Here is a 42,555-nt window from a genome sequence, read left to right on the forward strand (position 1 = left end):
AAATATGTGGCTTTATGTCAAATTTCAGGGTAAATCATAGAAAAATAGTATTTGGGGATCAAGGTATGTTTTTTTCAAGAGAATTATTTATCAAATTAAATGGATTTGCTGAAATTCCAATAATGGAGGACTATGATATTTCGATTAGAGCCAATAAATTCGAAGCTGTAACAAAACTGGATGATAGAATTATTACTTCATCAAGAAAATATTATAAGGGGTATGGTAGATTTAACCACGGAAAGCTGAGCTTTATAGGAATATTATTGAATATGTGGTATATGCAGGTCTATCAGCATAAATTTAGAGCCGGAAGCTCACTGGAAGATATAAATAAAATGTATTATAAAAATAAATAATGCTTATTCAAACAAATATAAAAGAAAGTGCTGAGGTGTATTATGAGTATAGCAAATGTAAGAGCATATTTTAAACAATATAACAAAGAAAATGATGTAATTGAATTCGAAACTAGTAGTGCTACTGTGGAGTTGGCGGCAAGAGCTGTAGGGACTGAAGAAGCTAGGATAGCGAAAACTCTTAGCTTTATGACTCCAGAGGGTCCAATTCTAATAGTTACTGCAGGCGATACAAAAATAGACAATAAATCATATAAAGCACAATTCTCTTGCAAGGCAAAGATGCTAACAATGGAGGAGGTTGAGAAGCTGGTCGGACATAAAGTAGGTGGAGTTTGTCCGTTTGCAATCAAAGATGGTGTAGATGTATATCTTGACAATTCCATGAAAAGATTCGACTCTGTATTTCCAGCCGCCGGTAGCTCGAATTCAGCTATCGAATTAAATTGCGAAGAGCTTGAAAAATTCTCTCAAAGCTTTAAAGGCTGGATTGATGTTTGTGTAGTTAGATAATATTTCTGCAGCATAAGTAGAATTCATTTTAGGAAAACAATATGCTAAAGATACGGTACTAGTGTTTAGTAAAACTAAACAAATAAAAAAATTTTAAAAACATGAGTTCATTTATACTAAGAAAATATATTATATTAATAAATTTTAAGTTTTTTTATAATTAAAAATTCATTGATATTAAGCCAAATATTCAAAATTTATTTCGCGATACAAAAAAACCTTAAAAATGATGTTAAAAACTTATCTAAAAAAATGCCAATTTTAAAACAGGAAAACACTGTTGAAAATTGGTTTTTTTTTATGTATAATAGCTATATCAGTTAAGCTTAACAATTAAATAGTTTATAAAACAAGGGCGCTCCAGAATAAATGATTTGGTGATTGACGGTGTACCAAATCGCAAAGAAAAGGAAGGTAATTTTTATGGACAAACGGTGTATGATTAAAAAGCTATTACAAATAGTTGTTGGAACTTTAATATTATCGTTTGGTATTTACAATTTTTATTATCAAAATGGAATAACAGAAGGTGGAGTTCTGGGTTTATTGTTAATATTTAAAAATGTGTTTAACGTAGATGTTTCGTTATCAAATGTTTTTATAGATGGGTTTTTAATCCTATTGGGATTTAGATTTTTCGGAAAAAAATTCTTTGGTTATACGATTTTCTCAACAGTTGTATTTTCAATTGTTTATGGTATTTTCGAAAAATTTGGTTTCTTAGTTACAGTAGACAACAATATTATTGCGGCTATACTAGGTGGTGTTTGCGTAGGAGCTGGTTGTGGAATTATTATTAATGCCGGTGGTGCAGCCGGTGGAGATGATATAGTAGCACTTATATTATCAAAAATATCAAATGTAAGTATTGGTAAAGTATATTTAATAACTGATGTGATAGTTCTAGTATTAGCTTTATCGTATCTACCTGCTAGTAAGATAATATATTCTATTACAGCTGTTGTTGTTAGTGGACAAGTTATAAATATTATGTATAAGTTTAATGATTCAATAGAATTAGTATCGGATTTGACACCTGTAGTCGATAAAGAATTGGCAGCATAGTCATAAAAAATATTAAATAATATTATTCAGTATTTTTAGTATTAAAGCTTATACTATTAAAAATATCCTATTTTGTGATAAAAAATAGGATATTTTTATGTATATAATTTAATATAAGCATTACCTTTAAACCAATAAGCCTTATTAATAATTTAAAATTTCAAGTTGATATTTAACATTCATTTTATGTACTTTTTATAATATATTATTTTTATATTCATATTTATTTCATAGCTAATTTTTCAATTGATTTATTATCTTTGCTTAATAACGATTTTTCAACAAAATAACATCAAAATTTTTCTAAATTTATTCCTATTTTTTATTAAAAAAATTTACATTAAATTTACATTATTTCTATTGTAATATAACAAAAACATGTTATAATGTATAAATATTCAAAAAAAAAAAAATAAGATAATCAAATCATATAAATTGGTATAATTTTATAGAGCTTATTTTCTAGATATCTCTATAGTTATATATATATTATTTTAAAGGAGATAAAAAATGAAAAGTATTAAAAAATTTATTTCGCTGCTACTTGTAGCAATAATATTTGTCTCTACTGTACCTATTAACAATGTTAAAGCGGAAGGAAATTATAGTGGTACTATAACAAGAGTAGGTCAGTGGACAAATGAATCAAGAACACTTAGAGATGATACTATCAATGTGTCGAGTGGCTCTGATAAACTTGGTACACCTATTATGAATGGAGGGCTACTTAGAGGTCTTGCAAAAACTTTTTTGGGATGGTCAGACAAGGAGCCTGTAGGAAATGGAGAAATTGCCGATGGTGCAAGATTGTTTTCTCCAGAAGATACAGTATCAAAAGCATTTCCAAATGGTATTGATACAAATTCCAAAATTTATGCCGTTTATTTTAGTTTAAATGCGCCTAAAACAGCTTTGCCTGATTCAAATATTGCATTTGGACTAGCTCTTTTAAGTGGTGTTGGTAATATAAAAATTGATGGCAAAAAAATTGATATTAACAGTGATACTAACAATGAAGATATTTTACCACATACTAAAAACGTGTCTTCAGAGAATATTGATAATAATATATCAATAATTGATCGTTACAAGGCTGCAGATGATAATAATTCAGTTCACGAAATTATTTTGAGAGCAGAGTTTGAAATGGCAGACAATATACATATGGTAACATATAAAAATCCTGGTGGATATGCTCCTGTACTTTCTTACAATTATAGCAATTTGAAAAATACAGAGTTTAGCAAGAAAGCAAGAGAAGATATGAGCTATCAAGAAGAGTATACTTTTGTAGATTTAACTATTGAGTTGGATGAAAAGATGAATGTTCCCGATATTCTTTATATGGATTTTAAGAGTTATCCATGGCGACCATTATATGTATTGGACGAGCAAGGTAATTCTATGAACATTATTAGCCCTGCTGACGGAACGGATTTTGGAAATGGTATGAATGCTTTTAATACACTTGTGAGTAATACAAATCCAAGCACTACTTTCGGATTTAAAACAACTGGAAAGAAAAAATTTACCATAAGAACTATTTTAAGAGATGGTAGCAATGAAAAAATTCCTGAGAATAAAGTTGTTCCTACTGGTGACAATACCATAGCCGAAGAAATAATAGAAAATATGACATTGAGATTTCTTTCGAGTGATGAGATTATGGCGTTAACTGGAAAATCAAAAGAAGATAGTTATAAATCTGTTGTAACTATAAAAGATTCAGTTGCTAAAAGCATTGCTGATATAGCAGGTAGCCAGAAATTAAAAGCAATAGGCTCTGTCAAAGGATTAGCAGTGGCAAATGCAGGAAGAGTTAGCTTTTTCGAACTAAGATCATCAAAGGATATCAACACTCCTAGTAATGGAACTCTTAATATAGGTTATGTAATTAATCCTGTGGTTACATTTGTTAAAAACTATGGAGATGAAAATGCTCCTGACTACAAAATATCTGAAGTAGAAGTTGATAAGGAACAATCTATTAATGGTGATACACTTGTCAATCAAAGTATTCCATCAAGCCCTACTAGAAGTGGATATAAATTTATTGGGTGGAGTACAGATAAAGCTGCGAATACTTCAAATATAGCAAATACAAAATTTGATGGAGATACTATAGTCTCTGATAATCTAACTGTATATGCCATTTGGGAGAAAAATTCAACTGGTGGTGGGGGGAGCAATCCGATGCCAACACCAGATAAAGATAAAGATAGAGTAAGTGGAGCGGATAGAGTAGAAACAGCAGTGAAAATATCTGAAAAATATTACGACAAATCGAAAACTGTAATAGTTGTCAGAAGTGATTTGTTCCCCGATTCTATGACAGCAGCAGTCCTTTCTAAGCAATTAAATGCTCCAATACTTCTAACTGAAACAAATGCTTTGGATCAAAAAGTAAAAAACGAAATAAGAAGATTAGATGCTGAGGAAATTATTATAGTTGGAGGACCTCATTCAGTTTCTGAAAAAGTCAGAAATGAACTTAAAGAGTTAGATATTGACAAAAATGTTGAAAGAATTTCAGGGGAAGATAGGTATGGAACATCTGATATGGTCGCTAGGAGAGTAGTAGGCATAACTGGTAAATTGAACAAGGCTGTAGTAGCAAGCGGAGAAGTATTCCCAGATGCTCTTTCAATAAGCTCATTTGCGGCACAGAAGGGATATCCAATATTATTGGTAACTAAAGAAAATATTCCATCTCGTATCAAACGTTCTATATCTGACTTAGATATAAAGAATACATATGTTGTTGGAGGAAAAAATACAATATCTGAACAGAATGCATCAAATCTTCCAGGAGCTTTGGAAAGAATAGGTGGAATTGATAGATATCAAACCTCTGTAGAGATTGCAAAATCAAAATTTAAAACATCAAGTACAGCATTTTTAGCAAGTGGAGAAGTATTCTCAGATGCTCTTGTAATTGGTCCTGTTGCAGGTAAATATGCATCTCCAATACTATTAACACCATCTGAAAAGGCATCTAAATATGTAGTTGATTATGTAGCAAATTCAAATATTAGAAAGATAACAGTAGTTGGTGGACAAAGGTATATTCCTGATTCTATTGTAAATCAAATAATTAAATAATATTTTATTATTAAAAATGGGTTAGGTATTCAAATAAATATTTAATCCATTTTTTTTAAATTAATGCATACATACTTTTATTATCATTTTCTATAAATATATAGAGTAAGTGAATTGATTTACAACAGTTACACCCAAATATATTATATGATTATTTAAAGGCTCATAATATTTATATGTTGACATTTAGTACAAAGAACTATATTATATAGTATATAAAAAATCGTTATTACATCATTATAAGAATATTTTAAAGGAGGGATATTTATGATTAGGTTCGAAAATGATTATTTAGAAGGATGTATTCCGGAAATTCTAGAAAAGATAGTCAATACTAATTATGAGCAGATACCGGGATATCGTCTTGACGATTACTGCGAAATAGCTTCGCATAAAATCAAAGAGAGCTGCAATGCGGATTATTTAGATGTGCATTATCTTGTCGGTGGTACTCAGGCTAATATGACTGTTCTCGATGCTATTCTTAGACCTCATCAAGGGGTAGTATCAACAATCCTGGGACATATAAACGTTCATGAAGTAGGTGCTATTGAAGGGCGTGGACATAAGGTTTTAGCATTATATAATACTGATTATATGAATGAAGATAATATTGAATTAGCTCAGCAATTAGATGAAGAATCTAAATTATCTCCTCAAACACTAAAAAATTATCTTGAGGATTATTTTAAAAAAGATGATTGGCATACTGTTCAACCTGGAGCGGTCTATATATCACATCCGACAGAGCGTGGAGCTTTATATACTAAAGACGAACTAATTCAATTAAAGGAGATATGTGACGAGTACGAAATGCCACTTTATCTTGATGGTGCAAGGCTTGCTTATGCATTGGCAGCTGAAGAAAATGATATAGAGCTGGAGGATCTTGCAAAATATTGTGATATTTTCTATATTGGAGGAACGAAATGTGGAGCATTGTTCGGAGAAGCAGTTTGTTTTTCCAACAAAAAATATAACAAGGACTTTAGAAATATCACAAAGCACAATGGAGCAATAATCGCCAAAGGAAGACTTTTAGGTATACAGTTTGATGTCCTTTTTACGAATAATACATATATTGACAAATGTAGGGATGCGTACATTTTTGCAATGAGGATAAAGCGAGCATTTGAAGATAAAAATATCGATTTTATAGCAAATTCTTTTACTAATCAGCAATTTCCAATACTTAGCAAAAAACAGCAAAGTTATATAAAATCAAGTGGTATAAATTTTAATTATGAGGCAAAAATTGATGACAATTATGATGCCGTTAGATTTTGTACTGATTGGGCAACAAAAAAAGAAGCTATTGAGTATCTAGAAAAGGTAATATCAAAATTATAATATGCTATTATACAGAGATGATAGACAATTTAGATTACTGTAAAATAATGAAAATATTATTTAAGCTAAATACTATTTTATAATATAATTAAATTAAAAATAAAGCTAACTATGGTCTGGAGGGAAAAATGGGTATAAAATTAGTAGTAGATTCTTCTTCTGAAATCACTCAGGAGGAATCAAAAAAAATGGGAGTTTATTGTCTACCTCTTACAGTCTCGTTTGAGGAAGATATGTTTAGAGATGGTGTTGATTTGAGCTATGATGAATTTTACGACAAACTTGGTGAATATGAAAGCTTACCAAAAACTAGTCAAGTAACGCCATACCTATATGAAGAAGCGTTTAAAGAAATTCTTTCAAATGGAGACATACCAGTAGCTATTACATTGTCGTCTGTAATTTCTGGTACATATAATAGTGCTATATTGGCTTCAAATCAATTTGATGAGGAAATTCATGTCATCGATAGCCTTACAACATCATGTGCTTTAAAGCTGATTATTAAGTATGCATTGAGTATTGTTGATAAATATAATGATCCAGTGGAATTTGTAAATGAAATTGAAAGAGTAAAGAAAAAAGCTAAGATATTCTATTTGTTGGATACACTTGAGTATTTATACAAGGGTGGACGCCTTTCTAAGCTTTCAGCATTGGCTGGTTCAATATTATCGATCAAACCGATTATATCCTTTGATGAGAATGGTAAAGTAGTTATGGTATCAAAATCTAGAGGCTGGAAAAAAGGTATTTCTCTATTAATTGATCTTGTTAAAGAATCAGGAGAAATTGACGAAGAGCTAGGTGTAATTTTATCATATTCCGGAAAGGATTCGTCAATAGTAGATTCACTTAAACAAAAATCTGAAGCTATTTTCGACTTTGATGTAAATGATATTCCAGTCACACAGATTGGCTGCACAATAGGTACACATGCCGGACCAGGAGCAATTGGAATTTCTTATTTTACAAAATAAAAAAGCATTAAAGCACCCAATGAGGTGCTTTTTATTGTAAAGCAAACTATGATGACTTTATGAATTATTTTTATCCTCAACAGATATATAATTATTAGCATATATAACTATTCCTTAAATATACATTTAAAGAATAGTTATATGTTACACCTTCAAAACTCGATTTTTAATTTTAGTAATAAATATATTTATTTTTTCAATACCAATAATCCAGTTATCAAAAAAGGCGATCTAAATAATAGATCCACCCTCTTTACTAATTAATACAGCTTTGGCTGATAACGATTTTATCATACAGCCCAACATTATAACCAATACAATAGAATGTAAATTTTAGGAAAAAAAGAATTCTATCATTAGTGATATTACCATTGTAAATATTGCAAATGACAAAGATACTGTAAGAAACGAAATTGTCGTTATTACAATTTTTAGGTATTCTATCATAAATATATTTCCCATATTTAAAAATATAAGGTTTATCAAAAACACCAATAAAAAAAATAATAGAAATCCGGATTTACTGTTTCTCAAATCCTCGACACTCAAGTCCATATGAGTTGTTATTGAATAAATAATATAAACAACCACAATATAAGCGATTATATTGCTAGCTTTGAATGGATTCAGCACTGAAAGTATAGCAAAAACAAGGTTAACATATATGTTAAATGAATCAATGATATTGTTTATATTAGACATATACACCATGTTTTTGTTAAATGTCGCCTTTACGATTTCAAATTCTGATGGCATCAGTATCCACATACTTATAATCATTGTTAATGTTCCAAATATTATAGGTGAAATACCAATAAAGAAATTTCCAATTCTTTGGTATGGATTATTTATATTGCATCTGTGATTGACATATCCCATGATTCCATCGTATTTGCTTTTTATTGGTCTAAATAACGAAAAATCTACAATCTGATGACCAAATATAACGCAGAACAACATATGACTAAATTCGTGTACAACAGTGCCAATTATTCCGGTAATTATCAATCCGGTTCTACCAAAAGCATTGTTTATTGCTCTCGAATTGATACGCTCAATTACACTGAAAAATACACCAAAAAAGAACAGAAGTAAAATTAAAACGACTGTATATATAAGGCTGTTTTTTAAATTAATCATCTGGACATCAATATTTGCCAATTTGCTGAAGAATCCAATCATAAAGTATAAGCCTCCAACCTGTATATAGGCATTCCTAATTCCATGAATTTTTCTTCATATTCAGTTGTCACATTTTCCTTTGAAAAATCACTTTTAACAAGATTAAAGGAAATATTTCTAAATATCCATCTATTTTCGCTCATTTCATTCAAGCTAAATTCAAATAATTCTTGATTATCGGTTTTAAAATGAATTCCAGAGGATGGTTTTGAATTTAATTTTTTTCTATACAGCTCCAAAAATTTTTCGGAAGTCAGCCTTCTTTTAGAATTTCTCTTTTTAGGCCATGGATCGCAGAAATTTATATATATTCTGTCGAGCTCACTATCTGAGAAATAGTGTTCAAAAAATTCAGCTTCCCCCCAAAGGAATTTTATATTTGAAATATTTTTGTCCGATACTTTCTCTACTCCACGTATCAAAACCTCCTCTTTTATTTCCAAAGCAATATAGTTAATATCAGGATTTTTTAAAGCCAATGTAGTGATAAACTTACCTCTTCCACTTCCGACTTCAACATGTATTGGATTATGATTTCCGAATATCCTACTCCATTGCCCTCTGTAATTATTTACGATATTATCATATGCTCTGTCATTTACGACTTCCCTATTGTCAAAATTTGTGCGATTGGAAATCTGTGTATTAGAATCTGGAGGAACCTGATTTAATTTACCATTTACAACATAATTTTCGTATGAAAGTAGTTTTTCATCTGAGCCCTTTCTTTTTCTTCTTCTCATAATAACACCTCAATTTCAAAAAAGTGTAGTATGGATTAAAATCCACCCTACACTTTTTAATTTTTAATATTATTTCTCTATTAGTGGCAGCCTGAACAGCTTCCGCAACCACTCTGCATATCTTTAAGCTTTTCTGGAATAACTCTAAATCCACCACCTAAGTCCTGAATCAACATATCACCAAATTGTTCATATTCTTGAGCATCCATAATAAATTCTATATCTTCAACTGAACAAGAAACATCACTTGGTTTCTTTTCATCTAGAGCCAAACCAAAGGATGGTCCTGAACAAGCAGCACCTGCAAAGTACATTCTAACAGATGTTGGTTGATCAGTCTGTTCTGATATTATTTCTCTCAATACTTCTAAAGCCGTATTAGCTGCATCTACTTTCATATTATTAACCTCACTAAAATATTTATTGTCTGTCACATCCGACAATTGTATTATATCATATATATTTAATTTGTAAAAGTATCACTTATTTAGTTAATGTCAAAGGTAATAGTCGTACCAGTTTCAAGGCTTTTTAATACATCAATAACTCTTTGATTATTCGAACCTCTATATTTTAGTTTTATATCCCTATTTTCCAATTCAAATTTGCCATCAACTATGACATCACAATATTTGATAATCTCGAATTTTTTTTCATTTAAGATGGCATCTTCAAATGTATCTCCAGTCCATAACCAGATACTTTTATCTGGAAATTTTGTTTTTAGCTTTTCTAGCAAATTGACCAAAGAATCGTCCATAGTCTGTTGTAGAGGTTCGCCACCTAATATATTTACACCAACAACAACTGGATTTTCCACAAATGAGATAAATTCTTTTTCAGCCTTCAAATCCCATTCAGTACCATAATCGAAGCTTTGAAGCTCTTCATTGAAGCAGCCTTTGCAGCTATGGGTACAACCAGATACAAAAATCGTACTGCGTATTCCAGGACCATTTGTAACATCAAATTTTCTCATTAAACTATATTTCATAATGTTTTACATCTCCCTGGATATTATAAATGAAGAACTCTATCCCCTATTTCTTGAGTACGTCCCTTGTTCCAAAAATTGGTACCAATATATCCACAAGTACGTCTCATAACTTGCATTTCATCTCTATCCCTGTTTCCACAAGAAGGACAATACCATTCAAGCCCTTCATCTAATTGTATTTCTCCTGTATAGCCACATTTATAGCATACATCTGGCTTTGTATTGATTTCTGCATATTGAATATTGTGATAAATGAAGTTAATCAATTGTTCGACAGCTTCAATATTTTTCGTCATATCGGGCACCTCTACATAAGAAATACAACCACCTGTAGACAAATCATGGAATGGAGCTTCGAATTTTAGCTTTGCAAAAGCATCTATCTCTTCACATACATTTACATGGTAAGAATTTGTGTAGTATAGCTTATCTGTAACTCCTTCTATTTCACCAAAACGCACCTTGTCCATTCTACAAAATCTGTAAACTAATGATTCTGCTGGCGTTCCATAAAGACTGAATCCCAATCCAGTATCATTTCTCCATCTATCGCAAGAGTCTTTCATATGCTTCATAACATCCATTGCAAATCTATGCCCCTCTGGAGCTGTGTGACTCACGCCAAGCATTGCATACACCATCTCGAAAATTCCGACATAACCTAAAGACAACGTAGAATAGCCATCACGAAGAAGCTTGTCTATTGTTTCACCCTTTTCCAATCTTGCAATTGCACCATGCTGCCAGTGAATTGGAGATACATCTGACAATGTTCCCAAAAGCATCTTGTGTCTACAAAGTAAAGCGTCTCTACAAAGCTCTAATCTCTGGTCTAAAATATTCCAAAACTGTCCCATTTTACCTTCAGATAAAATTGCAATCTGAGGAAGATTCAAAGATACAACGCCTTGATTAAATCTACCATACCATTTATACTCATCATTTTCATCCTTCCAAGGTGATAAGTGAGATCTACAGCCCATTGGAGGGAATGCATTACCTTTGTAGTTTCTTTTCATTATTTTAGAGCTCTGGTAATCAGGTACCAATCTCTTTGCAGTACATTCTGCTGATAATCTTGTGATATAGTCATATTTTCCACCCTCTAAACAATTATGTTCATCAAGCAAGTAAACTAGCTTAGGAAAGGCTTCACCAATATTTTGTCCCCTGTAATTTTTCATACCTTCTAATCTCTGTCTTATCATTTCTTCACAGATTAGAGCCATTTCTTTTTCGTATTCGCTGTTTGTATCTATTTCAAGATAAATTGTGGCAAAAGGAGCTTGTCCATTTGTAGTCATTAGAGTTGAAAGCTGATATCTTATGGTTTGAACTCCATCTTTCAAATCCTTTAGCATCATATCCTCTGAAATTTCTTCAGCAAGCTCTTCATTTGAATATTTGTCCATATAGAACTTGTAAAATTTATCCTTAGTTTTTCTTAAATAAGGAGCTAAATGCTTGATTGTGATACTCTGCCCACCGTACTGATTGCTGGCAACCTGTGCCATAATTTGTGTCGTAACTGTACAAGCAGTTGAAAATGATTTTGGAGATTCAACCATCTTCTCGTTGATTACAGTTCCGTTGTCCAGCATATCTTCAATATTTATTAGACAACAATTGAATATAGGCTGTAAGGTATAATCCATATCATGCCAGTGTATAGCACCTTCATCATGAGCCTGTACGATATGAGGAGGTATCAGCTTTCTTCTGGCTATATCTTTTGAAACCTCACCAGCAATCAAATCTCTTTGAGTAGAACAAATGACAGCGTTCTTATTTGAATTTTCATCCATAAGATCTACATTTGCCTTTCTCATTAATTCAAGAATAGAGTCATCTGTAGTATTAACCTGTCTTTTAAACTGCTGAACTGCTCTGTAGCCTTCATACGCACGAGCCGTTTCACTGTGATTATAGTGAATTAATCTATCGTAAACTATACCCTCTATTTTGTAAATGGTAGGTTTTTCGTCAGTTTTCAAAAAGTGATTTTCGCAATCTCTGGCAACCGCTTCAGCTATATCAGGGTGGTAAATACCACTCCCATTCTTCATAGCTTTTTCAACCGCAATTCTTATCTTAGAACGATCAAAAGGAACCTCTGTCCCATCTCTTTTTATAATAAGCATAAATATCTCCTCTTTCTTTATCTTAAATCTAATCATATATCCTATATATACCCAATTTTTTAAGTGATAAATAAAAATAATTACATATAAAGCATGGATTATAATCCAAAAATCAAAAAAATATTCACTCTAAAAATTTTAAAATATATGATAAACATAACCATTACAGCAGTTTCTTCAATTATTTAAAAAATTAAATCTCAATACAATATATAGGGGCTTGAATTAAATTTCAATACAACATATTGTATCTTCGTTATTTAGTATAAGGTATTTTGAGAAATAAAACAAGAGTATTTTTTTTGTAAAAAAACGTGATACTTTATGAAATAATGTAGCTATCGGTTTCAATAATATCATAACATATAGCTTTATATTTATTACACTTATGACAATTGTAATTATTTAATAAAAGTCGCAAAATTTTTTCAAAAACTTATTTTATTTTAGAGATTAAAAAGTAACTATAAATAAAAATTAAATTAAAATATGTAATTTTTAATTTTTAAATATCTTAAAAAATAGATTTTTCAAGGATTACGTGATATAATTTACATATGCAAAGGCTTGAAGCAATTTCTTGTAGCATAGGGAGGAAAATAGTATGGAAATATTAGAAAATGAAAAGAAAGTATATGATAAACTAGATGAGCTAGGTATTGAATACAGTGTTTTGGAACATGAACCACTATATACCGCAGAGCAACTAAGCCAGATAAAGGACAAGACTGAAGGACTTCACTGTAAAAATCTTTTTTTGAGAAATGCAAAAGGTGACAAATACTATTTGATTACAACAAAGGATGATGCCGAAGTCGATTTAAAGCTTATCAAGGAAAAAATTGGATCATCAAGACTGTCATTTGCATCACCAGAAAGATTGATGAAGGTGCTTGGATTAGTGCCAGGCTCAGTTAATCCATTTTCTCTGATAAATGATAACGAAAAGGATGTAACATTTTTCTTGGACAAAAATGTAATGACTGGGGATTTGCTTAACTTTCATCCGAATGTAAACTATAAAATGGTGACAATTTCACTTGATGACCTAAAAAAATACCTTGATTCTATAGGTGTTGTAATTAATCCAGTTGAGATATAAAGCTAAGTGTAATAAAAAATGATAGTAGTATTTACTTCAGATTTAGATAAAGTAAACACTACTATCATTTTTATATTACACTATATCACTTTTTCTAAATATTTTTAAAAAATTAATATTGATGATAAATCAATATTCCAATTATTTGATACTTCACTGATATACATTTCTTTAAAACAATCAAAATTCTTATAATATTTTAGTTCCTTAATATAACTTTCGACAAGATTTTCCATCAAATGTCCACCACGATTTTTTCGAGCATTAGAGTCCAAACCTGTTTCTACACCTGTAACATAATCAAATAAATTGCTTATATTTTTCTCTTGAATCAATTTAAACAATCCAGTTTTTCTCATAAAAACAATATATTCTTCAATTGGTAAATTCAATTTGGAAAAATTAAATATCTTATCTTGGTTATCATCCAGTATGCTAATTTCATTACTTCTTACTGCTAGTAATATAGGAATACATTTGAGCGTTTCAGGATATTTTCTTACAATTTCTTTAAATTCATATTCAATATTATCAGAACCAATAAGCGAATTTAATATATTTAGTTCGATCTTAATATTTTCGACATTAGCATAGACCTTATTAAAATCGACATAATAGTCATATGTTGATATACTACTTTTAAAGCTTGATAACCACACATTAAAATCTCTTTTCATTTTACCTCCAACAACTAATAGTTACAAATAATTATTTCTTCTCCTTTTCTATTTCTCGAATCAGAATTAATGAATCTTCTTACTTTGACAACTTCTAGCTTATATCCCTTGTTAGAGTACAAGCTGTTGATTAAATCTGTATTATGATTTGTTAACATACAAAAGCAACCCCTATCGGTCAATTCATCAAATAATTCAGCCAATCTAATATGCTCGTCAATTTCAAAACCTTCCTTTGTATAAGAATCAAATGACGATGGATTTAATGGTGCATATGGACTATCAAAGAAAATATCCCCTTTTGTAGCAGTAACACAACAATCTTCAAAATCACCATTCATAATTGTTATTTTTTCAAATACTTTGAGATTTCAATAATATTATCTTTATTAACTGATGGATTTATGCTTTTGTTATATGGCACATTGAATAATCCTTTTGAGTTAACCCTATATAATCCATTAAAACAGTGTTTGTTTAAAAAAACAAACATAGCTGCTAACTCAGTATCAAAATTTTTTTCGGAAAGTTTGCTATTATACAAATCTCTTATATAGTAATAGTATTCTTTATTACCATCAATTATTTTTGTATCTAAATTATCAATATATTCTAAAAATAAATCTATATTATCTCTTATTTGCGTATAAGCATTTATTAGAGATAAATTTATGTCATTAATGATTGCTCCAGCTTTTTTCAATTCAAATAACAAAGCACCACCTCCAACAAATGGCTCATAATAAGCTTCAAATCTTTCTGGTAATAGTTCTTTTATTTTTGGTAAAAGTTGCCTTTTTCCACCCGCCCATTTTACAAATGGAGTAACAGTATCATTTTTCATATTTTTTTAATCCTCTTTATGTTCTATAAATATTTATAGGAATATTTCAAAAAAATAATCCTATAAATTAAAAACATCTTATTTTTATAGTACACCCATTCTCTGCAGTGCCTTCAAGCTGCCCATCTTAGAGTGGTCATATGTTAATCCACCTTGGAAATACACATTATACGGCTCTCTGATAGGTGCATCTGCTGATAATTCAATTGAAGAGCCTTGTACAAATGCTCCTGCAGCCATAATTACCTGATCTCCATACCCTGGCATATCCCATGGCACTGGTCGCACGAATGAATCTACCGGTGCTGCTTCCTGAACTCCTTCACAGAATTTAACCACTTCATCAGCATTTTTTAGCTGAACTATCTGTATAATATCGCTCCTTTGATCATCGTATCTTGGATTAACCTTATAGCCTAGCTTTTCAAACAATCTAGAGCAATATACTGCCCCCATCACTGCCTGAGAGACGACATAAGGTGCTAAAAATAGACCTTGAATAATAGTTCTAGTCGTACCAAACATCAGTCCACATTCTTTACCAATTCCAGGTGCAGTCAATCTATATGAAATCAATTCGATAATATCTTTTTTTCCGACTATATAACCACCTGCAAGTGCCAGACCTCCACCGGGATTTTTGATCAAGGAGCCAGCTATTACATCAGCGCCAACATCTGTCGGCTCCAATTCTTCCAAAAACTCACCATAACAGTTATCAACCATTACGATTATATCCTTTTTTACTGATTTCACAGCCTCTATCGCTTCTTTGATATCATTTATACTCAAGGATTTTCTCCAAGCATATCCTTTAGATCTCTGAATCATTATCAGCTTCGTTTTTTCACTGATAGCTTTCTTGGCTCCATCTATATCAATATTTCCATCCGGCAGAAAATCAACCTGCTTGTATGTTACACCAAATTCTTTTAAACTTCCTTTTTCTTCTCTTATTCCAATTACCCCCTGCAAAGTATCATAAGGAGCATTTGTTATAGAAAGAATTTCGTCACCAGGTCTTACTATACCCTGAATTGTTAGAGACAAGGCATGAGTTCCATTAACTATTTGAGGTCTGACTAATGCGTCTTCAGTATTGAATACTCTTGCATATATTTCTTCAACCTTTTCTCTACCTATATCGTTGTATCCATATCCAGTAGTCCAGTTAAAATGATTATCGCTCAAATGAGATTCCTGCATTGCATTTAGAACCTTCAATTGATTAAATTCCCTTATTTCTCTAATTCTATCAAATTGACCACTTATTTCTTTATTAATTGATTTTGACAGCTCTAAAATATTACCATCGATGCCATACATTTTGCTCAGTATATCTTCTGTTGATTTTAACATAATTCCTCCATTCTTATAAAAATATATACATCTTTATCAATCGATTTAATCTGTAAACCTATACGTATTTATCAACCAGTTTGTTTTGAAAAGTAAACATATCCATCGATATACCTGATTTGAAAAATTTATATATATTTATCAATCAAGTTATTTCGGAAAATTTATACATACTCATCAATCAGCTTAATCTGATCTATTGCTTCACTATATTTGTCCAGATCCAACCACAGTGCATCGTCATATTTTTTAAACCAAGTTATCTGCCTTTTTGCGTAATTTCTTGATTTTTGTTTTATTAGATTTTTGGCAGATTCCATATCTGTTAATCCATCAAATACGTCGAGTATTTCCTTGTATCCAATTCCCTTCATAGATACTAGCTCCTTGGAATATCCCATATTACGTAATCGCTCCACTTCCTCAACTAAACCAATATCAAACATAAGATCGACCCTCAGGTTTATCCTGTTGTATAAAACGTTTCTATCTCTGTTTAATACCACGATTTTTACATCAAAGCTATCATTAGGCTTCAAGTCATTTGAAAAGTCGCCGAAATCTCCTCCCAATTTGAACACCTCTATAGCTCTAATCACACGCTTTGTATTATTTGGATGTATTCGTGATGCTACATCTGAAGAATATGACTTTAATATATCATGCAAATATTCAATTCCATTTTTGTTCAAGATATCCCTTAGCTCATCTCTAATATATTCATCTGAAAAAGTATTTCCAAAGTCCATGTCATAAATAAGTGAATTTAAATAAAGTCCAGTACCACCAGTTACTATTGATAGCTTTCCCCTACTATGAATTTTTTTTATTTTTTCAATAGCCAAAGCTCTAAACTCCGAAACTGAAAAATTCACATCTGGTTCAACAATATCGATCATATGGTGTGGAATATTCTCCATTTCTTCAGTAGTGACCTTTGCACTTCCGATATCCATATATTTATAAATTTGCATTGAATCTGCTGAAACAATCTCTGCATCATACTTTTTTGCCAATTCAATTGATAGCTTTGTTTTTCCAACAGCAGTTGGACCAGTTAATATCAATATTGGTATCTTACTCATACTTACCATACCTCTTTTTCTGTAAAACTGTTTTTTACAATATTATTCTATAATATTATTCTATGCATTTTTTCTTTTAAACATCTTTTCTATTTCATACTTTGTTACTTTCGTCATTATAGGTCTACCATGAGGACAAGTATATGGATTTTCACATTTTTCGAGCTGTGATACCAATTCTCTTGCTTCATTGTAGCTTATTTTATCGTTTGCCTTTATTGCAGATTTACAAGCTATTTCAGCAATATCATCATATTTTGAGTCATATGGATTCTCTATTTTTTCGATATTATCGATTATCTCAAAGATAAATTTTTCACTTTCAGGAATACCAAATGTATTTGGCACTCCCAAAATTCTAATATTTCTCAGACCATATTCTTCAACAATAAAGCCAAATTTTTGAAAACTATCTATATTTGTTCTAACTATGTCTATGTCATTTACCGATAATTCCATTATTATTGGATCAATCAGTAATTGAGTATTGACGCTACTTTCCCTGAAAGCTTTCATATACATTTCAAATCTAACTCTTTCATGAGCAGCGTGCTGATCCATCAATATCATTTCGCCTCCACGTTGAAAAATTATATAAGTGTCAAAAATTATACCTATAATATTTAAATTCTTGAAATCATTTAGTCTGGAATCCTGTTCTTCATCATCAAAAAAAGACTTATTTTCTACTGTTGTATCTGCTACAGCTTTATTTGCCACACCACTGCTAAAATAATCCACTTCATTATGCGAGCTGCTGCCGACTATAGATACATCTTTCTTAAGAGAAACGTTGTTAGTTGAATATATGTCATTTTTAGGAATATTGTTGTCAATTGAACCTATGTCTTTTTTAGGAATATTGCAATCAACTTTATCAGCAATTTTTTTATTTATATCATAGCTGGCTGGAAATTCTGCTCTATTATCAATTTTACAACTTGCTTTATCATCTACCTTATAATTTACTTCATCATCTACCTTATAATTTACTTCATCATTCATTTTATTTTCCAGTTTATCATCCAAAATATTTCTTTTCGTAGCAAAACTAGAATTATTTTCGTATGTAAATGAGCTGAAATGCTTCATACTGCTATCTTCATCATAAAGCTTTTTGTTTGGTGTATATCTTCCAATCAAGCTTTTTTTTATTAACATCCCACGAATATAATCGCCTATTTCATTTAGTATAGCTGTCTCTTCATCAAACTTTACCTCGAGCTTGCTCGGATGAATATTAACATCTATTTTTGATGGATTAATTTCAAAGTTTAAAAAATATACCGGATATTTATTAATAGGTATAATTGCCTTATATGATTCATTAATTATATTCATAAGGTTGGAGCTTTTTATATATCTTCCGTTTGTATAAATATATTCAAAATTTCTATTCGATCTGTACACATTGTTGTTTGCTATATATCCCGAAACAGAAAAATATGGTGATTTGTATGAGATTTCTATTAGGTTATCAACGATATCTCTTCCCTGAATAACTCTTATCGCATTAATAGTGCTTCCGTCACCAGTTGTTTCAAATATTGTTTTTTTATTATTGATATACTTGAACCTAACACTTGGATTTCCAATTGCCAGCTTGTTTATTAAATCAGTAATAGCCATTGTTTCGGCTTGGTTTGATTTTAAAAACTTTCTTCTCGCTGGGGTATTGTAAAATAGCGAGCTGACTATTAACTGAGTTCCAGTATTTCCAGACGTTGGACTTTTAGAATTGATATTACCACCATTTATGATTATTTCAGTTGCTGTCAACTCGTCAGCAGTCTTTGTTATCATCCTTACCTTTGAAACCGCGGCGATTGATGCGAGTGCTTCACCTCTAAATCCCAACGAATTTAAGGTATTTAGATCTTCAACCCTCTGAATTTTACTTGTTGCATGTCTCATAAATGCCTTGTTCACATCGTCATGAGGTATACCTCTGCCATTGTCCACAATCTTTATCAGATCTTTTCCACCATTTTCTATTTCAATTGAAATATACGAGGAAGAGGCATCTATTGAGTTTTCAATCAATTCTTTGACAATCGAAGCAGGTCTTTCAATAACCTCTCCAGCTGCAATCTTATTTATTGTAGAATCATCTAGTATATTTATTCTCGACATAGTACCTCCTCATTAAATTTATTTAGCTGTTTTTAAAATTGATTTTTCTGATTTCAAGCTATTTTTTGTAAAGCTATTTGCAGTTTTCTTAAATAGATTTTGCTCTTTTTTGAAGCTCATAGAGCTTGTTTACCATATCAATCGGTGTAGAATTCATCAAATCGAAGCTAATAATATCATCGACGAACTCCTTATATTTACTATTTAGTCCTTGTGCAATACTATCTTCTTTTACAGTATTATTTTTTAGTTTAATATTATTATCTTTATTGGTAATATCAGTTGATTTTTCAATGCTAGTTGAATTGTACATATGGTTTTTTTCCAATTCAAGCAGAATATTTCCTGCACGCTCTATCACCTCATCTGGAAGCTTTGCAAGCTTTGCAACATAAATTCCGTAGCTCCTATCTGCAGCTGAAGGAATAATCTTTCTCAGGAAGATAACATCATCTCCATCTTCTTTTACCTGTATAGAGTAGTTTTTTATATTTTCATACTTGTTTTCTAGCTCAGTTAATTCATGATAATGTGTGGCAAAAAGCGTCTTTGCCTTGATATTATCATGGATGTATTCAACTATTGACCATGCAAGGGATATTCCGTCATATGTACTAGTACCTCTACCAATTTCATCCAATATTATCAAGCTATCTTTTGTTGCATTTGATAAAATCAAACTAACCTCATTCATTTCAACCATAAAGGTCGATTGCCCTTGTGCCAAATCATCACTCGCACCTACTCTTGTAAATATTCTATCCATTATAGGTATTTCTGCAAACTTTGCTGGTACGAATGTACCTATATGTGCCATCAGACAAATAAGTGCAGTCTGACGCATATAGGTAGATTTTCCCGACATATTTGGACCAGTTATAATATTTATTGAGTTTTCATTATCTATATCTGTGTTGTTTGTAATAAAGTTCTCAGTCCCAATAATCTGCTCGATGACAGGATGTCTTCCGTCTTCAATTGACAGCATTCCAGCTTTGTTCAGCATCGGTTTTACATAATCATATTTCCCAGCGACAATCGAGTGCGATAAATACACATCAAGCTCGGCGATTACGTTTGCAACATCTTGTATTCTCTTAATATTCTTGTAAATACTATCACGAACGGATACGAAAATCTCATATTCTAGATTTTTAATTTTTTCTTCAGCATTTACAATTTTGTCCTCTATTTCCTTTAACTCAGATGTAATAAATCTCTCAGCGTTTACCAGTGTTTGCTTTCTTATATATCTATCATCTAGATTTGCCTGAGTCAATGCTACCTTGGTAATTTCAATATAATATCCAAAAACCTTGTTGTAGCCTACCTTTAACGTCTTTGCACCTGTTAATTCCTTTTCTTTTTTCTCTATCTCCTGTACCAAATAAGCTCCTTTTGAGGAAATCTCTCTCAATTCAGCCAATTCATTTGAATACTCTGATTTAATGATATTTCCATCCTTGACATTGTTTGATGGTTCTTCCAATATGGAATGTTCAATCAATTCCCATATATCTAGCAACGGATCAAGCTTGGAGGTCTTTTTCTTCAATCTATTAGCATCAGATATATTTATTGCGTCAATAACTTTTGGTATAATTTCTATACTATTTTTTAAATATACCAAATCCTTTGGTGTAACTCTCTCATAAGCAATCTTTGAGCATATTCTCTCTAAATCGTATATCTTTGAAAAATATGATTTCAAATCAGTTCTCAATATAAAATTATTGAATAATTCATCGACTATCGAAAGTCTATCTTGAATTAGACTAATATTCGTCAATGGTTGTTCAATATGTTTTTTTAGCATCCTCGCCCCCATTGGAGTTGAAGTAAAATTTAATACCTTTAATAAAGAGCCGACCTTATTTCTGCCTCTAATAGTTTCAGTTAACTCTAGATTTACCCTTGTAAACAAGTCTAGCTTCATAAAATCACTATTTCTCTGTATATTGACAGAATTAATATTTGAGGTTTCTATCATCTGTGTGATTTTGATGTAGTTTAAAACCATTGATATTGATTTTGTCAATATTTCATCATATTTTATGCTGTTTGTAATTAGATATTCATCATCAAATCTTTCAAGCAATATACCATCATCCATCAAAGAATCATCAACGACATCATTAAGATAAATCCTAGCCAGCTTGGAAATCATTTCAAGCTCTGAAATAATAGCTTGTTTATTTGAAATTATCTCTTTAGGACATATTTTTGATACCTCGTCCTTCAGATGAATTTTCGATATTTTTGATGCATTTAGTTCACCTGTCTTGATATCATAATATGCTACACCTATATCATCAGATTCATTGGAATATATGGACATCAAATAGCTATTTGATGATTCTACCTCATCGGTTTCCAATAGTGTACCAGGAGTAACGATTTTGATGACTTCTCTTCTAACTAGTCCATTGGCAGTTGCTGGATCTTCCACTTGCTCGGCGATTGCGACTTTGTACCCATCCTCAACCATTTTCGCAATATATGAATCTACCGAATGGAATGGAACACCACACATTGGGGCTCTCTCTTCCAATCCACAAGATTTTCCTGTCAATGCGATATTCAATACCTTTGACGCAAGCAACGCATCATCAAAAAACATTTCGTAAAAATCGCCCAATCTATAAAAAAGTATACAATCTGAGTATTCTTCCTTTGTTTCAAGATATTTTTTCATCATTGGTGATAATTTTTGTTTATCTATTTTCATAAGCACCTCCCAAATACACTCTAACACCTTATTATATCATGAACATATGTAATATACCATACAAAGAGATAGCATAAATCGATAACTTTTTTGCAATAGACTGAGCATTTTGATATAAAAAGTGCCACATTCATCATATGGTGAATGTGACAGCTTCTTGAGTTTATACTTTTTTAGAAAAAATATAATGTATCAAATTTTTATTTTTATATTATTTTTTGAGTAATTTGGGTTAATTTCTATTATCTTCTATTATCTTCATTACTTCTTTCTTCATTGCAGATAGCTCCCAAATATCTACATTTTTGTCATAGCTACTCAAATCTATTTCTTCTAATACTACAGTTGGCTTGTTTGATAATACATATATTCTATCTGATATAGCTATTGCCTCATCAATATCATGTGTTATAAGCATAACTGTTGGCTTCAGTTTTTTTCGTATCTCCAAAAACCATTCTATCAAGCTCATTTTTGTTATAGAATCCAATGCTCCGAACGGTTCATCCAAAAGCATAATATCGTTTGAGTGAACAAACGTCCTCATAAAGTTTGCTCTCTGCTTCATTCCACCTGATAATTCATTTGGATACCTATTTTCATACCCCTCTAATCCAAATATCTCGAAATATCCAGAAACCTCTTCCCGAGCATCCTTTTTTTTGACACCCTTGATAGTCAATGGTAAACATACATTATCTATGATGCTTTTGTATGGTAATAGCAAATTCTTTTGGTACATATAGCTTATTTCACCATATACATCACAAATTCCAGAGTCTTGCTTCACCAAATCTGCGATAATATTAAATATCGTACTTTTTCCACATCCACTCGGACCTATAAGGGATACTATTTCTCCTTTTTTTACGTATATATTTATGTCCTTCAATGCGAAATCACCACCAAACTGTTTTGATATGTCTTTGAGCTTTAGCTTTATTTCGTCTTTTTCTACTGCGACTGTATCGTTTTGTTTTTCTGTTACGTTTCTATTATTTTGGCTTGAGATTTTTTTATTTTTTTGGAAGGAATTCATTTGTAAATGCCTCTTCTACATTCAAGTCCTTTTTTATCAAGCCGTTTGATTTCATAAATTTGGCATAATTTTCCCAAACTGATGACTTCATCTCTCCCCATCTTGGTGCATCTGCTTGATATTCCTTTGATAGATATTCTTGGCTTGCAATTACCAAATTTTTGTCTAGTTCCGGAACAGCCTTAATCAATATTTCAGCAGATTCTTTGGGATTGCCGATAGCTAAATCATACCCCTTTGCAGTAGCTTCCATAAATTTCTTTACAAGCTCTGGATTTTCCTTTATTGTCTTGTTGTTCGTTATCAAGATAGGTGTGTAATAGTCTAAAGAAGCATCGATATCTTTTATTGGTATATAGCTTATCTTTTCTTTAAGCAATTGTGCTTTAATTCCATCCCATCCGTAGAACACCCAAGCAAAATCAATATTTTTCTTTGTAGCCGTAAAGAAGTCATCCTGACCAATATCTACTCTATTTAATTTGGAAAAATCTGCACCGTTTTTTTCCATTGCCAATTTTATTATTGCTTCCTCTGATGGCGATCCCCATCCGCCATATGTCTTTCCTTCAAAATCCTTTGATGTTTTTATATTCTTTGAATCAGGTGACGCAAATCCAGATGTATTGTGCTGAATAATTGTAGCTATTGACTTTACAGGAAGTGGATCTTTTTCCTTAGTCAATGCATATGTAACGTCTTCTTGATAGCTAACACCAAAATCTGCCTTTTCTGTCGCAACCAAGGTTGCCGAATCGCCCTCTGACGGTTGAACAATTTCAAGATCAATTCCAAAATCCTTATAGAAACCTTTTTCTTTTGCCACATATATACCAGTGTGATTTGTATTTGGTGTGTAGTCCAACATCAATGTTACCTTTTGAAACTTGTCGGAGCTTGTAGTTTCGCTATTTTTCTGTGAGCAACCTGCCAAAACAGAAGCAGTAAGTGCTATAGTAAGGGAAATTGATGCAATTTTTTTTATCTTCATATTTATCCTCCAATTTAATTTTAATGCTTTTTAATTCATATTTTATCTAATTATTTTTATTTCTGCTATATCATTTTTTTATATGTTTTTCTTGATATTTTTCTCTTGATATTTTCATAATACTTTTTTCTTGATTTTTTTTATAATATTTTTTACAATTTTTGCTTTTCTATCAATGTTCATGATTAGACCGTATCACGATATCTCTCAAAATATTGATAGCACCTACAAATATCAGGCTAAATAAAACCACTAGAATCGTACAGGCAAATACCTTGTCAAGTGCATATGAGCTTTTAGCTCTAACCATATATACTCCCAAGCCAGAAGCTCCTCCAAGCCATTCTGCAACGGTTGCAGCAATAAATGCATATGTGCTAGATATTTTCAACCCTGTAAAAAAATCTCCCAATGCCATCGGAAATTTCAAGTGAATGAATGTTTTCAACCTACTTGATTTCATCAGCCTGAACATATTAAGAAAGTCTTGATCAATTTTGTCTATACCATCAGTAAAATTGACAAGAATAGGGAAAAAACAGGTCAAAACAACCAATAGAACCTTCGATTTTATTCCAAAGCCAAACCAAATAACTAGCAGTGGAGCAATTGTTATAGTAGGAATCATCTGTGTAACGTACATCAATGGGTATAGACTTTTTTTTATTATTGTTACAAAATCCATTAGAGTGCCGATAAATAGTGCTAGCAGGACTGAAATTATCAATCCTAGTATAGTTTCAATCAATGTAACCTTGCTATGCATCAGCAATATTTGCCAATCTTCTTTAAATTCAATTAATATGTCACTTGGACTTGGAATTAGATATGATGGTATTTTGAGCATATCTATAGTCAATTCCCAAACCAATATCAAAATAAACAAAGTAACTAATGGATAAATTCCATTTTTTATTTTTTTATCTATGGTTTTTAAGCTTTTCATCTATAGTAATTCCACCTTGTTTTTGATCTATTCTAAAAATAGTAATCACTCTCTCGCAATTTAGCTCAAATGGCAGTAAATGAACTCTCTTTGCCAATTCAAAAACTGAATCCAAGTCACCCTCTACAATTGTTGAATTGGCACTGATTTCGTATTTCATTCCACTTTCTTTGATAAGCTCTATACACTTATCTACTACTTTGTACATTTCATCCTCAGAACCATATGGTCTGAGAGGCATAACGGCAATGTCAGCAATCACCATAAAATCATCTCCTTCTCATTCGTTTTTATAATATAGCTTAAATATTTTGATAATAAAAAAATCCCACAGCGTGGGATAAATATTTCCTACACTGGCATTATCCAATGTGTCTAAGGGTCGAAATAATTCCTCTCAGCAAAAAGCTCCCCTGTATATATTTTGTTTCTCTAATTAGATTATATCATAATAAAATTTTCTGTAAAGAACTATCTATAAATATTCTAATTGTCAATAGATATGTTACACTAAATAAAGAACTATCTTATTTGTCAATACATATGTTACACTATCAATAAAGAATTAATTTGAAAATATCTAAATAGCTTTGGAAAAGCTCTAAATGATTTTGCTAACAAAATCTCTTATGATATATGCGGTTATCCCCCATATTATTTCATTTTCGTATTTATAGAAAATAACTTCATTATCGACTTTAAAGTCAAAATAATCCTTTGGTATTCTCATCTCTTCAAATGGGAAATCGTCAGCTGGTTCAAAAGTCAATTTATTTATAATAGCTTTCGGTTGAGTTGTCTTGAAAAATGATATTGGAACTGGAAGCAACCGATCTACTTCATCATTTGATATACCTAAATCTATACCCTTTACTCTTCCTAAAAAGGTGTAAATAATACCCTTATTCGGAGCTATATATTGATTTAGCTCTGAAATTATATCAATACTATCCTCATTACACATCAGCTCCTCACAAAACTCTCTAACTGCTGTATCTATAGGTTTTTCATGTGGCTCCATCTTTCCTCCAGGAAAAGATATTTCACCTGGCTGATGCTTTAGCTTATTGCCTCTAACCTCTAAAAGAATATTATCCACTCCATCAATATTTATTACTGGAATAACAACAGACGACAGCAATATCTTTTGAGAAGAAATAACATCTGGACAATGGTTTGAAAATATAGCTTCCAAATCAATATTTTTATAGCATTCTATGTTTTTATGATATTCTAACTCTATGTTTTTGTGACACTCTATATTTTTGTTACGTTCTACAATTAAATTTTCCAAATCTTCACCCCATTTCTAATATTACAAAAAAAGAGCTTAATCAAAAGCTCTTTTTGTTTCGCACATCCTATCGAACTATAGCTATTATTTTGATAATTCCTTTTTCGCCCTAATCAACGTACTTTTTGAAATACCAGTCTGTTCTTCTACCTTTTTGTATGAGTATAATTCCAACATCTTCAAAGCTTCTTCTATCTGACTTTGAGTATATTTCTTTGGTCTTCCTTCCTTGAAGCCTTCGGTTTTCTTTGCCTTGTTCTTACCAGATTGTATTCTTTCAACTAGTAGTGCCTTTTCAAATTCATTGATTGATAGTATTGTAGTGTATAGCAGCTTTCCCATTATAGAGTCATCTAATAATCCAATATCTAAAATATGTATTTTCGCACCTCTGTCAATAATTGACTGGATAATTTCACAGGCATCGCTAAGCGATCTGGCAAATCTATCCATCTTTGTAACAACAATAGTATCTCCAACAATTAATTTGTTCATTATCAAATCGAAGTCTGGTTTTATATTCATATCCAGTGAAGCTTCTTTTACAATAATACATCCAAAATACCGTTCAGTAATAGATTTTTCTTGTTCATCTAAATATCCATTTTCAACTTGCTTTGAAGTTGTTGCTCTACAGTATCCATAAATCAAAAGACACACCTCCTATCATCTCATAAAAAGTAGCAAAACTATTATCTATAAAAAGAATAGCACCTATTCGTATTTCTAATTTTTTTATACAAACATTATATCATACTTGCTATAAAAAAAACAATAACTAATATTCAAAAATAAGAAAATATTTTTGGACATTATAATTGACAAGACAATTTTATAAAAATATGGTATCAATACCATATTTATAGATTGATACCATATTCAAAAATTTTATCTAAAATTAAGTTAAAAATTTTTTTAAAAAAACAATGTTTTTCGATTATTTTTGATATAATTTTTGGCTATGCTTTATTAATAAGATTCAAAAAGCGTTTTATAACTTATACCAATAAATATTTACAATGATTTTCTTCAATTTTGTTAATAATATCGTCAGTTTTCATTTTTTATTTCTTATGATTGAACTATTTTCTTTAGTAGCTCTTGTATTTCATCACTTTCAATGAACTCATCAAAATCCATTTTTCTATCTACAATGCCATTTTCTCCAATAAATATTATTCTGTTTGCTATAGAAGAAATAAATTGATGGTCATGTGAGCTAAATAGTAAAACTCCTTTGAAATCCTCTAATGCTTTGTTTACGGATGTTATTGATTCAAGATCAAGATGGTTTGTCGGATCATCCAATATTAGAACATTGGAATTTGACAGCATCAGCTTTGACAGCATACATCTAACCTTCTCTCCGCCTGACAATACATTCGCTTCCTTCAACGCTTCATCGCCACTGAAAAGCATCCTTCCCAAAAATCCTCTTATGTAGCTTTCGCTCTTTTCCTCAGAGAATTGTCTAAGCCAATCAACCAAAGATAGCTCACATCCATCAAAATATTCATTGTGGTTCTTTGGCATATAGTCATTTGATGTAGTAACTCCCCATTTGAAGCTACCTTCAAAGCTTTCGTCTTTTCCTGATAGTATATCGAAAAGTGCCGTTGTAGCAATATCATCTCCTAAAAAGACTACCTTATCATCATTATCAAGTCTAAAGCTAATATCATTTAGTACCTTTACTCCGTCTATTTCCTTTGTTATGCTGTGTAATTCCAATACCTCGTTTCCAATTTCCCTCTCAGGCTTAAATGCTACATATGGATATTTTCTTCTGGATGGCTGTATTTCTTCAATGTTTAGCTTTTCAAGCTGTTTTTTTCTAGATGTAGCCTGCTTTGCCTTTGATGCATTCGAGCTAAACCTGGCAATAAATTCCTTCAGCTGAGCGATTTTTTCTTCTGCTTTTTTGTTTTGATCCTTCATCAGCTGTAGTGCAAGTTGACTTGATTCATACCAAAAATCGTAATTCCCAGTGTAAAGCTTTATCTTACCAAAATCTACATCGACAATGTGTGTACAAATCGTATTTAGGAAATGTCTGTCATGTGATACAACGATTACTATAGTCTCATCTAGGTTTATTATAAACTCATTTAACCATTTTATCGAAGCATAATCCAAATGGTTTGTAGGCTCGTCTAAAAGCAATATTTCAGGCTTTCCAAACAATGCCTGTGCAAGTAGTACTTTGACCTTTTCTCCTCCTGATATTTCATTCATCAGAGAATAATGTAAATCCTTTTCTATTCCCAATCCCATAAGTATTTTTTCAGCATTTGTCTCCGCATCCCAGCCGTCTAATTCTGCAAATTCGCCCTCAAGCTCTGCAGCCTTGATACCATCTTCATCGCTAAAGTCTTCCTTCATATATAGGGCATCTTTTTCTTTCATTATTTTCCACAGTTTTTCATGCCCCATTATTACTGTATCGATTACTGGAACTTGATCGTATTCAAAATGGTCCTGCTTTAATACGGACATTCTCTCTTTATCAGTTATTGAAACGCTACCTGTATTTGGCTCAATCTCACCAGATAATATTTTCAAAAATGTACTTTTTCCAGCTCCATTTGCTCCTATTATCCCATAGCAATTTCCTTTTGTAAATTTGATATTTACGTCTTTATATAGCTCCTTATCTCCAAATCTTAATCCAACATCTGTTACTTGTAACATTAATTCCTTCCTTTCGCTATTACTTCATGAAAAAAGGACCATTGAATTGATTATTAAACATTAATAATAATTCAATCAATAGTCCATAATATACTATACTACTATATTAACCAAAATAGAGCAATATTTCAATATATATTATTAATTTCTTATAAAAATGCTAGTTTTATGAAGAATAAAATAGCCAACACGACCATTACAGGTGAAATTTTTTCTTTTTCCTGCTTTGGTGCGAATATATTGTACAACAAGTTAATCAATACATATGACATTATACCTATTGTTAATCCATCACCTATACTATAAGTAAGGGCCATTCCCACTACTGTAATAAATGCCGGTAATCCTTCTGTAACATTGTGTATATCTATATTGTGGATAGAGCTCAACATCAAGTAACCGACATAAATCAGTGCAGGAGCAGTTGCACAGGCTGGAATTGCTATAAATATTGGCGAGAAGAACATCGCCAAAAGGAATAGAACTCCTACTGTAATAGCCGTATAACCAGTTCTACCACCTTCCATAACACCTGTTGATGATTCTACATAAGTAGTTACAGTTGAAACACCAAGAGTAGCACCTATAGTTGTCGCAAATGCATCAGCAAGTAATGCTCTACCTACATTTGGCACATTTCCGTTTTCATCAAGCATATTTGCTTTTGATGCAACACCTACAAGAGTACCAACTGTATCGAAGAAGTCGACGAAAAGCAATGTTGCAACCACAACAAAAAAATTACCAATATCCTTTGGGTGTGTCAAAAATCCAAAATCTACCTTTCCAGCAATCGGCTTGATAGATTCATATTTAAAAAGTCCATTTGGTAAATAAATTCCAAGCTCAGTGGCCTGCTTTGGATTCATCATTGCAAATCCCCATGCAAGTATTGACGATACAGCTATACCAGCTAAAATGGCTCCCTTTAATCCTTTTTTGTCGAATACTGCTATTACAATAAGTCCGATAAATGCGAATATTACAGTTGGTGTTATATGATTCATACTCACCAATGTAGCTTCATTGGCAGCTATCAATCCGCAACCCTTTAATCCAATAAATGCGATAAATATACCAATACCTGCTGTAACAGCGTGCTTCATATTTATAGGAATTGAATTGACAACAGCTTCTCTAACCTTGAAAAGAGTAAGTAAAATAAATATAATACCTTCGACGAATACGGCTGTAAGAGCAACCTCCCAAGGAACTCCACCTTTTAACACAACTGTGTAAGCAAAAAATGCGTTAAGCCCCATGCCTGATGCCAATGCAAAAGGTAGATTTGCCATAAAGCCCATTATAAAGCAACCTATTGCAGCTGCCAAGCAAGTCGCAGTTACCAATGCTCCAGCATCCATTCCTGCAGCAGAAAGTGTATTTGGGTTAACGGCTATGATATAAGCCATTGTCAAGAAAGTCGTCACACCAGCAACAATTTCTTTTCTTAAGTTGGTATCTTTCTCAGCTAACAAAGGAAATAGCTTTTTAATACCGCTTAATTCTTGATTTGAATTCATTTAAAACCTCCGTAAAAATTATTTAGTACATAAATTTATGTTATTAGATTCAAACTCTATTCTAAAAACTGTAGAGTTTTCTCTACTAAACATCTCATATTTAAAACCGTAGTTATCCAAAATCTGGCTGACAAAAAACAAGCCAAATCCACTACCTCCACTATTTCTATTTCTTGATGAATCGACTCGATATAGTGGATCAAAAATTTTTGCCAAATGCTCTTTTGATATCGTAACTCCAGTATTTTCAACAGTTAAAACAACAGTATATCCAGAAAGAGTATGCCTTTCCTCGTTTGCTGTTATTATAACAGTATTGTATTCTGGTGAATACATGATCGCATTACCTATTATATTGTTTAAAACACTTTCAATATCAGTCTCATTTGCAAAAATCTGCTTTGATGTTCTAATGTTTTTTATTAATTTCGTATTTTTTTTCTCATATAGAAACTTATGCTTTTCTATAGATTTTTCAATCAGTTTGTCGATTTGTATATATTCGGAAGCATCACGATTGTTGAGAATTTCATTTTTGGAGATTTCCATCATTTTATCTACTAAATGCTTCATCTCTTGAGTAGCGTCATAGCACTTCTTTAAATACAAATCTCTGTTCTTGAATTTTCCGACATTATATATCATCCCCTCCAGCTGACCACTTATGACCGTAATTGGTGTCTTTAGATCATGGGATATAGCTGCTATGAACTCCTTTTTTCTAGTCATTTGAAATTTATCATAATCAATAATCCTTATTAATGGTTCTGTTACAATACCGGAAAGCAAGTATGAGCCTATAAGCGAAAACAATGAAATAATAACTAACAGTCCGGGAAACAGAAATACGTCCGACTTGATTTCATTTTGTAAAATCAGTAATAAGTCTGGTTCGCTTAATTTTTTTGACTCTATAATAGCCGGAATAAGTAAATATATAGTTACAACAGTCGTCAATGCGAATATAATCTCCAGCACAAATGTCATAACGAAAATTTTCGTTCTTAATTTTTTTATATTTTTTTCTGATATATTTTCTTTCAATTTATTGAACATTTTTCTCCAACGTGTATCCTATCCCCTTAACAGTTTTAATGCATGGAACACCAATTTTTTTTCTGATATTTTTGATATGAGCATCGACTATTCTCGTATCTCCATAGAAATCATAGCCCCATATACTATCCAACAGATTCTCTCTAGTTACGATATGAGGGTATTTTTCTATCAATTCCTTTAAAATGTTAAACTCTTTCAAGGTAAGCTCAACATCTTTGTCTCCAACCTCAATCGAATATGTGTTAAGATTGAGCTTTAAATTGTCAAAGCTTAGAAACTCTGATGATACGCTATTGCTACTCCTTCTTAGAACAGCCTCCACTCTCTTTATCAAAATATTAAATGAAAACGGCTTTGTAATATAATCGTCTGCACCTATATCAAATCCGTTCATCTGATTGCTTTCCTCATTTAGTGCTGTAAGAAAAATTATCGGAACATTTGATGTATTTCTTATCATTTTACAGGTAGTATAACCATCAAGATTTGGCATCATTATGTCTAATATAATCAGGTCATAATCCTTTTCTTTGAATTTATGCATACATTCGATGCCATCAGAAACGGCATCTACATTATAATTATTGGCATTAAGAAATTCTACCATAAGTTCTTGTATATCCAAATCATCTTCAGCTACAAGTATATTGTATTGATTCATAATATTCCTTCTTTCAATAAAATAAAGTTCATATTACACTTCGAATTTTTGCGAACATTTATTGTAATATAAATCTGATTATAACATATTTTTTTCAAATTAGCAATTTTTTGATGAATTTTTTGTCTTTTTTTGAGATAAATTTATAATATCTAACGAAAAATACAAACATTTTTATAATCATCGAACAAAACTTCTTACAATTGCCGAACAAGTATTTTTATGATTGATTATGGTTATTAAATTATTGTATAATAGAAATAATGATAGATTTTGTGCAGTGAATCGTCCCTATACATTCTATACTGTAAGATAAAAATTTAATTGGAGGAAGCTATGAAGCATATCGTATTATTTAAGTTTGAGGATAAATCAAAGCTATTGGAAGCTGGAAGCCTATTAAAAAAGATTTATGAAAAGCTGAAAAATGAGTATAAGGTAATTTTGGATTATGACTTTAAAGTAAATTGTCTTGATAATGATTCAAACATGGACATAATACTTTTTGTCGAGCTTGCATCTGAGGCTGCTCTACCTGTGTATATCAATCATGATGAACACAAGCTATTCCTTGAAAGGTTTAAAGGACTTGGATTAATCTCCAAATCCGTAATCGATATTTAATCAAACACAATACCGACTCCCAAATGCTAGAACAAAATTCTAATGCTTGGAAAGTCGGTATTTTTGTATTTATTACACTTTGCATATCTTTATTACAAGCTGTATGTTTTTTTATATGTTATACGTCTTTATTACATAGCTTGTGTTTTTTGTACATCATATGCTTTAAAATATTTTAATCTAAGTGCGTTTGTAACAACACTAACAGATGAAAAGCTCATCGCAGCGGCTGCTATCATCGGATTAAGCAAAGGTCCACCTAAAATATGAATTATTCCTGCGGCAAAAGGTATACCAATGACATTATATCCGAATGCCCAAAATAAATTCTGTTTTATATTTCTAATGGTTTCCTTGCTCAATTTTATGGAATTGGCGACATTCATAAGGTTATTTCTCATCAATACAATGTCTGCCGATTCAATAGCCACATCAGTACCATTTCCAATCGCAATACCTAAATCTGCTTGAGCCAATGCTGGAGCATCATTGATTCCATCTCCAACCATGGCAACAAATTCATTTTCAGATTGGAAGGATTTAACTGCAGCTGACTTTTCATAAGGAAGAACCTCTGATTTGACAAGATCAATCCCCAACTCCTTAGCTATATTGTCGGCTGTTTTCTTGTTATCTCCAGTAATCATAGCAACCTTAATTCCCATGCCATGCAATTTTTCGATAGTCTTTTTCGAGCTTTCTTTGATTACATCCTCAACCTCAATCAATGCGTATAACTTTTTATCGATTGCGACGAACATTACTGTTTTTCCAAGCGATTCTTGTCTTTCTGCCAGCTTCGATATTTTATCTGAAATTTCAATGTTAAATTCGTCCATCAGCTTTCTATTACCTATTGAAATTTGTTTGTTATCTATTTCGGAACAGATTCCTTTACCTATTATATTTTTAAATTTATTTACATCTACCAAATCGACATTTTTTTCTTCGGCAAATTCTACAATAGAATCTGCAAGCGGATGTCCTGATTTTTTTTCTGATGATGCCACAAGAGTTAATAGATTTTCGATTGAAATATCCTTCTCTATTAGCTTTATATCTGTTACTCTAGGCTTTCCTTCTGTCAAGGTTCCAGTTTTGTCAAATGCTACAAGTGTAATCTTGTGTGCCAACTCAAGAGAATCGCCACCCTTTATAAGTATTCCATTGCTTGCTCCTATACCTGTGCCCACGAGAATTGCAGTAGGTGTAGCAAGTCCAAGAGCACATGGACAAGCAATGACAAGTACAGAAACAAAAATTGTAAGTGCAAATTCAAACGTTGACTTGCCTATAAAATACCAACCCAAGCCCGATACAAATGCTATTGCCATGACAACTGGTACGAATACACCAGAAACTCTATCAGCCAAATTTGCAATTGGAGCCTTTTTATTTTGTGCATCCTCAACTAGCCTTATGATTTGTGACAATACAGTATTCTTACCAATTTTTTCAGCCTTGAATTTGATATATCCATTTTTATTTATGCTACCTCCAGTTACTATGTCTCCAATATTCTTTTCTACCGGAATGCTTTCTCCTGTCAGCATTGATTCGTCAACCGACGAGCTTCCCTCAATTACAGTACCATCAACTGGAATTTTTTGACCTGGCTTCACTATGACTATGTCACCGATATTTACATTTTCCACAGCTATTTCCTTCTCGGCTCCATCTATCTCTATTATTGCAGTTTTTGCCTGTAGACTCATCAAGGATTTGATGGCATCAGAAGTTTTTTCCTTGCTTCTCGTCTCCAAGTATTTTCCCAGCATTATCAAGGCAATTATTACTGCAACGCTTTCGTAGTATAGTGGTAGATGATTATGACTCTGCATCAGACTATGATGAAAATCATGGTCAAAGCCTAATCTATACGTATTAAAGGCACTGAACACGAATGCAGCCGTAGTTGATACCGCCACAAGCGAATCCATATTGGGGCTTGCGTTGAATAATGACATAAAGCCCTTTGTATAAAACTTATTTCCAGTAATCATAACTGGTATGACCAACGCCAATTGCAGTAAAGCATGACTAAAGGGATTTTCTCTGTCGCTGATTATTTGTGGCAGCTTAAGACCAACCATTGGTCCCATTGAAACCAACAAAAGTAATGAGGCAAAGATTATCGCCAATAAAAATCTATTGAATGATATACCTTTTTCGGTATCCTCATCATAATTTTTTTCAATTTCCATTGTAAATCCAACCTTTTTTACAGCATTTTCCAAATCATCTATCTCTACAAGCTTTGGATCATACTCAACAATGGCTTTTTCAGTCGCTATATTTACACTTGCCGAAATGACTCCATCGATCTTTTTTAATGAACGTTCTGCCGATTTGGAGCAAGCAGCACAGCTCATACCCTTTACCACAAAGTCAATTTGCTTGAAGCCATCACTATTGAAGTTGTTCTTATTCAATTTAACACCCCTCCTCAATTGAAATTTATTATATGTATAATTATACCCCATTTTTTAAAAAATATCTAAATCTAATCCGTACTTATTTTCAATAGCTCTTATTGATCTTTATACTAATTATTGGCTAATTAATTTTTATCTGAATTATTATCTAGTTATTCTTTATTTGAATTATAGGCTACAATCTAATATAATATAGTTATGAAAATTATCCTTGTATTAAGGATACCCTATAATAAAATACTATGGGAGGGAAAAATGAGTAAAGCTACTAAAAATCTAATGTTGTTTATTGCACTTTTTTCAATAATTACTTCATCAGGAGCCTTGGCATACAAATTGGTATTTAATCCCAAAATGCCTTGGTTTGTAATTATTGGTGGATTGTTTTGTGGATTGGTGCTGACATACCTTGTAAAATCATATGATTCGGATGACGATTTCATGCCAAGGAACAAATAAAAAGCTATACATATAGCTTTTTTTTTGTTATACTTATTAAGTTATATCTATATACAGAATAATATTGATTCTTGAATTTGTTTTAAGACACCTTGAATTTATTTTAAAATATTATAATGTACAATTTTATAATATATACCAAATTAATATAATTTGGTACAATAATTTACAAACAGTCTAAATCTTAAAGTTTAATAATTTTACATATTATTTCTGTGAAAAAATATATTAATTTAAAAAATGAAAAAGTTAAGGAGCGTTTTAAGTGACAAGTACACATAATAAAATTATTAATATAGCAGTAATTGCCCACGTTGATGCTGGAAAATCTACACTTGTAGATGCATTTCTAAATCAGAGTGGAGTTTTTAGAGAAAATGAGGTTGTAAAAGACTGTGTTATGGACAGTAACGATTTGGAGCAGGAGAGAGGAATAACAATTTATTCAAAGAACTGTTCTATAAGACATGGTGATTATAAGATCAACATAGTAGATACGCCAGGACATAGTGACTTCTCCTCTGAGGTTGAGAGAGTTTTGAAAACAGTTGATACAGTTATTCTACTGGTTGATGCAACTGAAGGTCCAATGCCTCAAACGAGATTCGTGCTTCAAAAATCATTAGAGCAGGGTCTTAGACCGATACTATTTATAAACAAAATCGACAAAAATGACCAGAGAGCCGAAGACGTCGTTAATGAAGTTTTTGACTTATTTGTAGAGCTTAATGCGACTGATGAGCAATGCGACTTCCCTATTGTTTATGGTATTGCAAAGCAAGGAATTGCAAAATTAGAAATGGAAGATGAAAGCACTGATTTATCACCACTTTTTGAAACTATAACAAACCATGCTGAAGCATACCCAGATTATGATGAAGAACCACTGCAGGTACAGATTTCGGCATTGGCTTATGATGATTATATTGGTAGGCTTGGTATAGGTAGAGTTTTCAATGGCAAGCTTGATTCATCTGTACAAATAAATATTTGCTCTGAGGGTGAAGAGCCTAGAAAGGGCAAAATCTCAAGGCTTCAAGTTTATGAAGGCTTGAAAACAGTCGAAACAAAGGAAGCATCAAGCGGTGAGATGGTCATTATTGCTGGTATTCCTGATATTTCTATTGGCGAAACAATTTGTGATTCCGATTCCAACCTTCCAATGGGTAAAATATTAATTGAAGAACCTACTCTATCAATGAATTTTATGGTAAATGATTCTCCATTTGTAGGTAGAAGTGGAAAATTTGTAACCACAAGACATATCAAAGATAGATTGGAAAAGGAGCTTGAAGTCAATGTTGGTTTAAAGGTAGAGCCTTTGGATACAACAGATGGATATAAAGTTAGTGGCCGTGGAGAGCTACATCTATCAATACTAATCGAAAATATGAGAAGAGAAGGCTATGAGCTTGGAGTTTCAAAGCCACAGGTATTGTTTAAAAAGGACGAAAATGGAAATACAATCGAGCCTATCGAAAGGGTAACTGTCAGCTGTCCTGAAGAGTATTCTGGTACCATTATCAACGATTTAAATATAAGAAAGGGTATGATGGAGTCTATGGATCTTATAGATGGATATGTGAAAATTCAGTACCTTGTACCTACTAGAGGCTTGCTTGGATACAGAAGTGAATTTATAAACTCAACTAGAGGCGAAGGTACTCTTCTTACATCATTTGAAAGATATGAGGAATATAAGGGAGAAATACCTTCTAGATTAAACGGAGTATTGATATCTCAGGCAAATGGAAAAACAATGGGATATGCACTGAATGCACTTTCTTCTCGTGGAGTTTTATTTGTAAATCCAGGTGTTGATGTGTATGAGGGTATGATTATTGGTATAAACTCAAGAAAAGAGGATATGGTGGTAAATCCTACAAAGAACAAAAAAATGAGTAACGTTAGAGCTTCTGGCTCAGATGACGCTATTAAACTTTCACCACCTAGAATCTTTACCCTTGAAGAGTCCTTGGAATTTATTGAAGATGATGAATTAGTTGAAGTTACGCCTGATTCGATAAGACTAAGAAAAAAAATATTGAATGAAAATGATAGAATAAAATACAATAGATCCATCTCTAATAAGATTTTAGAATAGAGCAAAAAAATATTATTTACAATAATTTGATTGTATAATGTTTGGATATTAAGAATATTACACAATCATTTTTATGAAACTGTGAAAAAGGTCTGTAAATTAAAATCAAAAATAGCCTTCTATGGTACAATTATCATAGGAGGCTATTTTTATGGCAAAAATGTATGTAAGAAGTTTTTCCTACATACATTTTACTATTTATTGTTTATTCATTATCTACTGTCCGTTATTAATTGATTTTTTATTATTTATTTGGTTTAAATGAGCTCTTCAAAGGTACTATTCTATTAAATACCAAATTGTCTTTTGTAGAATATTTTGAGTCAACACAGTAGAACCCATTTCTGATAAACTGGAATTTGTCGTTTTTCTTTGCATTCTCAGTTGCTGAAACTTCTACAAATCCGTTCTTAACAATCAATGAATTGCTATTTATCTGTTCTAAGAAGTGCTTGCCTTCATTTTCTGGCTCATCATCTAAAATTAATGGCTCATATAATCTAAATTCTGCAGGCTTGCAGTTGTTTGCATCTACCCAATGGATTGTAGCTTTGACCTTTCTCCCTTCAAATCCTGATCCACTTTTCGTAGCTGGGTCATAAGTGCAATGTATCTCGATAACCTCGCCATTTTCATCTTTTATTACATCGTTGCATTTGACATAATAACCACCCTTTAGTCTAACTTCATTTCCAGGGAAAAGTCTAAAATATTTCTTTACTGGAACTTCCATAAAATCATCTCTCTCTACATACAATTCTCTTGAAAATGAAACAAATCTTTTACCCATTTCTTCATTTTTGGCATTGTTTTCTATCTCGATAAGCTCTGATTCACCCTCAGGATAATTTGTGATAACCAGCTTTAATGGATTGATTATCGCCATCGCCAAAGGAGCCTTCATCTGAAGATCCTCTCTCAAGAAGTAATCAAGCATCTGACTATCTACAGTAGAATCAGCCTTTGAAATTCCTATTTCAGAACAGAAGCTTCTTATTGATTCTGGAGTATAGCCACGTCTTCTCAAGCCTGAAATAGTAGGCATACGAGGATCATCCCAGCCATCAGTTATTCCTTCATCCACAAGCTGTTTTAATTTTCTTTTAGACATAACAGTATTCGTCATGTTCAATCTAGCAAATTCTATCTGTCTTGGAATGGCTTCCATTTCACATTCTCTCACAGTCCAATCATAAAATGGTCTTTGGTCTTCAAATTCTAGAGTACAAATAGAATGTGTAATCTTTTCAATTGCGTCTTCAAGTGGGTGAGCAAATGCATACATAGGATAAATACACCATTTATCACCAGTATTATGATGAGTAGAATGGGAAATTCTATATATAACAGGATCTCTTAGATTGATGTTTGGAGATGCCATATCAATTTTCGCCCTAAGAACCTTCTCCCCATCCTTAAATTCACCGGCTCTCATTCTCTTGAATAAATCTAAGTTCTCTTCTATCGTTCTATTTCTATATGGACTTTCTTTACCAGGCTCTTTAAGAGTTCCTCTGTATTCTCTGATTTCATCGGCACTCAAATCGTCAACATATGCCAACCCCTTATTTATCAAAAGAACTGCCCTATCATGCATTTCTTCAAAATAGTTGGATGCAAAATGTAGTTCATCCCAACCAAAGCCCAACCATTCAACATCATTTTTTATCGATTCAACATATTCAATGTCTTCTTTAGCTGGGTTTGTATCATCAAATCTCAAATTCACTCTTCCATCAAACTCCCTTGCAAGACCAAAATTTAGACATATACTCTTTGCGTGACCAATATGTAGATATCCATTTGGCTCTGGCGGAAACCTGGTTATTATACTATCATGTTTCTTATTTTCTAAATCGTCTATCACTATATTTCTAATAAAATTTGAATTTTCTCTTTCAAACGACATAGGAAACCTCCATTCTTTTTATTCTAGTAATATTTTATAGCATATCTAAGAAAAAATAAAGTGTTTTCAACAACTTTAAGATTGCATTTTTATTTCATTGTCAAATATCTCTATTGTTTTTTTCTGGATTTCTTCAATTTGTTTCAAATCATCTCCATCATATTGTCCATCTTTTCCCAATTGCAAACCAGTTTTGATATTTGATAAGATTTCGATCATTTTTTGTATATTGCTCTCAATATTTTTTTCGTTATTCTTTACCCTTTCAAAATAAGCATTGTCATTTTTATCCTTTTTTGAAAGCTCCTCCTTGTTGAATTCCATCTGCTCTATAACCTTGCTTACCTTTATGTTTTTTATTTCTTCAATCTTTATTTCAAGCTTGTCTATCTGATTTGATACTACTTTCCCACTCACCTTGTAGTTATTATCTTTAATAGCTATCAAAAATTCACCCAAGAATTCAGAGTACCAGTTATATCCTGAATTAAGTAAACCATTATTATATATAGAATACTCAATCTCATTTTCTTTATTAGACCCTGTATTCATTCTTTGATCCTGATAAACCTCTTCAGCACACCCTGTCAAATATCCCGATATGAGCAATAAGGATATAAAAAGAAAAAACGACTTTTTATTTATTTTTTTCATATATAACTCCTCTAACAAATTATTGATAAATATTTCCTTAAAGCTATTATACATCATTTGCCAAATTGTTTCCACAAATCAATTACTTGTTTCTAATAAAGAAACTATTTTATTTCCACAAGACAGCTATTTATTTAAATAAAGCGACAATTTGCTTCAACAAATCAATCATTACGTACCTTATCTCAAAATCTCGACAAGCTCTCCGTTCAATGAAAAAGACTTTGGATCAGTTATCCTCACATTTACCAATTTTCCTACCAGACTTTCGTTACCACCTGAGAAATTAACAGTTTTATTTTGTCTAGTCTTTCCAGAATAAATATCAGCCACTTTCTTAGAAGCACCCTCTACTAGAACTTCAACTATTTCACCCATATATTTCGAATTCATCTCTCCTGAAATTCTATTCACAGCCTCTAATACTCTGTCAAACCTTTGATGTTTAATATCTTCTGGTATTTGATTCTCCATTGTTGCAGCAGGAGTTCCACGTCTCTTTGAATAAATAAATGTAAATGCAGAATCATATCTCACTGCTTCTACAATATCAATGGTATCATCTACATCTGACTCAGTTTCGCCAGGAAATCCGATCATTATATCTGTTGAAAAAGCCATGCCAGGAACTTCTTTTTTTGCCTTTTCTATTATTTTCAAATAGTCCTCCTTTGAGTAATGTCTATTCATCTTTTTCAGGAGTGATGTTGACCCAGATTGAAATGGTAAATGCAGAAATTCACACACTTTTTCACAATCTCTAATCGCATAAATAACCTCATCAGAAATGTCCTTTGGATGAGAGGTCATAAATCTAATTCTCTCTAATCCATCAATTTCATTCACTTTTCTAAGCAAGGTTGCAAAATCAATTCTATCATCCTCATTCAAAGTTTTCCCATATGAGTTTACATTTTGCCCCAAAAGAGTTACCTCCTTAACACCACTTTCAACCAATTCTTTTATTTCATTGATTATATCGTTGTAATGTCGACTTCTTTCTCTTCCTCGAGTATACGGTACAATACAATATGTACAGAAATTGTTACACCCATACATAATGTTTACAAATGCTTTCACTGAGAACTTTCTATTGCTTTTTAATCCCTCTACAACTTCACCATCAACATCCCAAACATCGACCAGCATACTGTCACCAGAAAAGGTTTCGGATAAAAGTTCTGGAAATTTGTACAGGTTGTGTGTTCCAAAAATTAGATCCACATGACTGTATTTTTTCTTGATTTCTTCAACTACGTGAGGCTGCTGCATCATACAACCACACACAACAATCTTCATATTTGGATTTCTTTTTTTAATGTTTTTTAGATGCCCAAGATTTCCGTAAACCTTTAATTCGGCGTTTTCTCTAACTGCACAAGTGTTGTATATTACAATATCAGCTTGATCCTCTGAAATACCTTGTGAGTATCCCATTGCCTCTAACATCGATATTAGCATTTCGGAATCGTGCTCATTCATCTGACATCCGAATGTAGAGCATAGCCATGATTTCCTTTTACCTGTTTTATTAAATTCATCTTCATTCATTCTATGTATACGCTCAATAAATTCTTCCTGAGCTTCTATTTTTTCTTTTGGTACTTCTACCTGTTTTCTCTTTGACACGTTATTTCTCCTCTTCATTAATAATTTCTACAACATCTTCTATTTTGCAGTCTAATTCTTTACAGATTTTATCAATAACGGTTAATGTTACTGATTTATTTTTATTTAATTTTGCTAATGTTGTATTGCTCATTTTACATTTTCTTGCTAATTCTGTTCTTTTTACGTTCCTTTCAA

Annotated in this window: 35 protein-coding genes and 1 pseudogene (1 of these 36 running past the window's edge); 10 read left to right on the plus strand and 26 right to left on the minus strand. The window is 31.8% G+C overall.

The window, feature by feature from the left end:
* The 6 genes from BM120_RS04245 to BM120_RS04270 form a co-directional block, all read left to right on the plus strand.
* A protein-coding gene (locus tag BM120_RS04245; RefSeq protein ID WP_091993549.1) for a TIGR04283 family arsenosugar biosynthesis glycosyltransferase crosses the window boundary here: on the plus strand, positions 1-359 show its 3' portion. It extends 358 nt beyond the left edge of the window; 359 of the gene's 717 nt are visible here — the last part of the coding sequence; its start codon lies beyond the left edge, outside the window; the stop codon is at positions 357-359.
* 42 nt (positions 360-401) lie between these two features.
* A complete protein-coding gene (locus tag BM120_RS04250; protein WP_091993551.1) occupies positions 402-872 on the plus strand; it encodes a YbaK/EbsC family protein in 471 nt (156 codons plus the stop codon).
* Positions 873-1,295: 423 nt separating this feature from the next.
* Positions 1,296-1,937, plus strand: a complete 642-nt coding sequence (locus tag BM120_RS04255; protein WP_091993552.1) for a YitT family protein — start codon at positions 1,296-1,298, stop codon at positions 1,935-1,937.
* Positions 1,938-2,447: 510 nt separating this feature from the next.
* Entirely contained in the window at positions 2,448-5,039 is a 2,592-nt protein-coding gene (locus BM120_RS04260) for a cell wall-binding repeat-containing protein (protein ID WP_091993554.1), read from the plus strand.
* Between the two features lie 267 nt (positions 5,040-5,306).
* Entirely contained in the window at positions 5,307-6,389 is a 1,083-nt protein-coding gene (locus BM120_RS04265) for a threonine aldolase family protein (protein ID WP_091993555.1), read from the plus strand.
* Between the two features lie 128 nt (positions 6,390-6,517).
* Positions 6,518-7,369: a DegV family protein gene (locus tag BM120_RS04270; protein ID WP_091993557.1), complete on the plus strand. Its 852-nt coding sequence runs from the start codon at positions 6,518-6,520 to the stop codon at positions 7,367-7,369.
* 333 nt (positions 7,370-7,702) lie between these two features.
* On the opposite strand, the gene BM120_RS04275 is transcribed toward BM120_RS04270, so the two are convergent.
* From BM120_RS04275 to nrdD, 5 genes are all read right to left on the minus strand, one after another.
* A complete protein-coding gene (locus tag BM120_RS04275; RefSeq protein WP_242941559.1) occupies positions 7,703-8,551 on the minus strand; it encodes a hypothetical protein in 849 nt (282 codons plus the stop codon).
* On the minus strand, positions 8,548-9,294 hold the full coding sequence (trmB, locus tag BM120_RS04280) for a tRNA (guanosine(46)-N7)-methyltransferase TrmB (RefSeq protein WP_091993558.1): 747 nt from the start codon (positions 9,292-9,294) through the stop codon (positions 8,548-8,550). The genes BM120_RS04275 and trmB overlap by 4 nt, the downstream gene beginning before the upstream one ends.
* 80 nt (positions 9,295-9,374) lie before the next feature.
* Positions 9,375-9,692 carry an iron-sulfur cluster assembly accessory protein gene (locus BM120_RS04285; protein WP_091993560.1) on the minus strand — a complete coding sequence of 106 codons (318 nt, stop codon included), beginning with the start codon at positions 9,690-9,692 and terminating at the stop codon, positions 9,375-9,377.
* Between the two features lie 89 nt (positions 9,693-9,781).
* On the minus strand, positions 9,782-10,288 hold the full coding sequence (gene nrdG, locus BM120_RS04290; RefSeq protein ID WP_091993561.1) for an anaerobic ribonucleoside-triphosphate reductase activating protein: 507 nt from the start codon (positions 10,286-10,288) through the stop codon (positions 9,782-9,784).
* A 23-nt stretch (positions 10,289-10,311) separates the two neighbouring features.
* The gene (gene nrdD / locus BM120_RS04295; protein ID WP_091993563.1) at positions 10,312-12,432 is read right to left on the minus strand and encodes an anaerobic ribonucleoside-triphosphate reductase; all 2,121 of its coding nucleotides are present in this window, start codon (positions 12,430-12,432) and stop codon (positions 10,312-10,314) included.
* 604 nt (positions 12,433-13,036) lie between these two features.
* Here nrdD and BM120_RS04300 point away from each other — a divergent pair.
* Positions 13,037-13,534, plus strand: a complete 498-nt coding sequence (locus BM120_RS04300) for a prolyl-tRNA synthetase associated domain-containing protein (RefSeq protein ID WP_091993565.1) — start codon at positions 13,037-13,039, stop codon at positions 13,532-13,534.
* A 104-nt stretch (positions 13,535-13,638) separates the two neighbouring features.
* Here the strand turns inward: BM120_RS04300 and BM120_RS04305 are convergent, their stop codons facing one another.
* The 16 genes and pseudogenes from BM120_RS04305 to BM120_RS04380 form a co-directional block, all read right to left on the minus strand.
* Positions 13,639-14,211 (minus strand): DpnII family type II restriction endonuclease, encoded by a 573-nt coding sequence (locus tag BM120_RS04305; protein ID WP_091993566.1) that lies wholly within the window; start codon positions 14,209-14,211, stop codon positions 13,639-13,641.
* Between the two features lie 14 nt (positions 14,212-14,225).
* Positions 14,226-15,055 (minus strand): annotated as a pseudogene (locus tag BM120_RS11390) (DNA adenine methylase).
* Between the two features lie 84 nt (positions 15,056-15,139).
* The gene (locus BM120_RS04315; RefSeq protein WP_091993568.1) at positions 15,140-16,414 is read right to left on the minus strand and encodes a methionine gamma-lyase family protein; all 1,275 of its coding nucleotides are present in this window, start codon (positions 16,412-16,414) and stop codon (positions 15,140-15,142) included.
* A 164-nt stretch (positions 16,415-16,578) separates the two neighbouring features.
* Positions 16,579-17,499: a tRNA (adenosine(37)-N6)-dimethylallyltransferase MiaA gene (miaA, locus tag BM120_RS04320; RefSeq protein ID WP_091993569.1), complete on the minus strand. Its 921-nt coding sequence runs from the start codon at positions 17,497-17,499 to the stop codon at positions 16,579-16,581.
* Between the two features lie 60 nt (positions 17,500-17,559).
* The gene (mutL, locus tag BM120_RS04325; protein ID WP_091993571.1) at positions 17,560-19,632 is read right to left on the minus strand and encodes a DNA mismatch repair endonuclease MutL; all 2,073 of its coding nucleotides are present in this window, start codon (positions 19,630-19,632) and stop codon (positions 17,560-17,562) included.
* 88 nt (positions 19,633-19,720) lie between these two features.
* Entirely contained in the window at positions 19,721-22,360 is a 2,640-nt protein-coding gene (gene mutS / locus BM120_RS04330) for a DNA mismatch repair protein MutS (RefSeq protein WP_091993573.1), read from the minus strand.
* Positions 22,361-22,592: 232 nt separating this feature from the next.
* Entirely contained in the window at positions 22,593-23,399 is an 807-nt protein-coding gene (locus tag BM120_RS04335) for an ABC transporter ATP-binding protein (RefSeq protein ID WP_091993575.1), read from the minus strand.
* Entirely contained in the window at positions 23,377-24,390 is a 1,014-nt protein-coding gene (locus tag BM120_RS04340) for an ABC transporter substrate-binding protein (protein WP_091993577.1), read from the minus strand. The genes BM120_RS04335 and BM120_RS04340 overlap by 23 nt, the downstream gene beginning before the upstream one ends.
* A gap of 172 nt (positions 24,391-24,562) precedes the next feature.
* Positions 24,563-25,336 carry an ABC transporter permease gene (locus BM120_RS04345; protein ID WP_091993578.1) on the minus strand — a complete coding sequence of 258 codons (774 nt, stop codon included), beginning with the start codon at positions 25,334-25,336 and terminating at the stop codon, positions 24,563-24,565.
* Positions 25,311-25,601: an MTH1187 family thiamine-binding protein gene (locus BM120_RS04350; RefSeq protein WP_091993580.1), complete on the minus strand. Its 291-nt coding sequence runs from the start codon at positions 25,599-25,601 to the stop codon at positions 25,311-25,313. Before BM120_RS04350 ends, BM120_RS04345 begins: the two co-directional genes overlap by 26 nt.
* Positions 25,602-25,937: 336 nt before the next feature.
* On the minus strand, positions 25,938-26,630 hold the full coding sequence (locus BM120_RS04355) for an NUDIX hydrolase (RefSeq protein ID WP_091993582.1): 693 nt from the start codon (positions 26,628-26,630) through the stop codon (positions 25,938-25,940).
* Between the two features lie 84 nt (positions 26,631-26,714).
* On the minus strand, positions 26,715-27,290 hold the full coding sequence (locus tag BM120_RS04360; protein WP_442956750.1) for a recombinase family protein: 576 nt from the start codon (positions 27,288-27,290) through the stop codon (positions 26,715-26,717).
* Positions 27,291-27,701: 411 nt separating this feature from the next.
* Positions 27,702-29,321, minus strand: a complete 1,620-nt coding sequence (locus tag BM120_RS04365; RefSeq protein WP_091993585.1) for an ABC-F family ATP-binding cassette domain-containing protein — start codon at positions 29,319-29,321, stop codon at positions 27,702-27,704.
* Between the two features lie 149 nt (positions 29,322-29,470).
* Complete coding sequence (locus BM120_RS04370; RefSeq protein WP_091993586.1) at positions 29,471-30,844, minus strand: NCS2 family permease; 1,374 nt, start codon at positions 30,842-30,844, stop codon at positions 29,471-29,473.
* Positions 30,845-30,862: 18 nt separating this feature from the next.
* Complete coding sequence (locus BM120_RS04375; RefSeq protein ID WP_091993588.1) at positions 30,863-31,900, minus strand: sensor histidine kinase; 1,038 nt, start codon at positions 31,898-31,900, stop codon at positions 30,863-30,865.
* A complete protein-coding gene (locus BM120_RS04380; protein ID WP_091993590.1) occupies positions 31,890-32,564 on the minus strand; it encodes a response regulator transcription factor in 675 nt (224 codons plus the stop codon). Before BM120_RS04380 ends, BM120_RS04375 begins: the two co-directional genes overlap by 11 nt.
* Before the next feature lie 336 nt (positions 32,565-32,900).
* Between BM120_RS04380 and BM120_RS04385 the strand changes: the two genes are divergently transcribed.
* Complete coding sequence (locus BM120_RS04385) at positions 32,901-33,188, plus strand: Dabb family protein (protein WP_091993592.1); 288 nt, start codon at positions 32,901-32,903, stop codon at positions 33,186-33,188.
* A gap of 131 nt (positions 33,189-33,319) precedes the next feature.
* Here the strand turns inward: BM120_RS04385 and BM120_RS04390 are convergent, their stop codons facing one another.
* A complete protein-coding gene (locus tag BM120_RS04390) occupies positions 33,320-35,620 on the minus strand; it encodes a heavy metal translocating P-type ATPase (protein ID WP_242941560.1) in 2,301 nt (766 codons plus the stop codon).
* A gap of 258 nt (positions 35,621-35,878) precedes the next feature.
* Between BM120_RS04390 and BM120_RS04395 the strand changes: the two genes are divergently transcribed.
* Both BM120_RS04395 and typA read left to right on the plus strand, forming a co-directional pair.
* Positions 35,879-36,082: a hypothetical protein gene (locus BM120_RS04395; protein WP_091993595.1), complete on the plus strand. Its 204-nt coding sequence runs from the start codon at positions 35,879-35,881 to the stop codon at positions 36,080-36,082.
* 265 nt (positions 36,083-36,347) lie between these two features.
* Complete coding sequence (gene typA, locus BM120_RS04400; protein ID WP_091993596.1) at positions 36,348-38,186, plus strand: translational GTPase TypA; 1,839 nt, start codon at positions 36,348-36,350, stop codon at positions 38,184-38,186.
* Between the two features lie 244 nt (positions 38,187-38,430).
* Here the strand turns inward: typA and BM120_RS04405 are convergent, their stop codons facing one another.
* The 4 genes from BM120_RS04405 to BM120_RS11330 all read right to left on the minus strand — a co-directional run.
* Positions 38,431-40,095: a glutamine--tRNA ligase/YqeY domain fusion protein gene (locus BM120_RS04405; protein WP_091993598.1), complete on the minus strand. Its 1,665-nt coding sequence runs from the start codon at positions 40,093-40,095 to the stop codon at positions 38,431-38,433.
* Between the two features lie 75 nt (positions 40,096-40,170).
* On the minus strand, positions 40,171-40,749 hold the full coding sequence (locus BM120_RS04410; RefSeq protein ID WP_091993599.1) for a hypothetical protein: 579 nt from the start codon (positions 40,747-40,749) through the stop codon (positions 40,171-40,173).
* A gap of 180 nt (positions 40,750-40,929) precedes the next feature.
* The gene (gene miaB, locus BM120_RS04415) at positions 40,930-42,378 is read right to left on the minus strand and encodes a tRNA (N6-isopentenyl adenosine(37)-C2)-methylthiotransferase MiaB (protein ID WP_091993601.1); all 1,449 of its coding nucleotides are present in this window, start codon (positions 42,376-42,378) and stop codon (positions 40,930-40,932) included.
* Position 42,379: 1 nt separating this feature from the next.
* Positions 42,380-42,555: helix-turn-helix domain-containing protein (locus BM120_RS11330; protein WP_091993602.1), on the minus strand; the 176-nt coding region annotated here is incomplete at its 5' end.

Source organism: Peptostreptococcus sp. D1, assembly GCF_900112955.1.
Lineage (GTDB): Bacteria > Bacillota > Clostridia > Peptostreptococcales > Peptostreptococcaceae > Peptostreptococcus.

Coding starts and splice junctions, on each gene's coding strand:
- BM120_RS04385 (WP_091993592.1), top strand. CDS start 32,901: ATGAAGCATATCGTATTATTTAAGTTTGAGGATAAATCAAAGCTATTG.
- mutS (WP_091993573.1), bottom strand. CDS start 22,360: ATGAAAATAGATAAACAAAAATTATCACCAATGATGAAAAAATATCTT.
- BM120_RS04300 (WP_091993565.1), top strand. CDS start 13,037: ATGGAAATATTAGAAAATGAAAAGAAAGTATATGATAAACTAGATGAG.
- nrdD (WP_091993563.1), bottom strand. CDS start 12,432: ATGCTTATTATAAAAAGAGATGGGACAGAGGTTCCTTTTGATCGTTCT.
- BM120_RS04260 (WP_091993554.1), top strand. CDS start 2,448: ATGAAAAGTATTAAAAAATTTATTTCGCTGCTACTTGTAGCAATAATA.
- BM120_RS04410 (WP_091993599.1), bottom strand. CDS start 40,749: ATGAAAAAAATAAATAAAAAGTCGTTTTTTCTTTTTATATCCTTATTG.
- BM120_RS04340 (WP_091993577.1), bottom strand. CDS start 24,390: ATGAAGATAAAAAAAATTGCATCAATTTCCCTTACTATAGCACTTACT.
- BM120_RS04375 (WP_091993588.1), bottom strand. CDS start 31,900: ATGTTCAATAAATTGAAAGAAAATATATCAGAAAAAAATATAAAAAAA.
- BM120_RS04250 (WP_091993551.1), top strand. CDS start 402: ATGAGTATAGCAAATGTAAGAGCATATTTTAAACAATATAACAAAGAA.
- miaA (WP_091993569.1), bottom strand. CDS start 17,499: ATGAGTAAGATACCAATATTGATATTAACTGGTCCAACTGCTGTTGGA.
- nrdG (WP_091993561.1), bottom strand. CDS start 10,288: ATGAAATATAGTTTAATGAGAAAATTTGATGTTACAAATGGTCCTGGA.
- BM120_RS04335 (WP_091993575.1), bottom strand. CDS start 23,399: ATGAATTCCTTCCAAAAAAATAAAAAAATCTCAAGCCAAAATAATAGA.
- BM120_RS04380 (WP_091993590.1), bottom strand. CDS start 32,564: ATGAATCAATACAATATACTTGTAGCTGAAGATGATTTGGATATACAA.
- BM120_RS04305 (WP_091993566.1), bottom strand. CDS start 14,211: ATGAAAAGAGATTTTAATGTGTGGTTATCAAGCTTTAAAAGTAGTATA.
- BM120_RS04255 (WP_091993552.1), top strand. CDS start 1,296: ATGGACAAACGGTGTATGATTAAAAAGCTATTACAAATAGTTGTTGGA.
- BM120_RS04265 (WP_091993555.1), top strand. CDS start 5,307: ATGATTAGGTTCGAAAATGATTATTTAGAAGGATGTATTCCGGAAATT.
- BM120_RS04285 (WP_091993560.1), bottom strand. CDS start 9,692: ATGAAAGTAGATGCAGCTAATACGGCTTTAGAAGTATTGAGAGAAATA.
- BM120_RS04405 (WP_091993598.1), bottom strand. CDS start 40,095: ATGTCGTTTGAAAGAGAAAATTCAAATTTTATTAGAAATATAGTGATA.
- BM120_RS04315 (WP_091993568.1), bottom strand. CDS start 16,414: ATGTTAAAATCAACAGAAGATATACTGAGCAAAATGTATGGCATCGAT.
- trmB (WP_091993558.1), bottom strand. CDS start 9,294: ATGAGAAGAAGAAAAAGAAAGGGCTCAGATGAAAAACTACTTTCATAC.
- BM120_RS04395 (WP_091993595.1), top strand. CDS start 35,879: ATGAGTAAAGCTACTAAAAATCTAATGTTGTTTATTGCACTTTTTTCA.
- BM120_RS04365 (WP_091993585.1), bottom strand. CDS start 29,321: ATGTTACAAGTAACAGATGTTGGATTAAGATTTGGAGATAAGGAGCTA.
- BM120_RS04275 (WP_242941559.1), bottom strand. CDS start 8,551: ATGATTGGATTCTTCAGCAAATTGGCAAATATTGATGTCCAGATGATT.
- mutL (WP_091993571.1), bottom strand. CDS start 19,632: ATGTCGAGAATAAATATACTAGATGATTCTACAATAAATAAGATTGCA.
- BM120_RS04350 (WP_091993580.1), bottom strand. CDS start 25,601: ATGGTGATTGCTGACATTGCCGTTATGCCTCTCAGACCATATGGTTCT.
- BM120_RS04370 (WP_091993586.1), bottom strand. CDS start 30,844: ATGAATTCAAATCAAGAATTAAGCGGTATTAAAAAGCTATTTCCTTTG.
- BM120_RS04345 (WP_091993578.1), bottom strand. CDS start 25,336: ATGAAAAGCTTAAAAACCATAGATAAAAAAATAAAAAATGGAATTTAT.
- BM120_RS04270 (WP_091993557.1), top strand. CDS start 6,518: ATGGGTATAAAATTAGTAGTAGATTCTTCTTCTGAAATCACTCAGGAG.